The 57671-nt window shown below is 71.6% G+C and carries 45 protein-coding genes and 1 pseudogene (1 of these 46 running past the window's edge); 27 read left to right on the top strand and 19 right to left on the bottom strand.

Annotated features, from left to right (window positions below; genetic code table 11):
• The 3 genes and pseudogenes from JL475_RS40175 to JL475_RS21965 all read left to right on the top strand — a co-directional run.
• A pseudogene (locus tag JL475_RS40175) lies at nt 1-449 on the top strand (transposase); the annotation flags it as partial.
• 279 nt (nt 450-728) lie between these two features.
• Entirely contained in the window at nt 729-1673 is a 945-nt protein-coding gene (locus JL475_RS21960; protein ID WP_202279529.1) for a TIGR01777 family oxidoreductase, read from the top strand.
• Between the two features lie 270 nt (nt 1674-1943).
• Nucleotides 1944-3338 carry an NAD(P)/FAD-dependent oxidoreductase gene (locus JL475_RS21965; protein WP_202279530.1) on the top strand — a complete coding sequence of 465 codons (1395 nt, stop codon included), beginning with the start codon at nt 1944-1946 and terminating at the stop codon, nt 3336-3338.
• A gap of 102 nt (nt 3339-3440) precedes the next feature.
• Here the strand turns inward: JL475_RS21965 and JL475_RS21970 are convergent, their stop codons facing one another.
• Nucleotides 3441-4901, bottom strand: a complete 1461-nt coding sequence (locus tag JL475_RS21970; RefSeq protein WP_202279531.1) for a regulator — start codon at nt 4899-4901, stop codon at nt 3441-3443.
• Between the two features lie 387 nt (nt 4902-5288).
• Here JL475_RS21970 and lipB point away from each other — a divergent pair, with 387 nt between their 5' ends.
• The 4 genes from lipB (at nt 5289) to JL475_RS21990 (ending at nt 8479) form a co-directional block, all read left to right on the top strand.
• On the top strand, nt 5289-6086 hold the full coding sequence (gene lipB, locus JL475_RS21975; protein ID WP_202279532.1) for a lipoyl(octanoyl) transferase LipB: 798 nt from the start codon (nt 5289-5291) through the stop codon (nt 6084-6086).
• Between the two features lie 128 nt (nt 6087-6214).
• Nucleotides 6215-7180, top strand: coding sequence for a lipoyl synthase (lipA, locus tag JL475_RS21980; RefSeq protein WP_202279533.1), 966 nt, complete (start codon nt 6215-6217; stop codon nt 7178-7180).
• 335 nt (nt 7181-7515) lie between these two features.
• Complete coding sequence (locus tag JL475_RS21985) at nt 7516-7719, top strand: hypothetical protein (protein WP_202279534.1); 204 nt, start codon at nt 7516-7518, stop codon at nt 7717-7719.
• A 55-nt stretch (nt 7720-7774) separates the two neighbouring features.
• Nucleotides 7775-8479 (top strand): DUF4191 domain-containing protein, encoded by a 705-nt coding sequence (locus tag JL475_RS21990; protein ID WP_202279535.1) that lies wholly within the window; start codon nt 7775-7777, stop codon nt 8477-8479.
• 132 nt (nt 8480-8611) lie between these two features.
• Here JL475_RS21990 and JL475_RS21995 read toward each other — a convergent pair whose 3' ends face one another.
• Nucleotides 8612-9082, bottom strand: coding sequence for an RDD family protein (locus JL475_RS21995; protein ID WP_202279536.1), 471 nt, complete (start codon nt 9080-9082; stop codon nt 8612-8614).
• A 246-nt stretch (nt 9083-9328) separates the two neighbouring features.
• On the opposite strand from JL475_RS21995, the gene glnA reads away from it, so the two are divergent.
• The 3 genes from glnA to JL475_RS22010 all read left to right on the top strand — a co-directional run bounded on the left by glnA (nt 9329) and on the right by JL475_RS22010 (nt 12603).
• The gene (gene glnA, locus JL475_RS22000; protein WP_202279537.1) at nt 9329-10738 is read left to right on the top strand and encodes a type I glutamate--ammonia ligase; all 1410 of its coding nucleotides are present in this window, start codon (nt 9329-9331) and stop codon (nt 10736-10738) included.
• Nucleotides 10739-10892: 154 nt separating this feature from the next.
• Entirely contained in the window at nt 10893-11165 is a 273-nt protein-coding gene (locus tag JL475_RS22005; protein ID WP_202279538.1) for a hypothetical protein, read from the top strand.
• 10 nt (nt 11166-11175) lie between these two features.
• On the top strand, nt 11176-12603 hold the full coding sequence (locus tag JL475_RS22010; protein WP_202279539.1) for a HEAT repeat domain-containing protein: 1428 nt from the start codon (nt 11176-11178) through the stop codon (nt 12601-12603).
• 28 nt (nt 12604-12631) lie between these two features.
• Here the strand turns inward: JL475_RS22010 and JL475_RS22015 are convergent, their stop codons facing one another.
• Nucleotides 12632-12946 carry a hypothetical protein gene (locus tag JL475_RS22015; RefSeq protein ID WP_202279540.1) on the bottom strand — a complete coding sequence of 105 codons (315 nt, stop codon included), beginning with the start codon at nt 12944-12946 and terminating at the stop codon, nt 12632-12634.
• 239 nt (nt 12947-13185) lie between these two features.
• Here JL475_RS22015 and JL475_RS22020 point away from each other — a divergent pair, with 239 nt between their 5' ends.
• From JL475_RS22020 to JL475_RS22045, 6 genes are all read left to right on the top strand, one after another.
• Nucleotides 13186-13575 carry an arsenate reductase family protein gene (locus JL475_RS22020; protein ID WP_202279541.1) on the top strand — a complete coding sequence of 130 codons (390 nt, stop codon included), beginning with the start codon at nt 13186-13188 and terminating at the stop codon, nt 13573-13575.
• Nucleotides 13576-13696: 121 nt separating this feature from the next.
• Entirely contained in the window at nt 13697-14377 is a 681-nt protein-coding gene (locus JL475_RS22025) for a hypothetical protein (protein WP_202279542.1), read from the top strand.
• A 490-nt stretch (nt 14378-14867) separates the two neighbouring features.
• Nucleotides 14868-15509 (top strand): winged helix-turn-helix domain-containing protein, encoded by a 642-nt coding sequence (locus JL475_RS22030; RefSeq protein ID WP_202279543.1) that lies wholly within the window; start codon nt 14868-14870, stop codon nt 15507-15509.
• An 80-nt stretch (nt 15510-15589) separates the two neighbouring features.
• The gene (locus tag JL475_RS22035; RefSeq protein ID WP_202279544.1) at nt 15590-16624 is read left to right on the top strand and encodes an NAD-dependent epimerase/dehydratase family protein; all 1035 of its coding nucleotides are present in this window, start codon (nt 15590-15592) and stop codon (nt 16622-16624) included.
• A gap of 26 nt (nt 16625-16650) precedes the next feature.
• Nucleotides 16651-16773, top strand: a complete 123-nt coding sequence (locus JL475_RS41250; protein ID WP_272932962.1) for a hypothetical protein — start codon at nt 16651-16653, stop codon at nt 16771-16773.
• Nucleotides 16774-16988: 215 nt separating this feature from the next.
• On the top strand, nt 16989-18545 hold the full coding sequence (locus tag JL475_RS22045) for a DUF1996 domain-containing protein (RefSeq protein WP_202279545.1): 1557 nt from the start codon (nt 16989-16991) through the stop codon (nt 18543-18545).
• Between the two features lie 94 nt (nt 18546-18639).
• On the opposite strand, the gene JL475_RS22050 is transcribed toward JL475_RS22045, so the two are convergent.
• Nucleotides 18640-19083 (bottom strand): hypothetical protein, encoded by a 444-nt coding sequence (locus tag JL475_RS22050; RefSeq protein WP_202279546.1) that lies wholly within the window; start codon nt 19081-19083, stop codon nt 18640-18642.
• Between the two features lie 169 nt (nt 19084-19252).
• On the opposite strand from JL475_RS22050, the gene JL475_RS22055 reads away from it, so the two are divergent.
• Together JL475_RS22055 and JL475_RS22060 are read left to right on the top strand one after the other, a co-directional pair.
• Nucleotides 19253-21205, top strand: a complete 1953-nt coding sequence (locus JL475_RS22055) for a hypothetical protein (RefSeq protein WP_202279547.1) — start codon at nt 19253-19255, stop codon at nt 21203-21205.
• 64 nt (nt 21206-21269) lie between these two features.
• A complete protein-coding gene (locus tag JL475_RS22060) occupies nt 21270-21965 on the top strand; it encodes a TetR/AcrR family transcriptional regulator (protein WP_202279548.1) in 696 nt (231 codons plus the stop codon).
• A 47-nt stretch (nt 21966-22012) separates the two neighbouring features.
• Here JL475_RS22060 and JL475_RS22065 read toward each other — a convergent pair whose 3' ends face one another.
• The 5 genes from JL475_RS22065 to JL475_RS22085 form a co-directional block, all read right to left on the bottom strand.
• On the bottom strand, nt 22013-22375 hold the full coding sequence (locus JL475_RS22065; protein WP_202279549.1) for a 5-carboxymethyl-2-hydroxymuconate Delta-isomerase: 363 nt from the start codon (nt 22373-22375) through the stop codon (nt 22013-22015).
• Between the two features lie 53 nt (nt 22376-22428).
• The gene (pulA, locus tag JL475_RS22070) at nt 22429-27846 is read right to left on the bottom strand and encodes a pullulanase-type alpha-1,6-glucosidase (RefSeq protein ID WP_202279550.1); all 5418 of its coding nucleotides are present in this window, start codon (nt 27844-27846) and stop codon (nt 22429-22431) included.
• Nucleotides 27847-28048: 202 nt separating this feature from the next.
• A complete protein-coding gene (locus JL475_RS22075) occupies nt 28049-29422 on the bottom strand; it encodes an alpha-amylase family protein (protein ID WP_202279551.1) in 1374 nt (457 codons plus the stop codon).
• 299 nt (nt 29423-29721) lie between these two features.
• Nucleotides 29722-29931, bottom strand: coding sequence for a DUF397 domain-containing protein (locus JL475_RS22080; RefSeq protein ID WP_202279552.1), 210 nt, complete (start codon nt 29929-29931; stop codon nt 29722-29724).
• Complete coding sequence (locus tag JL475_RS22085; RefSeq protein WP_202279553.1) at nt 29907-30755, bottom strand: helix-turn-helix transcriptional regulator; 849 nt, start codon at nt 30753-30755, stop codon at nt 29907-29909. The genes JL475_RS22080 and JL475_RS22085 overlap by 25 nt, the downstream gene beginning before the upstream one ends.
• 119 nt (nt 30756-30874) lie before the next feature.
• Here JL475_RS22085 and JL475_RS22090 point away from each other — a divergent pair, with 119 nt between their 5' ends.
• A complete protein-coding gene (locus tag JL475_RS22090; protein ID WP_237407917.1) occupies nt 30875-31159 on the top strand; it encodes a hypothetical protein in 285 nt (94 codons plus the stop codon).
• A 73-nt stretch (nt 31160-31232) separates the two neighbouring features.
• On the opposite strand, the gene JL475_RS22095 is transcribed toward JL475_RS22090, so the two are convergent.
• The 4 genes from JL475_RS22095 to JL475_RS22110 all read right to left on the bottom strand — a co-directional run bounded on the left by JL475_RS22095 (nt 31233) and on the right by JL475_RS22110 (nt 36384).
• On the bottom strand, nt 31233-32939 hold the full coding sequence (locus JL475_RS22095) for a glycoside hydrolase family 13 protein (RefSeq protein ID WP_202279583.1): 1707 nt from the start codon (nt 32937-32939) through the stop codon (nt 31233-31235).
• Nucleotides 32940-33086: 147 nt separating this feature from the next.
• A complete protein-coding gene (locus JL475_RS22100) occupies nt 33087-33998 on the bottom strand; it encodes a sugar ABC transporter permease (RefSeq protein ID WP_202279554.1) in 912 nt (303 codons plus the stop codon).
• Nucleotides 33999-34011: 13 nt separating this feature from the next.
• The gene (locus JL475_RS22105; RefSeq protein ID WP_202279555.1) at nt 34012-35016 is read right to left on the bottom strand and encodes a carbohydrate ABC transporter permease; all 1005 of its coding nucleotides are present in this window, start codon (nt 35014-35016) and stop codon (nt 34012-34014) included.
• A 96-nt stretch (nt 35017-35112) separates the two neighbouring features.
• Nucleotides 35113-36384 (bottom strand): extracellular solute-binding protein, encoded by a 1272-nt coding sequence (locus tag JL475_RS22110; protein WP_202279556.1) that lies wholly within the window; start codon nt 36382-36384, stop codon nt 35113-35115.
• 468 nt (nt 36385-36852) lie between these two features.
• Here JL475_RS22110 and JL475_RS22115 point away from each other — a divergent pair, with 468 nt between their 5' ends.
• Nucleotides 36853-37887: a LacI family DNA-binding transcriptional regulator gene (locus JL475_RS22115; RefSeq protein WP_202279557.1), complete on the top strand. Its 1035-nt coding sequence runs from the start codon at nt 36853-36855 to the stop codon at nt 37885-37887.
• A gap of 368 nt (nt 37888-38255) precedes the next feature.
• Nucleotides 38256-39266 (top strand): phosphatase PAP2 family protein, encoded by a 1011-nt coding sequence (locus JL475_RS22120; protein WP_202279558.1) that lies wholly within the window; start codon nt 38256-38258, stop codon nt 39264-39266.
• On the opposite strand, the gene JL475_RS22125 is transcribed toward JL475_RS22120, so the two are convergent.
• Nucleotides 39263-42265 (bottom strand): bifunctional [glutamine synthetase] adenylyltransferase/[glutamine synthetase]-adenylyl-L-tyrosine phosphorylase, encoded by a 3003-nt coding sequence (locus tag JL475_RS22125; protein WP_202279559.1) that lies wholly within the window; start codon nt 42263-42265, stop codon nt 39263-39265. The genes JL475_RS22120 and JL475_RS22125 overlap by 4 nt on opposite strands.
• Nucleotides 42266-42533: 268 nt before the next feature.
• Here JL475_RS22125 and JL475_RS22130 point away from each other — a divergent pair, with 268 nt between their 5' ends.
• Nucleotides 42534-42998 carry a VOC family protein gene (locus tag JL475_RS22130; protein ID WP_202279560.1) on the top strand — a complete coding sequence of 155 codons (465 nt, stop codon included), beginning with the start codon at nt 42534-42536 and terminating at the stop codon, nt 42996-42998.
• 97 nt (nt 42999-43095) lie between these two features.
• Here the strand turns inward: JL475_RS22130 and JL475_RS22135 are convergent, their stop codons facing one another.
• The 3 genes from JL475_RS22135 to JL475_RS22145 all read right to left on the bottom strand — a co-directional run bounded on the left by JL475_RS22135 (nt 43096) and on the right by JL475_RS22145 (nt 47873).
• Entirely contained in the window at nt 43096-43842 is a 747-nt protein-coding gene (locus tag JL475_RS22135; RefSeq protein WP_202279561.1) for a response regulator transcription factor, read from the bottom strand.
• 38 nt (nt 43843-43880) lie between these two features.
• Nucleotides 43881-44723 (bottom strand): PAS domain-containing protein, encoded by an 843-nt coding sequence (locus tag JL475_RS22140; protein WP_202279562.1) that lies wholly within the window; start codon nt 44721-44723, stop codon nt 43881-43883.
• A 369-nt stretch (nt 44724-45092) separates the two neighbouring features.
• Nucleotides 45093-47873: a LuxR C-terminal-related transcriptional regulator gene (locus JL475_RS22145; RefSeq protein ID WP_202279563.1), complete on the bottom strand. Its 2781-nt coding sequence runs from the start codon at nt 47871-47873 to the stop codon at nt 45093-45095.
• A gap of 368 nt (nt 47874-48241) precedes the next feature.
• Between JL475_RS22145 and JL475_RS22150 the strand changes: the two genes are divergently transcribed.
• Entirely contained in the window at nt 48242-50719 is a 2478-nt protein-coding gene (locus JL475_RS22150) for a LuxR C-terminal-related transcriptional regulator (protein ID WP_202279564.1), read from the top strand.
• Nucleotides 50720-50790: 71 nt separating this feature from the next.
• Nucleotides 50791-53304, top strand: a complete 2514-nt coding sequence (locus JL475_RS22155; protein ID WP_202279565.1) for a LuxR C-terminal-related transcriptional regulator — start codon at nt 50791-50793, stop codon at nt 53302-53304.
• Nucleotides 53305-53308: 4 nt separating this feature from the next.
• On the opposite strand, the gene JL475_RS22160 is transcribed toward JL475_RS22155, so the two are convergent.
• Entirely contained in the window at nt 53309-54031 is a 723-nt protein-coding gene (locus tag JL475_RS22160; RefSeq protein ID WP_202279566.1) for a LuxR C-terminal-related transcriptional regulator, read from the bottom strand.
• A 705-nt stretch (nt 54032-54736) separates the two neighbouring features.
• Here JL475_RS22160 and JL475_RS22165 point away from each other — a divergent pair.
• The 3 genes from JL475_RS22165 (at nt 54737) to JL475_RS22175 (ending at nt 56892) form a co-directional block, all read left to right on the top strand.
• The gene (locus tag JL475_RS22165; RefSeq protein WP_202279567.1) at nt 54737-55675 is read left to right on the top strand and encodes a TauD/TfdA family dioxygenase; all 939 of its coding nucleotides are present in this window, start codon (nt 54737-54739) and stop codon (nt 55673-55675) included.
• A 126-nt stretch (nt 55676-55801) separates the two neighbouring features.
• Nucleotides 55802-56677 carry a helix-turn-helix transcriptional regulator gene (locus tag JL475_RS22170; RefSeq protein WP_202279568.1) on the top strand — a complete coding sequence of 292 codons (876 nt, stop codon included), beginning with the start codon at nt 55802-55804 and terminating at the stop codon, nt 56675-56677.
• Nucleotides 56674-56892, top strand: coding sequence for a DUF397 domain-containing protein (locus tag JL475_RS22175; RefSeq protein ID WP_202279569.1), 219 nt, complete (start codon nt 56674-56676; stop codon nt 56890-56892). Before JL475_RS22170 ends, JL475_RS22175 begins: the two co-directional genes overlap by 4 nt.
• A gap of 122 nt (nt 56893-57014) precedes the next feature.
• Here JL475_RS22175 and JL475_RS22180 read toward each other — a convergent pair whose 3' ends face one another.
• Nucleotides 57015-57671, bottom strand: the 3' end of a protein-coding gene (locus JL475_RS22180) for an ISAzo13 family transposase (protein ID WP_237407930.1). Its footprint extends 975 nt past the window's final position; the window shows 657 of its 1632 coding nt (coding positions 976-1632); its start codon lies off the right edge, out of view; the stop codon is at nt 57015-57017.

Genomic DNA, 57671 nt, shown 5'->3' on the forward strand with positions numbered 1-57671 from the left:
GCATGACCAGCGAGGATGTCGACCTGCGCTGGCAGGCGTTCTTGCGCAGATTCGATCTGGAGCACACCTTCCGCATGATCAAGCAGACGCTCGGCTGGACCCGGCCGAAACTCCGCAGCCCCGAGGCGGCCGACCGCTGGACCTGGCTGGTCATCGCCGCCCACACTCAGCTCCGCCTCACCCGTGATGCCGCCGCCGACCTCCGCCATCCCTGGGAGAAACCGGCCGAGCCCGGCCGGCTCACCCCCGCCCGCGTCCGGCGCGGGTTCCGGAACATCCGCCCGCACCTTCATAGCCCGGCCCGCGCACCGAAACCCTCAACACCCGGGCCGGGCAGACCACGTGGCTCGAAGAACCGCCACCCAGCAACCCGCCATGACGTCGGTAAAACGACCAGACGTCCCGAGAGCATCACTGAACGGAATCAGTCCAAAGGTCGCAAAGGTTAAATTTCAAGCTCAGAGCCTGTGGACGAACCCCCGCCCGGGCCCGAGGGGCCTGGCACCTCCTCCCCCAAGCTCTTCGAGCAGGGGGGACCCCCACGCGTTGTCGTCAGTCGCGATGGCTCCGCCATCACTCCCTCCTCCGCCTCGGATTCGAAGGCACCAGGCCCCTCGGGCTGATCCGAACGGGGGTTCGTCCACAGGCTCTCAGGCATGAGGGTCACTTTACGACCGCTCGCGCGGTGCGCCCGCGCTGTCGTCCGGGCTGCGGGCAGGATGGTCGTCATGAGTTCTGCATCCGCTGGATCCGCCGGCTCCTCCCGGTCCTCCCGGCCCTCCCGCATCGCGGTGGCCGGCGCGTCCGGTCTCATCGGCGGCGCGCTCGTACGGTCCCTGACCGCCGACGGGCACACGGTGGTGCGCCTGGTGCGGGCCGAGCCGCGCGCGGCGGACGAGGTCCGGTGGGACCCGGAGCGCGGCACCGTGGACGCGGCCGGTCTCGCCGGGTGCGACGCCGTGGTCAATCTCGCCGGTGCCGGGGTGGGCGACCGGCGCTGGACGCCCGCGTACAAGGAGCGGATCCGCACCGGCCGGGTGCGGGGCACGGCGGCGCTCGCCGAGGCCCTCGCCGGACTCGCACGGGACGTACGGCCCCGGGTGTTCGTCAACGGCAGCGCGATCGGCTACTACGGCGAGACCGGTGAGCGGACCGTCGACGAGAGCGCGCCGGCGGGCACGGGCTTCCTGCCGGAGCTGTGCGTCGAGTGGGAGGCCGCGGCAGCGCCGGCGCGGCAGGCGGGGGTGCGGACGGCGTTCGCCCGGACCGGTCTTGTGGTGGCCCGCGAGGGCGGGGCGTGGGCCAGGCTCTTCCCCCTGTTCCGGGCCGGACTGGGCGGGCGGCTGGGCGACGGGCGTCAGTACTGGTCATTCGTCGCGCTGCACGACGAGGTGGCCGCCCTGCGTCATCTCCTCGACACCGACGGGCTGTCGGGGCCGTTCAACCTGACCGCGCCGCATCCGGTGACCAACCGTGAGATCACCGAGGCGATGGCGCGCGTGCTGCACCGGCCGGCGGTGTTCGCGGTGCCCGCGCCGGTGTTGCGGACCGTGCTCGGCGAGATGGCCGGGGATGTGCTGGGCAGTGCCCGGGTGCTGCCGACCCGGCTGCTGGAGTCGGGGTTCCGTTTCGCCTTCCCGGAGATCGACGGCGCGATCCGCGCGGCCCTGTGACCCCCCGTCAGTGCACCTGGGTCACGGTCCTCCCGCCTTGAGGGGCGGGCGGCCGGGGCGTGGAGGGCCGGTGGCCGAAGCCGGTGCGCCCCCGGGGGCCGTGCGGTGGCCGTCCGGCGTGTGTGTGCGACCGCCGTGCGCCCGTGCCCCTGCCGATGCGCGACGCCACACGATCCGCCACGGACCTAACCTCGACCAGAACTCGGGTATTCCTGGGGCCTGTTGGGGGCATCACGTCTCCAGCGTCCGCGCAACCTCGAGGAGGGGCACGTGCTTGAGCCCACGTACCAGGCGGACGTCGTCGTCGTGGGGGCCGGGGTCGCCGGACTCTCCGCGGCGCGACGCCTGACCAGCGCTGGAGTCACCACCGTGGTCCTTGAAGCCGCCCATACCGTGGGCGGCCGGATGGCGACCGACAAGGTCGACGGCTTCCGGCTCGACAGAATCGGGCAGTTGCTGTCCACGGCGTATCCCGAACTGCGGCCGGCCGCCGACTGGAACGGGCTCGCCCTGCGCCCGTTCGCACCCGGCGTTCTGCTGCACAGCGGCGGACGCCACCACCGGGCCGGCGTACCGATCGGTGCGAGGGGCGCAAGGGGCGCACTCCACACGGTGCGCGCCCTCGCGAGCGCCCCCCGGGCGGGGGCCGCGTCCAGGAGGCCTGCGGCCGTTCCCGGACGGCAGGTGTCCACGCCCCGGAGCCGGACCGGCGCCCCGCTGGGCACGGCCGTCGACCAGGCCCGCCTGGGCGCCGCGTTCACCCGGCTGGCCGGCACTCCGGTGGAACGGCTGCTGGCCCGGCCCGAGTCGACCGCCGCCGAGGCACTCACCGCCCGGGGCCTGCCGGCCCGCACTGTCGACGGCTTCCTCCGCCCGCTGCTCGCCGCCCTGCTGTGCGACCCGGACCTCACCACGTCGAGCCGGTGCGCGGATCTCGCGCTGCGCGCCTTCGCGGCCGGGCGGCTGTGCGTGCCGGAGGGCGGTGCGGAGGCGCTGCCGGAACTGCTGGCGCGGGGGCTGCCGCCGGGGACGGTGCACACGGGCGTCCGGGTCACCTCCGTCTCCACGACGTCGGTGACCACCGCCGAGCACGGCGAGTTCCGCTGCCGCGCGGTGCTGGTCGCGACGGACGCGCGGGCCGCCGCCCGGCTGCTGCCGGGACTGCGGGTGCCGGACTTCCACCCGGTGACGGTGGTGCACCACGCCACCGAGGAGCCCCCGGAGACCGGCGCCTCGCTGCTCCTGGACTCCGACCGGGGCGGACCGGTGGCGCACACGGCGGTGGTCAGCCGGGTCGACCCGTCCCGGGCCCCGGCCGACCGCGCGCTGGTCTCGTCCACGGTCCTGGGCCCGCCCGGCGCCCAGATCGACACCGGTGTGCGCATGCATCTGGCCAGGCTGTACGGCACGTCGACGGCGCGCTGGGAGACGCTCGGGGTGTATCACACCGCGGACGCCGTCCCGGCCATGCGGCCGCCGCACGATCTGCGGCGGCCGGTGCGGCTGCTGGCGGGCCTGTACGTGTGCGGCGACCACCGGGACACCAGCACCGTGCAGGGCGCCCTGCACTCGGGCCGCCGTGCCTCGGCCGCGATCCTCGCGGACCTCGGCGCGGGCCGTCCGATGCACAGGGCGGACCCCCTCCCCACGGCCCGGGCGGCCTGACCGGCCGCTCCCCCCAGCCGCCCCGCGTCCCTTCGGTGACCACCCCCGGAGGGACGTGGTGGCCCCAACCACGCACCACCGCGGTGCCTCAGCCGCGGTGACTCAGCAGTACGCCGCGATCCTGTCGCGGTAGACGCGTACCGGTGCCGTGTCGCGGTAGGGCTCCAGTCTGCGTTCGAAGTCCCGGACGTACTCCACGGCCCGTACCGAGCGCATCTCGGACGCCTGGCCGGCCGCCTCGGCGGCGAGCAGGCAGGCCTGGTCGAGTTCGCCGAGGCCGAGGCGTGCGGTGGCGAGGACGACCCGGCAGAACAGGCGGCTGCGGGCGTATCCGGGGGCGCGCAGCTGCAGCGAGCGCTCCGCGTGCTGGGCCGCGGCGCGGAACTGCTGGAGGTCACGGTGGCAGTGGCCGAACTCGTCGGCGAGCTGGGCCTCGTCGAAGAACCGCACCCAGTGCGGGACCTCGTCGCCGGGCCGGGCGTTCTCCAGGGCGCGTTCGGCGCGCACCAGGGCCGCGGTGCAGGCCCGGACCTCGCCGAGCACGCCGTGCCCCCGTGCCTCGACCGCGTGCAGCAGGGCCTGCACGGCGGGCGGGGCGGAGCCGCCCGCGCCCTGCTGGGCCACTCGGGCGAGCTGCACCGCCTCCCGCCCGTGGCCGAGGTAGACGGCCTGACGGCTCATGGTGACCAGCACGTACGCGCCGTAGGTCCGGTCCGCGGCGGCCTGCGCGAGGCGGAGCGCCTGCACGAAGTAGCGCTGGGCGAGTCCGTGCGCGCCGATGTCGTACGACGTCCAGCCGGCCAGCCGGGTCAGGTCGGCGACGGCGGCGAACAGGCGGCGGCCTGTCTGCTCACCGTAGGTGCCGCGCAGCATCGGCTCGCACTCGTGCTCCAGGTAGCGCACCAGGGCCTGGCGGGCGTGGCCGCCGCCGTAGGCGTCGTCGAGGGTGCGGAACAGCTCGCAGACCGAGCGCAGCGCGGCGATGTCCCCGCCGGTGACCCGCTGACCGGGGCCGCGCTCGGCCGGCTGGCGGCGGGTGCCGAGCTCGGGCGGCCCGGTGGGGCGGCCGACCGAACGGGCCTGGGCCGGGACGCGGACCGGCGGCTCGAGGCGGGCCACCTTCTCGTCGGCGCGGCCGATGAGCCAGTCCCGGCTGGGCACGACGAGCCCGGCCGAGGTGAAGGCGATCTTGCGCAGCTCGGCGTGGCTGCCGGAGTCCTTGCGCCACAGCCCGCTGACGATGTCGACGGCCTCCTCCGGGGAGGCGGCGAACTCCAGACCCGCGTAGACGGGGGCGCAGGCGTCCAGGCCGAGGTCCTGGGCGGTGAGCCGGCGGCCGAGGCGCCGGGTGAAGACCTCGGCGATCAGCGCGGGCGTGGCCCCCCTGGGCTGCTGCCCGCGCAGCCAGCGGGTGACGGAGGTCTTGTCGTATCTCAGGTCCAGCCCGTGTTCGAGACCCAGCTGGTCCACGCGACGGGCGAGTCCCGCGTTGGAGAATCCCGCTTCTGCGATGAGCGCGGCGAGCTGACGGTTGGGGGTGCGCTGCGCGGGTCGTTCCGTCATCTGTGGTGCGGTCTCCTGCCTTCCGGCGAACGTTGATGCCCGGATCACCTGTGAGCAGCCCTTATGGCCTTCTGGACGGCGCGAATGTAGCGGAGAGTGAACGCCTGGTCGCAGATTTCGATCCGCATTCATCCGATCGTGTGAGGATTTCCCCCGAGGCTGACGGGCAGCGACCGGCACGGGGCCCGCACGCGCGCCGGACGCGCGCCGCACGGGCGCCGGAAATGCCACCGGAGCCACCCCCGGAACCACCACCGAAAGGAAAGCCGGTCGTACGGTCGTACAGTGGCTTGGGCGCCTTTCGTGCCTTACCGCGCTCTGCGTCGTTCTGCGTCGTTCTGCGTTCCATGTTTGTTCTGCCTTACTACCTTCCGGGAGGCGCTCGCCGTGAGTGAGTTGCGGTTCGTCCGAATGGGCTTCGGGGCCGAGGCCGTCGACTACCAGGTGGCCTGGGACGAGCAGCGCCGGGTGCACGCGGCACGGTTCGCCGACGAGGTGCCCGACACCGTCATCCTGCTGGAGCACCCCCCGGTCTACACGGCCGGCCGGCGCACCCAGGACAGTGAGCGCCCCCTCGACGGCACCCCGGTCATCGACGTGGACCGCGGCGGCAAGATCACCTGGCACGGCCCCGGCCAGCTGGTGGGCTACCCGATCCAGAAGCTGCCCCGCCCGGTGGACGTGGTCGCCCATGTCCGGCGCCTGGAGGAGGCCCTGATCCGCACCTGCGCGGAGTTCGGCGTGGAGACCACCCGGGTCGAAGGACGCAGCGGTGTGTGGGTGCTCGGCGACCCGGTGGAGCAGCGCCCGGCGCTCGGCGGGCTCTCCCTGGACTTCGACCCCCGCCTGCACGACGAGGAGTTCGACCCGCGGCTGAACGGTCCCCAGTACGCCCCCTCCAACGCCGGCCAGCGCCGCGAGGACCGCAAGATCGCCGCGATCGGCATCCGGGTGGCCAAGGGCGTCACGATGCACGGTTTCGCGCTCAACGTGCAGCCCGACAACAAGTGGTTCGACCGGATCATCCCCTGCGGCATCCGCGACGCGGGCGTCGCCTCCCTCGCGAGCGAACTGGGCCGCGACATCACGATCGAGGAGGTGCTCCCCGTGGTGGAGCGGCATCTGCGCGACATCCTGGAGCACGCCGACCTCAAGCCGCGGGAGATCGTCCGCGCCACCGCCTGACCCGGCGGTCACGACCGTCCGACGCGGCGGGAATGGGCCCCGGGTCTCGGAGGTTGGCCTGACCGTCAGGCCCGTCAAACACGGGCGTACCCTGGTGTACGCCGAAGAATCGAAGCTAGGGAGCCGACGTGTCCGCAGTCGCACCGGACGGACGCAAGATGCTGCGCCTGGAGGTCCGCAACAGCCAGACCCCGATCGAGCGCAAGCCCGAGTGGATCAAGACCCGGGCGAAAATGGGGCCCGAGTACACGAAGATGCAGAACCTCGTCAAGAGCGAGGGCCTGCACACGGTCTGCCAGGAAGCCGGCTGCCCGAACATCTACGAGTGCTGGGAGGACCGCGAGGCGACCTTCCTCATCGGTGGCGACCAGTGCACCCGGCGCTGCGACTTCTGCCAGATCGACACCGGCAAGCCCGAGGCGCTCGACCGTGACGAGCCGCGCCGCGTGGGCGAGTCCGTGGTCACCATGGACCTGAACTACGCCACCATCACCGGCGTCGCCCGCGACGACCTGGAGGACGGCGGCGCCTGGCTGTACGCCGAGACCGTGCGCCAGATCCACGCGCAGACCGCCGGGCGCGCGGACGGCCGCACCAAGGTCGAGCTGCTGGCCCCCGACTTCAACGCGGTCCCGGAGCAGCTGGAAGAGGTCTTCTCCTCCCGTCCCGAGGTGTTCGCGCACAACGTCGAGACGGTGCCCCGCATCTTCAAGCGGATCCGTCCCGGCTTCCGCTACGACCGCTCCCTGAAGGTCATCACCGCCGCCCGGGACCACGGCCTGGTGACCAAGTCGAACCTGATCCTCGGCATGGGCGAGACCCGCGAGGAGATCAGCGACGCGCTCCGGCAGCTGCACGACGCCGGCTGCGAGCTGGTCACCATCACGCAGTACCTGCGCCCGTCGGTGCGGCACCACCCCGTCGAGCGCTGGGTGAAGCCGCACGAGTTCGTGGAGCTGAAGGAGGAGGCCGAGCAGATCGGCTTCTCCGGTGTGATGTCCGGCCCGCTGGTCCGCTCCTCGTACCGGGCCGGCCGCCTCTACCGGATGGCGGTCGAGAAGCGCGGTGCGTACATCGCCGCCCAGGCCGTCTGACGCCGCGTCCCCGCGCCCCGCACTCGCACGGGACGCGGGGGGACACCGCGATGCGGTGTGCGGCATGCGTGTGAACTCGCGCACAAGAAACTACTGGCCAGTAATGGCCGAGACGACGCGGTCCCGGCCGTCCTCGCAGATGAGGGCGTACGCCGGGGCCGTGTCGGCGTTCGCGAGGCTCGAACCGGGGCTTCATGTGCGTTTGACCGGGGGGTCACGCCCTGGTAACACCAATCAGTGACCCTGGAATCACGGCACGTGCACCCGCGCTCACAGCCGCACCCACTGTCGTACCCGTACCCGTACCCGAAGACGCTTCGAGGAGGACCTCCACGATGCAGGCCGCGCCGGTCCGCGCCACCGCCATCCCGTCCTTCGGCACCGCGCTGCGCGCCGTCGAGTCGCTGCTGATGAGCAGCGGCCAGCGCACCGCCCGTCGCAACGCCTGGACCTCCGTCCTGGAGGACCGCCGTCGCGCCAAGGACCGGGTGGAGGCGGAGCGCGTACTCGACCAGTCCCCGACCGCCACCGGTCTCTGAGCTTCCGAAGGCACTGCCGTCGTCCTCGCTTCCGGGGGCACGTAGACTTCGTGACATGGCGAGGAAGGAAACCGCAGCGGACGCTGCGAACCCCGGGCGACTGAAACAGATCGCTCTGACTTACAAGATGACCCGCAGGGTCGACAAGAAGATCGGCCTTGTACTCGCGGCTATCGGAATCGTCACCTTCGGTGTCTTCCTCGCGATCGGCTTCCTGATCGGTCACCCCGTTTATCTCGGCATCCTGGGCTTCCTGCTCGCCTTCCTCGCGACGGCGATCGTGTTCGGGCGCAGGGCCGAGCGGGCTGCCTTCGGCCAGATGGAGGGACAGCCGGGCGCCGCCGCGGCCGTGCTGGACAACGTCGGCCGGGGCTGGTCGACGACTCCCGCGGTCGCGATGAACCGCAACCAGGACGTGGTGCACCGCGCGGTCGGCAAGGCCGGCATCGTGCTGATCGCCGAGGGCAACCCGAACCGGGTGAAGAGCCTGCTCGCCGCCGAGAAGAAGCGGATGAACCGCATCGTCGCGGACGTCCCGGTGCACGACATGATCGTGGGCACGGGCGAGGGCCAGGTCGAGCTGAAGAAGCTGCGCACGACCATGCTCAAGCTGCCCCGTGTCCTCACCGGCCCGCAGGTCACCGTGACCAACGACCGGCTGCGCGCACTGGGCGACCTGATGAGCAACATGCCGCTCCCGAAGGGCCCCATGCCCAAGGGCATGAAGCTCCCGAAGGGCGGCGGCCCGAAGTCCCGCTGAAGCCGCCGTACACACGGTGCACGACGAGGGGCGCCCGGAAGGTTTCCGGGCGCCCCTCGTCGTGCACGACGGTCCTGCCTGTTGCTCCGCTGTCGCTGTCCTTCGAGGTCCTTCGAGGTCCTTCGGGTCCGGCTAGATCCGGACCTCGACCGTGCGGGCCAGTCGGTCGTGCAGGCCGCGGCCGTCGCGGTCCCAGACCAGGGCGGGGATCGCGAGGCAGAGGAGCGCGGAGCGGACCAGGCCGCGCAGCGGCTGCACCCGGCCGCTGTCCACGGCGACGACGCGCAGACCGAACAGGCGCTTGCCGGGAGTGAACCCGACCGTACCGACGGTGAGAACGCTCAGCACGAAGAACACCAGCAGCGTCCAGTTGCTGGTCGCCTGCCCGTGGAAGCCGTGGGTGATCAGGCCGGATGCGACCAGCGCGCACAGGCCCCAGTCGACGGCCAGCGCGCCCAGCCTTCGGCCCGGACGGGCGATGGAGCCCGGCCCGTCCTCCGGCAGCCCGAGCTGCTCACCCCGGTATCCGAAGTCGGCGCCGGCTTCTTCCAGGGCCGCGCGCGGCCCGGAAAGCCACGATCCGATTGCCTGCCTGTTGTCCACCCCTACACGGTACTGCGCCGGAATACGGCCGGAGGACAGCGGGGTGCGGGCCGGGCCCGGGACGAGGCGCGACGACGACGTGTGTCCGGACTACCGTGGGGAATGCGCTGGTTAACTTGTGCGAAACAAATGGGTCACGCCGGAGAAATGCCCCGTCCCTAGGGTCGAGTACAACGCGGGCCACCTGCACCGGCCGCACGAACGATCTACCACCCCGGCGGGACGGTCGGGAGTAGGAGGAGCTGGATGTTCCAGAACGCCGACGAGGCCAAGAAGTTCATCGCGGACGAGGACGTCAAGTTCATCGACGTCCGCTTCTGCGACCTCCCGGGTGTGATGCAGCACGTCACGGTGCCCGCCGAAGCGTTCGACCCGGACGAGGAGCTGGCCTTCGACGGATCCTCGATCCGTGGTTTCCAGGCCATCCACGAGTCCGACATGGCGCTGCGCGCGGACCTCTCGACCGCGAGGCTCGACGCGTTCCGCCGCGACAAGACGCTGAACATCAACTTCTTCATCCACGACCCGATCACGGGCGAGCAGTACTCCCGCGACCCGCGCAACGTGGCCAGGAAGGCCGAGGCGTACCTGGCCTCCACCGGCATCGCGGACACCGCGTTCTTCGGCCCCGAGGCCGAGTTCTACGTCTTCGACAGCGTGCGCTTCAAGACGGCCGAGAACGAGTCCTTCTACCACATCGACTCCGAGGCGGGCGCCTGGAACACCGGCGCGCTGGAGGACAACCGCGGCTACAAGGTCCGCTACAAGGGCGGCTACTTCCCGGTCCCGCCGGTCGACCACTTCGCCGACCTGCGCGCCGAGATCTCGCTGGAGCTGGCCCGGTCCGGCCTGAAGGTCGAGCGCCAGCACCACGAGGTGGGCACCGCCGGCCAGGCCGAGATCAACTACAAGTTCAACACCCTGCTCGCCGCCGCCGACGACCTGCAGCTCTTCAAGTACATCGTGAAGAACGTCGCCTGGCGCAACGGCAAGACCGCGACCTTCATGCCGAAGCCGATCTTCGGTGACAACGGCTCGGGCATGCACGTCCACCAGTCGCTGTGGGCGGGTGGCGAACCGCTGTTCTACGACGAGCAGGGCTACGCGGGCCTGTCGGACATGGCCCGCTACTACATCGGTGGCATCCTCAGGCACGCCCCGTCGCTGCTGGCGTTCACCAACCCGACGGTGAACTCCTACCACCGCCTGGTGCCGGGCTTCGAGGCCCCGGTGAACCTGGTGTACTCGCAGCGCAACCGTTCCGCCGCGATGCGTATCCCGATCACCGGCTCGAACCCGAAGGCCAAGCGCGTCGAGTTCCGCGCCCCGGACGCCTCCGGCAACCCCTACCTGGCGTTCTCGGCCCTGCTGCTCGCGGGCCTGGACGGCATCAAGAACAAGATCGAGCCGGCCGAGCCGATCGACAAGGACCTCTACGAGCTGGCTCCCGAGGAGCACGCCAACGTGGCCCAGGTCCCGACCTCCCTCACCGCCGTCCTCGACCACCTCGAGGCCGACCACGAGTTCCTCCTCCAGGGAGACGTCTTCACGACCGACCTGATCGAGACCTGGATCGACCTGAAGCGCACCAGCGAGATCGCCCCCCTGGCCCTCCGCCCGCACCCGCACGAGTTCGAGCTGTACTTCGACGTGTGATCCACTGACGCGCACGCGTCCCAGCCGTACGGCGCCCCTGTTCCTGTGCTTCCAGGAGCAGGGGCGTCTCGCGTTTCCGGAACGTGCTTTCCTCGGCGAGGCCGGAGAGGGATGATGGAAAACTGACACTGCTGTTCGAGAGAGGTTCACGGGGATGCCCGAAAGGGACGACGAGGAGCGCGAGTTCGACATCAAGTGGGCGGACGGGGCCGAGCACAAGGAGCCGTCGGCCCGCGCCCGGATGCTCACCGCGCGCTGGAAGGACAACCCGCCCGGCCCGGTCCCGTTCCGCGGCGAGCCGGAGTACCGGGGGTCCCGGCGGTCGTCGCCCCGGGGCTCGTCGTCCTGGGTGTCCACGGCCGTGGTCCTCGGCTGCGTCGCCGCAGTGATCGTGTTCCTCGGTTACATCAACTTCCGCCCGTACTGATCAGCACGGGATGAACGAGGGCGTCATCAGCGGGGAGACGGCGGCGGCGCGCCTGGCCCGGGGGGCCGCCCTCGGTGAGGTGCTGGACCTCGCCGACCCGAGTGGGAGTGCCTGGATCTCGCTGGACGAGGGCGTGCGCGCGTCGGCGTGGTACTGGCCCGCGCCGCTGCCGGACGCGGGGGCCGTGGAACTGCCGGAAGAGTCGTGGCTGGCTCTGGCGTTGTGCCATCCCGACGGGCGGATACGCGAGCGTGCGCTGGCCGGGGTGGCGGAGCGCCCCGTGCTGCTGCCCCTGCTCGTCGTGCGTGCCGCCGACTGGGCGGCGCCCGTACGCGAACGGGCCCGGCAGTTGCTGGGCGAGACCCTCGCCGGGGAGGTGAGTGCCGAGACGGTCGTCTCCCTCGCACCGCTGGTTCTGCGGGTCGCCCGCCGCGAGCGCGGGGACTTCGGTCTCGAACTGCTCGGCACCGCGCTCCGCCGGGCTCCGCGCGAGCTGTTGCTGCCCCTGCGCACTCACCCCGACCGTCTCCTGCGCCGGTTCACCTTCCGGGCGGCCGTCGAAGGGGGTCTCCTCTCCCCCGGCGAGCTGGCCCGCCACGCCGCCCGGGACGACGACGCGGTCGTCCAGGCCCTCTGTGCCGACGCCGCCCTGGCTGCCACAAGCACCGGCGCCGGCCGGGACGACTGGGACGACGTGCTGGAGCCGCTGCTGGGCGCGCGCAACCCGCGGGCACGGTCGGCCGGTGTCACCGCGCTGAAGCGGGCCGGGCGGTCCGAGCGGGCGGTGGAGTTCCTCGCCGACCGGGCCTCGATCGTCCGGGCCTGCGCGCGGTACGTCGTGCGCCGGCACGGGACGGATCCACTGCCCTGGTACCGCGAACGGTGCGCGGACCCGGCGGACCCGGCGGTGCCGTCCGGCGCGGCCATCGGCTTGGCGGAGTGCGGACAGCGCGCCGACGCGGAACTGCTGTGGCCACTGCTCGCCCACCCGGCACCGGCGGTACGGGCACGGGCGGTGGCCGGGCTGCGCATCCTCGACGTGAGCGACACGGAGCAGTTGTTGCCGCTGCTCGACGACCCCGCGTCCGGTGTGGTGCGGGAGGCGGCCACCGCTCTGCTTCCCTTCTCCGGGTCGCTCCCCGCCGACCGTCTGACGGGGTTCCTCGACACCGGGCGCCCCCGGCACGTCCGAGTCGCCGCGTTCCGGCTGCTCGATGCCCGGGGCGGGGTCATCGGGCTGCGGGCGGCGGTCAGCCTGTTGGAGGGCCCGGACGACAAACTGCGGATGTGGGCCGGACAGTCGGTGCAGCGCTGGCATCCGGCCACCGACACGCGCCCCGGGGACCCGGAGGTGGGCGAACTGCTCGACCGGGCCGGCCATCTGTTCAGCGAGCACGTCCTGAAGCGACGCAAGTGGGAGGCGGGGCTGTCCTCCTGAGACAGACCCCGCCCGTCGACCCTGGCGGCTAGCGGTTGGAGCGCATGAAGGTGCGGACCATGCGGCAGGTCGTGTGCGACGGCGGGTGTATGCCGATCAGCTCCGCCGTGCTGCGTATCGTCTCGTCGGGTGCCTGGTCGGGCAGGTAGACGCCGGAGTCGAGCAGGGCGATGGCCAGCCGCATCGCCTTGAGCCGGCGGTTGTGCGTGACGTACCACTCCCGCGGGCGGCCCGGCGGCAGCGGTCGCTTCTCGACGGGCGCGCAAGGCGTTTCGAGCAGGACGGGACGCTTCGCGGTGGACTGGGTGGGCAGGGGCTTCGGCTTCAGTGCGGCAGCGGGCACGGCATCCTCCTGTCGCGGTCAGGGCGCCCACCGAGATCCACGCCGATCCCGGTGACACCCTCGAACACTGCATCCAGTTTACTGCCCGGCACTGACATCCGGGGCTCCGGAACGGTGGTCGAATGCCCAGGTGAAGAAGGGGTTCCGGCTGCGGAACGCCTGGTTCGGAAGGTGTCCCCGAGACCACGGGAAATTCGAACAACGGCTTGGCGGAGCGGAGGGGGCGTACGGTGAGCGGCATGGAGATCTGGATCAATCCGGCCTGTTCCAAGTGCCGTAGCGCCCTCACCCTGCTGGACGCCGAGGGCGCCGACTACACCGTCCGCCGTTATCTGGAGGACGTGCCGAGTCAGGGCGAGATCCGTGAGGTGCTGGAGCGGCTGGGGCTGGAGCCGTGGGACATCACCCGTACGGGGGAGGCGGCCGCCGAGGAACTCGGGCTCAGGGAGTGGCCGCGGGACGCCGGCTCGCGGGAGCGCTGGATCGCGGCGCTCGCCGAGCACCCCGAGCTGATCCAGCGCCCGATCATCACGGCCGAGGACGGCACGGCGGTCGTGGCCCGCAGCGAGGAGGCGGTACGGGACGCCCTGTCCCGTCAGACGCCGTCCCGTCAGACGCCCGACGCCTGACGCCGAGACCAGGCGGCGTGTGACGCAGGCCACTTCGGGGAGTCGGCCGGACCGCTGAGTAACTTCGTTCGGCATCTCGTACATAGCGGCGTACGTTCCCCTACCGCTTCAGGAGGCGCGCATGTCGCGCAGGAGAACTCTCGGCCCCAAGAAGAAGCTCGCGTTGCTGCTGAGCGCCGCGACGGTGGCCGGTGGCGGTGCCTTCGTCATGGCGACCACGTCGAACGCCTCCCAGACGGCGGCGCCCACCACCAAGTCGGCGGCCGACTCGACGGTCTGCCAGGGTCTCGCCACGGCGCTCGGCAACAACCAGAAGTTCATCGAGGGCCAACGGGCCAATCCCGATGCGCAGTCCGAGGCGCGGATCGCCAACCGCGAAGCGGTCATCGCGGAGATCGAGCTCAAGCAGAGGGCGTCCGGGTGCGCGGTTGGGGAGTCGGCTCAGGACTCTCAGCCCGCACAGCCGGAGCAGCCCGCACAGCCCGCCCCCGGTGAACAGGCCGGCGGCGGCGACGCCGCACAGGACCAGGGCGGCGACGGCGCGGCGGCCTCCGGCCAGCAGGTGTGCAACGGCTCCACGGTCACCCTCTCCGGTGAGGACGGCGCCCCGGCGGCGTCCAGCAACCAGTTCCCGGCCGGGACCAAGCTGAAGGTCACCAACCTGGACAACAACAAGTCCACGACGGTGGAGGTCACCGGGGTGTCCGGCAGCTGTGCCCTGCTCAACAACGCGGCCTTCGAACAGGTCCGGGAGCCCGGCAAGTTCCTGATCCGCCGGGCGCTCATCGAGAAGGTGGGCTGACCCCGGGCCGCCACGAGTTCCCCGGGACGGAGACCCAGTTCGGGGGGCGGGGCGTGCCACGGTACCGCCCCGACCCGGGTCGCCGCCCCGGGGTGTGACGGGAGCCCTTCCCCGCTCGGCCGCCGTCGAGAGCGGGGGGGGGCTCCCTGCGTCCGGGGGAGTGAGAAGCCCTCACAGCACAGTCCACGCACAGTCCACGTGGTGAACCGAGGCTCCTGCCGGGGGCCTCGGTCTGCTTCAATGAGGGCATGGACGGTTTCCGGGAGCTCATCGCGACAGGTCGTCAGGACCTCGAGCCCTTCTGGCCCTCCCGTCAGCACGACGACTTCGACCGCGAGTGTTGCCGCGCGACGACCGCGCCGGCCCTCTGACGCCGCACTTCCCGGCCTTCCGCCGGCGCGAACCGCGTACGTCCTCGACCGGCCCGACCACGAACTCGTGGCGGTCGAGCCTTCTCGACGAACCCTTCGCGCGAAAGAGCTGACCCCTCATGGCGACCACTCGTTCCCTCTCCCCCGCGAACCCCGCGAACGCCGCGAACCCCGCGAACTCGGCGTCCTCCTCACCCGCCACCCCCATCGCGCCCCGTCCCGTCCCGACCGACGGCCGTGCCCGCCACCGGCTGCGGGCCGTCGCCCCGGACGAGGTCGTCACGGTCGCGGATCTGCTCCCTCCGGGGGCCACCTGGCTGCCCGCACCGCAGCACACCCTGCCCGTCCTGCCCGGACGCCCGCCCATGGTCGGCTACCTGGTGCTGGTCCCCGCCGACCAGCAGCCGCCGTTCCCGGTGGCGGTACCGGACACCGGCCCGTCGTCCGCCCCCGCCGCGACCACTCGGGCCGCCGAGGCCGACGAGCCGGTCCGCGTCGACACCGCACGGCGCACCGCCGAGGTGGACGGGCGGCAACTCGACCTCACCTACCTGGAGTTCGAGCTGCTCGCCCATCTCGTGGCACACCCGGGCCGGGTGCACACCCGCGACCACCTGGTCGCCACCGTGTGGGGCTACGGCCATGTGGGCGACGGCCGCACCGTCGACGTGCACGTCGCCCGGCTGCGCCGCAAGCTGGGTGCCGAGCACCGGGGCAGGATCCGGACCGTGCGCCGGGTCGGCTACAAGTACACCCCCTGAGGGCGACCCGTCCCGCTCTGCTCTGCCCTCGGCAGATCCCTGTTCCCCCCGGCCCGCCCGACCCGGCAGAGTCGGACGGTATGAGGCTTCTGATGCTGGGTGGTACGGAGTTCGCGGGACGGGCCGTGGTGGAGGCGGCGCTCGGACGGGGCTGGGAGGTGACCGTCTTCCACCGGGGGCGGCACGGGGCCCCGCCGGGCGTCCGGTCGCTGCTGGGCGACCGGACCGCCGTCGACGGTCTGGCCGCCCTGGACGAGGCGGCCGGCGAGTGGGACGTCGTCGTCGACACCTGGTCGGCCGCCCCGCGCGCCGTCCGGGACACGGCGCGGCTGCTGCGGGGCCGCGCCGGGCGGTACGTGTACGTGTCGACCTGCTCGGTGTACGAGTGGCCCGCGCCCGCCGGGTACACCGAGCAGGCCCCGGTGGTGTCGGGCGCCCGCGCGGACGCCGACCGCACCTCGTACCCGCAGGACAAGCGGGGCGGCGAACTGGCCGCCGTGGACGCCTTCGGCGCGGACCGGTCGGTGCTGGTACGGGCAGGGCTGATCCTCGGGCCCCACGAGAACGTCGGCCGGCTGCCCTGGTGGCTGAACCGGATGGCACGCGGCGGCCCGGTGCTCGCTCCGGGGCCGCGTGACCTGCCCGTCCAGTACATCGACGTCCGCGACCTCGCCGAGTGGATCCTCGGGGCGGCCGAGCGGGAGCTGAGCGGGCCGTACACCCTGATCGGCCCGCAGGGGCACGCCACGATCGGCGCACTGCTGGAGGCGTGCGCGGAGGTGACCGGGGGCGCGGCCGACCTGCGGTGGACCGCGCCGGAGGTGATCCTTCGGGCCGGCGTCGAACCGTGGACACAGCTGCCGGTGTGGGTGCCGCCGGACAGCGAAATGCACGGCGCCCTGCACTGCGCGGACGTCTCCCGGGCGGTCGCGACGGGGCTGCGCTGCCGTCCCGTCGCCGAGACCGTGGCCGACACCTGGCGCTGGCTGCGGGCCATCGGGGGAACGGCCCCCCAACGTCCGGACCGGACGTTCAAGGGGCTCGACCCGGAGGTGGAGGCGAAGGTGCTCGCGGCGGAGGGAGGCCGGGACGAACCCGGCCGTCGGCACGGCTGACGCCCCGGCAGCGGAAGGTGCCGGTGGTGACGGAACGAGCCATCGACGAGCACACCGCGAACATCTTCGCCAAACCGGGACTGGAGGTCTCGGACGACGACAACCGTCGTGTGCTGGCGGTTCTCGCGTATCTCGACCAGGGCCGGTGAAACCGGACCCGCACTCTCACTGGACGTCCGCGATCAACAACTCACCGTATTCCAGGGGGTGTTGAAACCAGAGTGCCGTACGAACTTCTCATCAATTTCCGTGACGGGTGAACACCCGCGGGGCGGCTCGCGTACTCAAGGGAGCCGCTTCACTCCTGTCGGGCGCCTCGATGCCCCGCAATGGGATGCCCCGCAAGGAAGGTCAGAGGAGTTCCATGGGACGCAATACAAGAAAACGCCGTATGCCGTTGGCCGCCAAAGCCGTGGCCGGGACGGCGGCCTTGGCGCTCGGTGGGGGCGGGCTGGTCTGGGCGAACTTCTACGCTTCGGCCGGCGAGTCGGACCCGTCGCAGAGCCGGACGAAGGCGAGCGCGGCACAGATCGCCACGATCGACTGCCCGGACGTCGGCCAGCAGCTCTCCGACGTGCCGGACCAGGCCCGCGGTGAGGTCGACGGCGAACTGGCCTCGATGGACCAGCAGATCACCGACGCCTACCAGCGTCTGGTCACCACGCGCCAGGCGCAGGCCGGGGACTCGCAGTACGTCCAGAATGCCATTCTGGGTCCGCTCAAGGACCGTCGTAAGGTGCTCCTCGACCGGATCAAGCTGGAGATCAACCGCGCGGGCGGCCAGGCCCCCGGGAACCTGGACGAACTCGCCCCCTGCTCCGGCCGCCCCGCCGACCAGCCGCAGCCGACCGACGGCCAGAACGGCGACGGTCAGGGCCAGGACAACGGTCAGGACCAGGGCCAGGACAACGGCCAGGGCCAGGGTGACGGTCAGGACCAGGGTGACGGTCAGGACCAGGGCGAGGGGCAGGCCCCGAACGACAACGGCAACGGTGCCGCGGGTCCGTTCGCCGAGGACTTCATCGACATCAACGACGTCCAGCCGAACTCGCGCAACCTCCCGAACGGTCTGGCCGCCAACGGCAGGTCCGGCTCCAAGGGCAGCTTCACCACGAAGTGCGGTGTCAACGAGAACAAGCTGTACAACAGCGACAACATCATCGTGGCCCCCGGCGTCGCGAACGGCGCGCACCACATGCACGACTACGTCGGCAACCAGAGCAACAGCTCGCTCTCCAGCGACGACGACCTGGTCGTCGCCGAGACCAGCTGCCAGAACCAGGGCGACAAGTCCTCGTACTTCTGGCCGGTGCTGCGCGTGCAGGACGGCACGCAGGAGTTCGACGCGGCCGACCAGGGTGGCGGCGCCGAGGGCAACGTCGGCAGGATCCTGCAGGCCCAGGAGGCCCAGCTCCGGTTCGTCGGCAACAAGCGGAGCAAGGTCGTCGCGATCCCGAAGCTGATGCGCATCATCACCGGTGACGCCAAGGCGTTCACCAACGGTCTCAAGAACGCCAACACCTCGTACAGCTGCACCGGCTTCGAGGACCGGCAGTCCACGGACAAGTACGTGCTGTGCCCCGAGGGCAGTCAGCTCGTGCGCACGTCCAACTTCCAGAGCTGCTGGGACGGACAGAACACCGACAGCGCCAACCACCGTGACCACGTGGCGTTCGTCCAGGCGGACGGCAGCTGCCCGAACGGCTTCAAGGCCATCCCGCAGCTCCAGGTCCGCCTGGTGTACGACGTTCCCACCCCGACCGTCGAGAACGGTCAGGTGAAGAACCCGTACGCCGTGGACAGCTTCCCCGAGCAGCTGCACAAGCCGATCACCGACCACAACGACTTCATCAACGTCATGGACGAGAGCCTGATGAACAAGGTGGTCAAGTGCATCAACAAGGGCAAGAAGTGCACGTAGTCCCCTCGGTCGCCCACTGAGAAGAGGAGGGCCGGTGGCGGGATTCCCGCCACCGGCCCTCCTCTCGTGTGCCCGGTGTGTCCGGTGCGCCCGTTCAGCCTCCGTGCCCGGCGTGGCCGGACGCGTGCGCACCGCCGCCGTGATCCATGGTGCTGTGGTCGATGCCCTCCTCCACGTCGCCGCCGAGCCGGCCGCGCAGGTCGTCGAGCACGTTCTCCTCGCCGACGGCGACCCACTTGCGGCCGACGAGGTAGAAACCGCCGTAGTCCTTGGCCATGTCGATCCACTCGCGCTGACCGCGGTCGGTGGCGAAGGTGGCCAGGACGTACTGCTCCTTGCCCTTCTTGCAGATGGCCTGACGGATCGTGTCGGCGTCGGTCTGCATGTCCGGCTTGCACTTCGCCTCGGCGGCCAGGTGCTCCAGACTGCCGGTGGCCGTGGCGGGCACCTCGCTCCCGGTTCCGCCGGACCCGCAGCCCGCCAGCGCCAGTACCGCCACCGCGCCGGTCAGCGCGAGCATCTGTCGGGTCAGCCTCATGAGTTCCTCCGGTCCTTCCGGCGACATGCCGCACGGAGCCCCGGCAAGGGGCTCTCCGCCTTCGATACGGCTCCGGCGCGCGCAGTGCTCAACGCGCACGCCGCCGAACCGGGCAATGCCCTCCCGACGGCCCAGTGACCTACCGGCCGGTTGGCTCGTTCTGCTGGGCGTGCAGTCACAGCATGCCGCCCAGCGCCCCCCGCACTCCTCCCCCGACGGCCCGGTCGTCGATGTCGAACAGGCCGAGGCCGCGCTCGCCGAGCACTATCCGCGGCTCGTCCGGCTCGCCTACCTGCTGCTGCCGCCGGGTACGGGCCGGAGCAGGCGGGTGCTGACCGCGCACGCCCTGGCCCAGCGCGCGCTGCCCCGCGGCCGCACCGCGGCACCCGTGATCCCCGCCCAGTCCGCTCAGACCGTCCCGTCCGCCGATGCCCCGCAGGCCGCCCCGTCCGCCGGGCCGGACGGCGATCCCGGGTACGCGCTGGTCCGGCTGCAGGTGGTGCGTACGGCGCTGCGGACGGGCGGGCCGCTCAGGCGGGCGCTGCTGTCGCCGCCGCTGCCCCGGGTGTGGGGGCTGCGGCTGCACCCGCGGTCCGGTGGCGCCGACGGACTCGCCCTGGACCAGCGGCTGTCCGCCCTGTCCGGACCGGCCCGCGCCGCCTACGTGCTGCGGGGCCTCGAGCGGCTCGCGGACGACGACGTGCGCAAGGTGCTCACCGACGCGGGGGTCGCCGACCCGGCCACCGCGCTGCGCGAGGCCGACGGGGTGCCGGCCGAGTACCGGCTGCTCGACTCCCCCGAGTTCGACCCCTGCTCGCTCCAGGCCCGGCCCACCGATCTGCTGCGCCGCCGCCGTCACCTGAAGGCCTCGCTGACCGCGGGGTGCGCGCTCGTCGTCTGTGGCGCGCTGCTCGGGCTGCCGGGTGACGGCTGGGGGCCCGACGGCGGCGCCGCGCCGCCGTACGCGCAGAACCCGGCCGCGCGGGCCGCCCTGGACCCGGCGGAGCTGACCCGGCTCTCCCCCGCCGTCTGGAAGACCTCCGCGCGCACCGACTTCTCCGTGTGGCCCGCCCGCGGCGACCTGACCGGTGACACCGACCTGCTGCGCCGCGCCCTCGCCGTGTGGGCCCGGCCCGGCGGACGGGTCCAGGTCTCGGCGACGCCGGGCACCCCGTCCGGCGGCCCGGCCGGGCCGCCCCAGCTGCTGTACGCGGGGACGGTCGACAGCGCGCGTGTGGTGATCCTCCACGACGGTCTGCGCATCGCCAGGTACGCCGAACCGAAGGGCGGCGTCCGGGGCGCCGTCCTCGACTTCGCCCGGGTCGACGGCGCGGACAGGGCCGGGGCGAGTGCGGTGGTGCTGAGCCGGGTCGACGGCAACGTCCGCTATCTGACGGCCCCTTGGGTACGCGAGGCCCGTCATCGGGATCTGCGCGAGCCCGACGCCGACGCAACGGACCTCACGCTCACCGATGGCGTCACCTCGCCCCTGGCCAGCCCGGCGCTGCGGGCCGGCTCGTGCACCTCGTGGAACGTGCTGGAGCTGACCGACAAGACCGGCACCCGGCTGATGACCGACCTCGCCGAGCTGGTCCCGGCCCGGCTGACCGCGGGGCGGCCCGGCGCCACCGGTGGGGCGTCCGGCACCGAGGCGCTGCGTGCCTGGGCGCCGTTCGCGTGCTCGCTGGCCTCGGTGCGTTCGGCGGGCGTACGGAGCGTGAACGCGTGGGCGTTCGCCGAGCAGCCGCTGCCGGACGGCGCGAGAGGCCCCGCGGACTGGGTGTGCACCCGGGCCGAGACCTGGCGGGGCGGTGGCAGCCGGGTGCTGGCGCAGTTCCACACGCCGGGCAGGCCGTCCGGGACGGCGGTGGCCAAGGCTGAGGACGTTCCGCAGTGCGGGGCGCGTGCGCCGCGGGTGCTGGCCGGGGTGCTGTGGAAGTCCCCGGCGGGCACCTGGTACCTGCTGGCCGCCGGCAGTCGCGGCACGAGGTCCGTCACCGCGACGGGCGGTGTCGAGGGCACCGCGCAGGGCAACCTGCTGACCGTCGAGGCCGAACAGGGCGCCCAGGCCGACCTTGTGGGCACCCTGAAGGACGGGGGCTCGATCACCGGCCTCGGCTGACCCGGTGATCACCACCGCCCGGTCCGGACCGTTCGGGTCCGGAATCGATCGGTAGGCTGGGGGTATGACTACCGGGGGACGCCGCAGAATGGGAGTCGAGGAGCGCCGGCAGCAGTTGATCGGCGTCGCCCTCGAACTGTTCAGCCGTCGCTCGCCCGACGACGTCTCCATCGATGAGATCGCCTCGGCGGCCGGTATCTCGCGCCCGCTGGTCTACCACTACTTCCCCGGCAAACTCAGCCTCTACGAGGCCGCGTTGAGGCGTGCCTCGGACGATCTCGCGTCGCGGTTCGTGGAGCCGCACGAGGGCCCGTTGGGAGCTCGGCTGCTGCGCGTGATGGGCCGGTACTTCGACTTCGTCGACGAGCACGGGCCGGGTTTCTCCGCCCTGATGCGCGGCGGCCCGGCGGTCGGCTCCTCGACCACCAACGCGCTGGTCGACTCCGTACGGCAGCGGGCGTACGAACAGATCCTGTCGCACATGGGCGCGGTGGACCCGCCCGCGCGGCTGGATCTGGTGGTGCGTTCCTGGATCTCGCTCGCCGAGTCGACGGCGCTGATCTGGCTGGACGGCCGGCGCATACCGCGGGCCGAGCTGGAGGCCCAGCTGGTGCACGACTTCGCGGCGCTCGCCGCCGTCGCCGCGGCGCACGACGAGGAGCTGAGCACGCTGCTGCGCGGCCTGCTCAAGGACGAGCCGGGTGACGGGCCGTTCGCCGACCTGGCCACCCGGCTGATCGCGCTGGCGTCCTCGTCCTGACCGGTCGCCCGGCTGCTGCTCCCCTACTTCCCTACTCCCTTACTCCCTTACTCTTCGAACTTCCGGTACGAGGCGTCGAGCTCGCGCACCTCCGCGGAGACGTGCAGGACCGTGCCGTCGAGGGACTTCACGTGCTGCCGGACCAGCTCCAGGACGGCCTCCGTGAGCCGGGCCTTGGTCTCCTCGGTCCGCCCGGGGAGCAGTCCGATGTGGACGTGCACCAAGGCGTGGCCGTCGATGTCGGGGCCGACCACGACGTCCTCGGTCCGGCGGAACCGGGTCTTGCACGCCGCCGGCCTCGCCGCCGCGATCTCCACCACGGTGGTGTGCAGGTCCCGTGCGAAGGCGGGCCGGTCGAAGTCGAAGCCGGCCTTCAGCTGATCGGAGTAGTCGACGGTGATCTGCGGCATCGGTGGGCCCTCCAGTTGCAGGTCGGAGGGCCCACCCTAGCCGCAGCCGTCCGTCAGCCGGTCGTGGTGAACACCGCGACCGTGCGGGCCGGGACGGTGAAGGTGCCGGTCTTCGCCGCGTAGGACGAGGTCTTCACCACCGGGTCCGACCCCGCGGCCTGCACCGGGTGCAGGCGGTGGCCGGTACCGGCGAGGGCCTCGACGCGCTGTTCCCGCTGCTCCGGCGTGGCGTTGAAGACCACGACCAGGTCACCGAGCCGCATCGTGATCACGCCGGGGGTCTCGTCCTTGCCGGACAGCGGGAAGGACAGCCGGGACTGCACCTGCTCCGCGGTGTCGAGGGAGAAGGCCGGTTCCGTCGTACGGATCTTCAACAGGTCCCGGTACGCGGCCGAGGCGCCCTCGATCTGCGGGCAGCCGACCTGCACCGCGCCCAGCAGGGGCTTGGTATAGGGCCACTTGTCGGCGTTGTCGGCGGCCGGTGGCAGACCGCGGCCGAAGCCGTTGCCGGCGGCGCAGTTCCAGTGGATGGCGTTGAACCAGTCGCCGCTGTCGTAGGAGTTGCGGTCCAGGGACTTGGAGCGCAGCAGGTCGGTGCCGGCCTGGGAGAGCGCCGGGCCCTGGGACAGGGTGGCCGTCGCCATGGCGAGGACCTGCGCACGCGCCCGGTCGTCGGCGCTCGCGGAGGCCGGCAGCTTGAAGGCGAGCGCGTCGAACAGGGACTCGTTGTCGTGCGCGTCGGCGTAGGCGAGGGCGTCGCCCGGGGCGTGGGCGTATCCGGCCGGGGAGCCGTTGTAGTCCACCTGGGAGCCCTTGACCTCCTTTCCTTCGGTGTCGGTGAAGCGGTACTCGGCGAGGTTGCCGCTCAGGCCCACCTTGATCAGGTCCTGGTAGTGCAGGAGCCGGGCCTTCTGCTCGGCCTCGGTGCCGTTGCTCTTGGAGGAGTTCGGGTCGGTGTGGAGGCCGGACGCGAAGCCCTGGACGCCGGGGTCCTCGTCGAAGGGTCCGCCGCCGCGGACGGCGTCCCGGGCCCGGTCGGAGAAGGTGGCGATGCCGGTGCCGGCCATGTTCTGCTGCGTGGCCTGCTCGAAGCGGGCGTCGTCGGCGATCTCGCCGAAGTTCCAGCCCTCGCCGTACAGGATGATCTTCTTGCCGTCGACGCCGTCCTTCTTGAGGGTCAGCGCGTCGAGGGCCTTGCGCACGGCGAGCATGTTGGCCTTCGGGTGGTGGCCCATGAGGTCGAAGCGGAAGCCGTCGACCTTGTACTCCTTGGCCCAGGTGACGACCGAGTCGACGACGAGCTTGCCCATCATGGCGTTCTCGGGCGCGGTGTTGGCGCAGCACGTGCTGTTGGCGACGGAGCCGTCGGCCAGCAGCCGCTGGTAGTAGCCGGGCACGATCCGGTCCAGGACGCTGGTGTCCGCCTGGCCGCTCGCCGCGGTGTGGTTGTAGACGACGTCCAGCACCACGCGCAGGCCGTCCTCGTTGAGCGCCTTGACCATCTTCCGGAACTCGACCGTGCGGGTCGTGCCCTCCGGGTCGGTGGCGTAGGAGCCCTCGGGGACCGTGTAGTGGTACGGGTCGTAGCCCCAGTTGTAGGCGTCCTTGGCGGCGGCCTTCGCCACGCACTCCTGCTGCTTGTCGGAGTCGGCCGGGAAGGCGGCGAGGTCGCAGTCGACGGTGGCCTGGTCGGACTTCTTCTCGGGGATGGTCGCGATGTCGAACGCGGGCAGCAGGTGCACGTGGGAGGTGCCGGCCTTCGCCAGCTCACGCAGGTGCTTCGAGCCGGCGCTGTCCTTGTCGGCGAAGGCGAGGTAGGTACCGGGCTGCTTCGCCGTGCGGTCCTCGACGGAGAAGTCGCGGATGTGCAGCTCCTGGATCTGGGCGTCCTTCAGCGGTACGGCCTTCGGCTTGGCCAGGTCCGACCAGCCCCTGGGGGCGAGCTCGCGGTCGCCGAGGTCGACGACGAGGCTGCGCGCGGAGTCGGTGGTCAGGGCCAGCGAGTACGGGTCGGTGACCTTGTTGGTGACGACCTCGCGGGTGCTGGGCGCCCACACCTTCACGACGTACCGGTAGGGCTTGCCCTTCCAGGACTCCGGGCCGGTGACGGACCAGACGCCGGTGGCGTCGTCGCGCCGCATGCGGGCGGTGGAGCCGCCGATCTCCAGCGAGACGTGCTGCGCGGTCGGTGCCCACACGGAGAGCGTGGGCCGGCCGTCGCGGAAGACGGGGCCGAGCTGCGCCTTGGTCGCGCCGGCCGCGTACAGGTCGTCGAGGACGCCCGCGGTCTGCACTCCGGTCGCGGCGAGCACGGCGCCGGTGGCGGCCCGCTGGGAGGCGACGACCTGGCCGCGCAGGGCCTCGCGTACGCGGTCCCGGTCACGCGGGTCGACGGTCCAGGCGGTGTCGTCCTCCAGGTGCGGGAACCTCGCCTTCTGGGCGTCGCTGAGGGACGTCTTCGTCAGCCGGAGCACGCGCGTGTCGTCGCCGCCGGTGAGCGTGCCGTCCTGCGCCTTGACCGAGCCGGCGCGGGAGGCGAGGAGCTGGGTGGAGGCGGCGGCCTCGGAGCCGTTCCAGACGACGGTGTCCCGGTCGATCCAGACCGCCTTGGAGGTGGTCAGGTCGAGGGCGGCCGCGGAGCCCGCGGGCTGCGGCAGCAGGTACTTCTCCTGGCCGCTCAGCAGCCACACCTCGTGGCCGTTCGCCTTGAGGTCGAGCGACTGGTCGGACGGGAGGTCCTTCTCGTCGCCCTTGTGGATGATGTAGCTGAGGCTGGTGGCACCCTCGGTGAGCGGCACCTCGAAGACCGCGCCGTAGGCGTCGGTCCTCACCGGCTTCAGGGGGTTCGACCAGTCGGTGGGGTTCGCGGCACCGGTCCAGGTGTGCAGGCCCCAGCCGTCGTGCTTCCCGTCGGCCCGGTGGTAGTGGAGCACCGCCTTGGTGGTGTCCTGCGCCGGGTACTCGGGGCGTTCGGTGGTGACGGTCTCCTCGCCCTGCTCGATCCAGATCTCACCGGTCCTGGTGACGTCGATCGTGCGGTCGGTGGAGACGTCCTTGTTCCCGTCCTTGTCGATGACGAGGAAGCCGACGTCCGAGGCGCCGGGCTTGAGCTTGACGTACGCGAAGGCGCCGTAGGCGTCGCGGCCGGTGAAGGGGTGGCTGTCCGGCCATTCGGTGGCCTCGCCCTCGGCGAGGTCGCCCCAGGCGTACAGGCCCCAGTCGTCGTAGTCGCCGTCGGCACGTTTGTAGTGGACGATCGCGTAATCGCGGGAAGCCGCGCTGGGCGGCTCCTCCACGGGCGGGGTGCCGGTGGTGGAGGCGGCCGTCGCGCTCGCGGTGCGTCCGGCCGAGTCGATCACGACGGCCTTGTAGCGCAGGGCGGTGCCGGCCGGGACGTCCGCGCCGATGGTGTGGGTGACCTTGTGGGGGGCGTGGTCGGCGGAGCCGAGGGTCTGCCACTTTCCGTCGCCGGTCTGGGCGGCGAAAACGACGCGGTTGAGCTGTCCGCCCTCGACGTCGGCGGTGAGCTCGACGGTGCCGGTGGCGCCCGCCTCGGGGGCCTTGAGGGTGACCGTGGGCTTCGCGGCGGGCTGGGCGAGCCTGCCCGCGGCCTTGAGGACGATCGCCGAGCCGGCCGGGACGGTGACGGTGATCTTCCGGTCGGCGTCGCTGGTCACGGAGGCGTCGGTGCCGTGGATGCCGCGGAAGGTCATACGGGCCGAGTTCGTGGCGAAGGTGGCCTTCCGGGCCTCGCCGGTGTTGTTGAAGGCGACGACGTACTCGGTGGTGTCCTTGCCGGTGCCGGTGCGGGAGAAGGCGTGGACGCCGGGGCCGTCGGCCGCGTACCGCTGCTGCTGGACGCCGTCGGTGAGGGCGGGGTGGGCCTTGCGGAGCTCGGCGAGGGCGCTGATCTGCCGGTAGAGCGGGGCCTTGGTGTCGTAGGTGTCCTCGGCGTGGGTGCGGTCGGTGCCGATGAGGTCGTCGTCGAGGTAGTCGGCGGTGCGGGAGGCGAACAGGGTCTGGCGGGCGTCCTTGTCGCCGCCGGCGCCGGTGAAGCCCTGCTCGTCGCCGTAGTAGACGACCGGGTTGCCGCGGCTGAGGAACATCAGCTCGTTGGCCAGCATGGCCTTCTTCAGCAGTTCGGCGTCGGACGCCTTCGGGTTGTCCTGTTCGAGGAACGTCCCGATGCGGCCCATGTCGTGGTTGCCGAGGAAGGTGACCTGCTCGTAGGCGTTGGCCTTGTCGGTCGTGTACTTGTGGTCGTCGCCGAAGACGGCGGCCGGCTTCTCGGCGCTGCCGCCCTGGGAGACGTACTGGCGGGCCGCCTCCTGGAACGGGAAGTCGAGGGTGGCGTCGAGGCGGCCCCGGGTGACGTACGGGGCGGTGACGTCCGTGTCGGCGGAGTAGACCTCGCCGAACATGAAGAAGTCGTCACGGCCCTTCTTGGCCGCGTAGGCGTCCAGGGCGGTGGCCCACTGGGTCCAGAACTCCATGTTGACGTGCTTCACGGTGTCGATCCGGAAGCCGTCGATGTCGAAGTCCTTCACCCACCGCTGGTAGATCTTCTCCATGCCGTCGACGACCTCGGGACGCTCGGTCCACAGGTCGTCGAGGCCGGAGAAGTCGCCGTACTCGCTGGACTCCCCGGCGAAGGTGGAGTCGCCCCGGTTGTGGTACATCGCCGGGTCGTTGAGCCACGCCGGAACCTTGACGGTCTTCTTCGCGGCGGGGACGAGGGGGGTTCGCGGGAAGGAACCGGTGTCGACACGCGGGAACTTCCGGGAGCCGTCGGCGTAGTCGGCGTCGTCGAAGGGCTTGCCGTCCTCGGTCAGGTAGGGGAAGGCGCCCTTGGAGAGGTAGTCGTAGGACTTCTCCTCGTAGTCGACGACGTCGGCGGTGTGGTTGGTGATGACGTCGAAGAAGACCTTCATGCCCTTGGCGTGGGCCTTGTCGATGAGGGTCTCGAGGTCCTTGTTGGTGCCGAAGTGCGGGTCGACCTGGGTGAAGTCGGTGATCCAGTAACCGTGGTAGCCGGCGCTCGCGTCCTTGCCGGTGCCCTGGACGGGCTGGTTCTTGAAGATCGGCGCCATCCAGATGGCGGTGGTGCCGAGCCCCTTGATGTAGTCGAGCTTCTGGGTGAGGCCCTTGAGGTCACCCCCCTGGTAGAAGCCCTTGTCGGTGGGGTCGTACCCGGTGCTGAGCCGCGAACCGGTCAGCCCACCCCGGTCGTTCCTCGTGTCACCGTTGGCGAACCGGTCCGGCAGCACGAAGTAGAACTGCTCCCGGGTCAGGTCGTGCCGCGCGGGCTCCTTCGCCAGGTGGGCGTCGGACGGGGGCTTGGGCGATGCGGGGGCGGCACTGGCCGCCAGGGGCTGCACGAGGGCCGCGGCGAGCGCGACCACGGTGACGGCGGCGATCCGCCTCCCCCGCACGGTGCGGCGCCTCGGAGGCGCGGGCCATCTGGGTATCACAGGCGAAACTCCTTGCGATTACGGCTCATTGGGTCCGACCCCACGCCACGGCGCGCCCTGTTTCGGCCACGTCGCCGGGCTCCGGGCGTGACGCTATCGCCGTTGAAAGCTTTACAGCAAGGGTCTTGAAAGTAACGGTAAGGATTTGCATACGGGCGCCGGTCGCGCCGCCCCCGTGAACGGTGGTGCGACCGGCGCGCGCTCAGCAGGACGACTTGCCCGCGTACACCGCGAGGGCCGTGTTCGAGCCCAGGGTGGCGGTCAGCTGCCCCGAACCGTTCACGCTCACCTGCGTGTTGTTCTGGACGTTGCAGTACGTGCCCGCCGGGAGGGACGTCTGGTAGGTGCGGGTCAGGGAGCCGGACTCGTGGTTGACGGCCACGAAGCCCTTGTTGCCCCGGCCGAAGGCGATCGCGTCGTTGCCGTTGTCCCACCAGTTGGTGACGGCCTGTCCGCGGGTGGCGTTGCGGAAGGCGACCATGGACTTGATCTCCGGCCAGGCGTGCTGGCACTTCCAACCGTTCTGCCAACAGGCGTTCACCTGGCCGCCGTTCGGCGGGCCGGCGTCGTGGTCGGAGAACTCGTAGCCGGAGTTGATGTCCGGGGAGCCGTAGGGCCAGGCCAGCATGAAGACGTTGGCCAGGGTGTAGTTGGCGCCGTCCTTGTAGCTGAGCGTGGAGCCGTTGCGCTCGGTGTCGTGGTTGTCGACGAAGACGCCGGAGACGGAGCTGTTCATGTAGCCCCAACCCTCGCCGTAGTTCTTCAGGTAGGCGAGGTTCTCGTTGTTGAAGACCCGCTTGAGGTCGTACGCGTAGCGGAACTCCTGGACGTCTCCGTTCCCCGTGTACTCGCTGGGCTGGACGGCCTCGCCGGCGCCGTAGATGGCCTCCTGCTTCCAGTACACACCGGGGTTGGAGAGCCGGGACTTGATGTTGGCGAGGTCGGCGGCCGGCATGTGCTTGGCCGCGTCGACGCGGAAGCCGTCGACGCCGAGGGAGAGCAGGTCGTTCAGGTACCCGGCGATGGTCCTGCGGACGTACTCCTCGCCGGTGTCGAGGTCCGCGAGGCCGACCAGTTCGCAGTTCTGGACGTTCCAGCGGTCGCGGTAGTTGGTGATCTGCGAGGTGCAGGTGTCGAAGTCGTACGAGGAGTACAGGCCCGGGTAGTTGTACTTGGTGTACGCCGAGCCGCCGGTCCCGGTGCCGTTGCCCGCGGACATGTGGTTGATGACGGCGTCGGCGACGACCTTCACACCGGCCGCGTGGCAGGTGTTCACCATGTTCCGGAACGCGGTGCGGTCGCCGAGCCGGCCGGCGATCTTGTAGCTCACCGGCTGGTACGACGTCCACCACTGGGAGCCCTGTATGTGCTCGGCGGGTGGGGAGACCTGGACGTATCCGTACCCGGCGGGGCCGAGGGTGTGGGTGCACTCGCGGGCGACCGAGTTGAAGTTCCACTCGAACAGGACGGCGGTGACGTCCTTGTTCCCGGGCGGCGCGGCCTGCGCGACAGTCGGGGTCATGACAATCGAGGCGACCGCGAGCGCGGCGACCCAGGCGAGGGTTCTGCGTGCCATGTGGGGTGTCCTTCTTCATCGAAGGGTGTGGGGAGTGCGAAGGCCTCTGAAGCTTCTTGCTGAAACCTTCAGAAACCTTGCGTGACGCAGATGTTAAAGCTTCACCCTCCGAAAGGGCAGCACCCCGCGTGAAGTTGCGGCAAGAAACTCCGGAAGGGCGGCCTGCCGGTCCGTCCGGGATCAGCTGAGCAGTCCCGCCCGCACCCGCTCATCCGTCAGCAGTCGCAGCACCCCGGGGTCGTCGGCGAACACGTCCTCCGCTCCGGGGCCATCGCCTGGACGAATCCGGAGGACCCGCGTCAGGACGTGCTGTGCCGTATGCCTTCGACGAACGCGGCCCAGGCGGAGGTGCCGATGAGCAGGGTCGTGCCGGTGGGGTTCTTGCTGTCGCGGACGGGGACGGTGCCGGGGATGTTGTCGGCGAGTTCCAGGCAGTCGCCGCCACCGCCATCGCTGTACGTGCTCTTGCGCCACACTGCGGCCGTCAGGTCAGGTCGGGTACTGCGCATGTCTCGTACTCCTTCATGGCCCGCCGGATCAGGGCCATGGATGCCTCTGGTGGCAGGGCTCGGGCATGGACGAGATCGTAACGATGGGAGTGCCGAGCCACCATGGCCCGGTCTTCCACCAACTCACCTGAGTGGCCCGCCTCCAGGTAGGCCACGTCCGGCGCGTTGTCGAATGACAGGAGGGTGAGCGAGCCGCCCATGGCGGAGTGGGCTCCCGCGACGAAGGGCATCACCTGCACCTCGATGTGCGGGGTGCGGGCGGCTCCCAACACGGAGGCCAACTGCTCCCGCATGACGGCCGGGCCTCCCACCGAGCGCCGGATCACCGACTCGTCGAGCACCACCCACAACAGCGGCGGTTGCGGCTTCCGGAGCAGACTCTGCCGACTCAGCCGCGCCGCCACCTTCTCCTCGATCTCCTCCACCGTGCACCACGGTTGTCCATGACGCAGCACCTCACGTGCGTAGGCCGCGGTCTGCAGCAGACCCGGGACGCTGTGCGCCATGTACTTGTGCATGGCGTTCGCCCTGGCCTCGTACGTCACGAACTTCCGTGCCCAGTCCGGGATCGGCGTTCGCTTGATGTGGGTCCACAGGTCGACCAGATCGCCGTCGGCCTCCAGGATCTCGTCCAGCCTGGTGTTGACGTCTTCGGGCGGTGTCTCCTTGCCCAGTTCGAACTGGGCGATACGGCTGTGGGCGATGGGGATCAGGTCACCGAGCCCGCGCTGGGTGAACCCGGCGCGGACGCGGAGCTTGCGCAACTTCACGCCGTAGAGCGCCGGCAGGGACGCGGAGGGGTCGAGTTCCTTCGGTGCGGGCATCGTCTGTCCCCCGTTTTCGATCCGGCGCAACGAAAACCATTACCCCTGGTGAGCGTAACGTCACGCACCGATGATCGTGGGGAGAGTCGGGATCACCATGAAGGAAGGGCACCACAACCATGGCACCACAGGAACGTACGAGGCGCGCAGCCGCGATCCGGGACGCCGATGAGGCCAGGAACGAACTCTCCCTGGCACTGGACGACGCCGGCGTGCTCCTGCCCTCGTTGGGGCTCGACACCGTCTCGCTGGCCAGCGACTACCTTCCACCGCTGGTGGATCTCGGACGCTGTAATCCGGGCACGGCACGCAAGTTGGCGGAAGCGTTGCGGGAGGGTCGCCGCACCACCGATCTCAGCGCCAGGGTGCGTGAGGTGAACCGGCGTAGCGGACAGCGGACTTGAGAGTGCCCGTCATGCGTGGCGAGGGCCCGCCGCTTCCCCGGAGGGAGCGGCGAGCCCTGGGGCGGACGAGTCGTCAGGCTCGTGTCCACCACACCGTCGTGTCGGCCGGTACCTTCGCCTCGTCGCCGGTTTCGGTCACCTCACCGTTGGTGATCAGGACCCTGCCGTAGGACGGCGTGGTCACCGGCTTGCCCGTGGTGTTCGCGACGCACACGAACTCCCCGCGACGGAAGGCGAGTACGCCCTCCGGGGCCGGGAGCCACTCCACCGTGTCGCCCGCGCCCAGGTCGGCCTGTTCCCGGCGCACGGCGAGCGCGGCACGGTACAGCTCCAGGGTGGAGCCGGCCGTCCCGGTCTGCGCCTCGACGCTCAGCTCGCCCCAGCCCTCCGGCTGCGGCAGCCAACTGCCGCCGGACCCGAAGCCGTACGACGAACCGGCGCGGGTCCACGGGATCGGCACCCTGCACCCGTCGCGGAAGCCGTCCTGGCCCTCGCCCCGGAAGTACGCCGGGTCCTGGCGCACCTCGTCCGGCAGGTCGACGACGTCCGGCAGTCCCAGTTCCTCGCCCTGGTAGACGTACGCCGATCCGGGCAGCGCCAGCATCAGCAGGGTCGCCGCGCGGGCCCGGCGCAGCCCCAGTTCCCGGTCGCCGGGCAGCCGGAGCTGGGTGCCGAGGCCGGGCGGGTTGCCGAAGCGGGTGGCGTGCCGGGTGACGTCGTGGTTGGACAGCACCCAGGTGGCGGGGGCGCCGACCGGGCGCATGGAGTCCAGGGTGCGGTCGATGACCTCGCGCAGCTCCTCCGCGTCCCAGTGGGTGCCCAGGTACTGGAAGTTGAAGGCCTGGTGCAGCTCGTCGGGGCGGACGTAGTTGGCGGTGCGCTCGACGGTCGGCGTCCATGCCTCCGCGACGAAGATGCGCTCGCCCGAGTACTCGTCGAGGATGAGGCGCCACTGCCGGTAGATGTCGTGCACGCCGTCCTGGTCGAAGAACGGCATGACATCGTTGCCCAGCAGCTTCAGTTGCTCGTGCGATCCCAGGTCCGGCAGGCCCTCGGCCTTCACCATGCCGTGGGCGACGTCGATGCGGAAGCCGTCGACGCCCATGTCCAGCCAGAAGCGGAGAATGGAGCGGAACTCGTCGCCGACGGCCGGGTGCTCCCAGTTGAAGTCGGGCTGCTCGGGCGCGAAGAGGTGCAGGTACCAGTCCCCCGGGGTGCCGTCGGGCTCGGTGACCCGGGTCCAGGCCGGACCGCCGAAGATCGACTCCCAGTCGTTGGGCGGCAGTTCGCCGTTCGTGCCCTTGCCGGGCCGGAAGTGGTAACGGTCCCGCGCCGGCGAGCCGGGGCCCTCGGCGAGCGCCCGCTTGAACCACTCGTGCTGGTCGGAGGAGTGGTTGGGCACGATGTCGACGATGATCCGCAGGCCCAGTTCGTGGGCGTCCCGGATCAGTGCGTCCGCGTCAAGCAGGTTGCCGAACATGGGGTCGACGGCGCGGTAGTCGGCGACGTCGTAGCCGGCGTCGGCCTGCGGCGAGGCGTAGAAGGGGCTGAGCCACACGGCGTCCACCCCGAGGTCGCGCAGGTACGGCAGGCGGGAGCGGATGCCCTCCAGATCGCCCATGCCGTCGCCGTTGCTGTCGGCGAAGCTGCGCGGATACACCTGGTAGATCACCGCTTCGCGCCACCAGTCACGCCGCCTGGTGGCGGTGGCGACGGCGGCGGATTCGGTCGGGGAGTCCGGGGAGGTCGGTGCCGGGGCGGTGGAGTGCTGCTGGCTCATGTCGTCCTGTCGTGTCATCGGGGTGGGGGTGGTGCGGTGAGCGAGGAGAAGAGGCGGCCGCGGTGGCCGGCGGGGTCGGTTCGGGCCGCCGCGGCCGCCACCCGCGCGCTCGGGGCGCGCGGGGGTCCTCGTACGAGGGCTCAGTGATCAGCCCTTCGTGCCGCCCGCGGTGAGGCCGGTCACCAGGTTCTTCTGCACGAGGTAGAAGAACGCGGAGACGGGTATCGCGATCAGGACCGCCGTGGCGGCCATGAGGTTGCGCTGGGCGTCGTGCTCGCTGACGAAGCTCTGCAGACCGACGGCGAGGGTGTACTTCGTGTCGTCCAGCATGAACGTCGTGGCGAAGGCGACCTCGCCGAACGCGGTGATGAAGCTGTAGAAGGCGGCGACCGCGAGGCCCGGCTTGGCCAGCGGCAGGATCAGCCGGGCGAACGTGCCGAACGGGGACAGCCCGTCGACCCGGCCCGCCTCGTCGATCTCGAACGGAATGGTGTCGAAATATCCCTTCATCAGCCAGGCACAGTACGGCACCGCGGTCGAGCAGTAGACGAGGATGAGGCCGAAGTAGGTGTCGATCAGCTGAAGGTCGGAAAGGATCTGGTACATCGGGACCATCAGGACGGCCACCGGGAACATCTGGGTGACCAGGAGGGCCCACATGAACTTCTTGTACCCGGGGAACCGCATCCGGGACACGGCGTACCCGGTGGTGGCGGCGACGAGGACGCCGAGGACCGTGGTGCCGAGCGAGACGATCAGCGAGCTCTTCAGCCAGTGGAAGAAGTTCGTGTCCTGCAGCACGAACGCGTAGTTGTCCAGCGTCATCTTGCCCCAGATGCCGCCGGGGCGGAGGTAGTCGTCCTTGTCCGGGCCGAGGGACAGGAAGACCAGCCAGGCGACCGGGAACAGCGCGACGATGCTCGCCACGACCAGGATGCCGTGCGAGGTGAGACTGGCCAGCGGACCGCGTTCCCCGCGCCCCCGCACCTTCACGGGCGGGGTCCTCTCGCCGGCCGGACGGTCCGTCGGAGCCTCGGTCTTGACGGTGATGGTGCTCATGGGGGCTCCTGCCTCAGATCGCGAGCTGCTGCTCATTGCGGTTCAGCCAGCGGCGGTAGAAGGAGGTGAAGACGATCAGGATGGCCAGCAGCAGCATGCCGTAGGCGGCGGACTGCGCGAAGTCGCGCGGCTGCTGTCCGAAGCCGAGATAGTAGGACCAGGTCACGAGGATCTGCGCGTCCGGGGCGGTGTTGCCGAACAGCAGGAAGATGATGGCGAACTGGTTGAAGGTCCAGATGACGCCGAGCAGCACGACGGTGGAGCTGACCGACCTGAGGCCGGGCAGGGTGACGTGCCGGAACCGCTGCCAGGCGTTCGCGCCGTCCATCTCGGCCGCCTCGTAGAGGGCGCCGTCGATGGACTGGAGCCCGCCGAGCAGGGAGATCATCATGAACGGCACACCGCACCAGGTGTTGACCATGATCGCGGCGAACCGCTGCCAGAAGGGGTCCTCCAGCCACGGCGGTGTCGGCAGACCCAGGGACCCCAGGCCCGAGTTGATGATGCCGCTGTCCGCGAGCATGAACCGCCAGCCGAAGACGGTGACGAAGGTCGGCACGGCCCACGGCAGGATCAGGATCAGCCGGTAGAGGGTGCGGCCCCGCAGCTTCTGGTTGAGCAGCAGTGCCAGGCCCAGGCCGATGGTGTAGTGCAGGACGACACAGGCCGCCGTCCATACGATCGTCCAGATGAAGTGCGACCAGAAGCGGTCGTACGCCGTCTCGCCCCACAGGATGTCGGCGTAGTTGTCCAGGCCGATGAACTTGTAGGTGGCCTCGATCTCGTTGACGCCGATGGTGCGGGCCGAGTTGAGGCTGTTGGCGTCGGTGAGGGTGAGGTAGAAGCCGTAGGCCAGGGGATAGAGCACGATGGTGCCGAGCACGACGACCACGGGCACGATCATGGCGTAGGCGTACCAGTGCTTCTGGTAGGCGTGCTTCAGGCGGCTGACCGGGCCGGGGCGGGGCGCGCGGTCACCGCGGCGTTTGCCGGTCGCGCGGTCGATGGCGACTGTCATGGTTCGGCACCTTCTGGATGATCAAGGGGTTCGGCGCAGGCCGGTGGCCGCCGGGCCCTCCCCTCCTGGAAGCGGGTCCGGCGGCCACGCGGGCGGTTACTTGCTGAAGTCCGGCACCAGCTTGACGATGGCGAGCTCCGCGTCGCTCAGCCCCTTGTCCAGGGACTTCTTGCCGCCCGCGATCTGGGGCAGCTCGTCGTCCATCGGACCCCACAGCGAGCTGTACTCGGGCAGCGCCGGGCGCGGCTGGGCGGCCTCGAGGACCGTCTGGTAGCCGGCGATGCCCGGGTCGGCCTTGACCTCGTCGGTGTAGGCGTCGTCGCGGGTGGGCAGCGTGGAGTTCTTCAGGGCGATGGTCTCCTGGGCCTTGGCCGAGGTCATGAAGTTGACGAACTTCAGCGCGGCCTCCTGCTTCGCCTTCTCGGAGCCGGCGTAGACCGAGAGGTTGTGGCCGCCGGTCGGGGCGCCCGCCTTGCCGGTGGAGCCGGCCGGGACGGTGGTGATGCCCAGGTTCGCCTTGTCCTTGAAGGCCGAGCCCTTGTAGAAGTTGGTGATCTCCCACGGGCCCTGGATGATCGAGGCGACCTTGCCGTTGACGAACGCGTCCTGGATGTGGGTGTACGCATCGGCGGTGACGTCGGCCTTGTGCAGGCCCTTGCCGTCGAAGAGCTCCAGCCAGGTGCCGTAGGCCTTCTTGGCCTCGGACGACTTCACGGTGATCTTCTTGGCGTCGGCGTCGACCATGTCGGTGCCCTCGCCGTAGAGGAACGACTGGGCGTAGTAGCCCGCGGTGGAGCCCCAGTAGCCGTCGACGCCGGTCTTGTCCTTGATGGTGGCGGCGGCCTTCTTCAGGTCGTCCCAGGTCTTGGGAGCCTCGACGCCGGCCTTCTCGAACAGTTCCTTGTTGTAGACGAAGGCGAGGGTGTCCGTGACGAACGGGACGCCGTAGACCTTGTCCTCGTACGTGGCCTGCTCGATCAGGTTGGGCTTGAACGCGGCCCGGTCCTTCAGCGCCTCGGTGTCGTCCAGCGGCAGGAAGAAGCCCTTCTTGGCGAAGGCGGGGGTCCAGCCGACCTCGGAGCGCAGCACGTCGGGGGCACCCTTGGAACCGGCGGCGGTGTCGAACTTGTTCTGCGCCTGGTCGAAGGGGACGTTGACGAAGTTGACCTTGATGTCCTTGTTGGCCGCCTCGAACTCCTTGACCAGGGCCTTGTAGGTCGGTGCCTCGTTGGTCGCGTTGGAGGTGTCCCACCAGGTGATGGTGACCGGGCCGTCGGCCGTGTCGCCGCTGTCACTGTCTCCGCCGCAGGCCGTCGCTGTGAGGGCGAGGGACGCCACCAGCGCGGTGGCCGCTATGCCACGCCGCATGAGTACTCCTTGAGGGTGTGAAGCCCGGGTGTGCAGGGTGCGGCCCCGTCTGCCGTCCTGCCGACTGCCGACCGCGCCGATGGGGCCGCCGGGCGACGTGAACGTAACAGCGATGCAACCGATCCGAAAGACCTTGCTGAAAAATTTTGCAAGAAGGCTCGACAGTTATGGCGCCGTGACCTCCCCTCGACCCGGTCCGGGCGGCTCCCCGACCACCGCGCGACCCTGGGTTTCCGGTCGCAGGACCGGGGTTCGGACTGTTGTGCAAGACTCTGCAAGTACTTGCCATCCGTTTCCGCCGGGGGAATCATCCGTTGCGGACGGACGCCGATCACGACCTGCCGAGCACGACATGCCACGACAAGAGGGACAGCGATGACCCAGCAGCCCGCAACGGGCCGTTCGACGGCGCGCACCAGGCGTCCGTCCGGTGTGCAACGAGCGGGCCGGCGGATACAGTCCGGTGCTGTGACCACACGTCTCGCCGACATCGCCGCTCAGGCCGGGGTGAGCGAGGCGACCGTCAGCCGCGTGCTCAACGGCAAGCCGGGCGTCGCCGCCACCACCCGCCAGTCCGTGCTCGCCGCCCTCGACGTCCTGGGCTACGAACGCCCGGTGCGGCTGCGGCAGCGCAGCGAGGGTCTGGTGGGCCTGATCACCCCGGAGCTGGAGAACCCGATATTCCCGGCGCTGGCCCAGGTCATCGGGCAGGCGCTGACCCGTCAGGGCTACACGCCGGTGCTCGCCACCCAGACGCCGGGCGGGTCGACGGAGGACGAGCTGACGGAGATGCTCGTGGACCGGGGGGTGGCCGGCATCATCTACGTCTCCGGGCTGCACGCGGACACCACCGCCGACATGCAGCGCTACGAGCGGCTGCGCGCCCAGGGTGTGCCGTTCGTGCTGGTCGACGGCTTCTCCCCGAAGGTGCAGGCGCCGTTCATCTCCCCCGACGACCGGGCGGCGATGGCGCTCGCGGTCACGCATCTGGCCTCCCTCGGCCACACCCGCATCGGGTTGGCGCTCGGGCCGAAGCGGTTCGTGCCCGTGCAGCGCAAGATCGAGGGCTTCGTCCGCACCATGCAGGACCAGGTGGGTCTGGACGCCCGGACCGTGGAGACGGAGTTGATCCAGCACTCCCTGTACACCCTGGAGGGCGGCCAGGCCGCCGCCGCGGCGCTCATGGACCGCGGGTGCACGGCGGTGGTGTGCGCCAGCGACATGATGGCGCTGGGTGCGATACGGGCGGCCCGGCAGCGCGGTCTGGACGTGCCGAGGGACATCTCGGTGGTCGGCTTCGACGACTCCCCGCTGATCGCCTTCACCGACCCGCCGCTGACCACGGTCCGCAAGCCGGTCCCGGCGATGGGCCAGGCCGCGGTGCGCACCCTGCTGGAGGAGATCGGCGGGACGCCCGCTCCGCACAGCGAGTTCGTGTTCATGCCGGAGCTGGTGGTGCGCGGTTCGACCGCTTCGGCCCCCGGGGACCGAAATCGTCCTTAGGGCCTGTCCGGCGGAGCAGGTCGCAGGAAATCGGCGGTGCCTTGTCAGTGCGGGTGAGCGGGGGCGATGGGGGTCCCCCGCTCATGGGGGTCCCTCCCGCTCGAGCGAAGCCGAGAGCTTGGGGAAGGAGCCATGGCGACCGACGACAACACCGCTGGGGGTCCCCCCTGCTCGAAGAGCTTGGGGGAGTGCGTGCCGGACCCCGCGTCTGCGGCATGATCCGCCGGACAGGACCTGGGCCGGAGGGACGTCATCGCGCGCACTGCCCGGGGAGGAGACCGTGGGCCGCTGTCCGGGGGAGGACATGCGGGTCGGTGCCGACCGGGGGATGATCTGCGGGAGGGGCTTTTCTGGCAGACTCTGTGCCCATGGGTGAAACGACGGTGACCACGCTGAAAGGCCGGGAGGACCGGGCCGCAGCGCACCCCGTCGAAAACGGGGCGGGGCAAAGGCTCCTGCGTCGTCTGCGCACCCCCCGCCGGCCGCGGTTGTGGTTCGAGATCCTGCTGATCGCGGTGAGTTACTGGACGTACTCACTCGTCCGCAACGCCGTGCCGGAGCAGAAGTCCAAGGCGCTGCGCAACGCGGACTGGCTCTGGGACCTGGAGCAGCAGCTCGGTCTCGCCTTCGAGCAGTCGGTCAACCACGCGGTGAACTCGGTGACCTGGCTCGTGGTCGGCATGAACTACTACTACGCCACCCTGCACTTCGTGGTCACGCTGGGTGTCCTGGTGTGGCTCTACCGTAGCCATCCCGGCCGTTACGCGGCGATCCGGACGGTGCTGTTCTCGACCACGGCCGTCGCCCTGGCCGGCTACTACCTGTTCCCGCTCGCCCCGCCGCGACTGATGGACGGCGGCGGGTTCATCGACACCGTCGTGGTCCACGAGACCTGGGGGTCGATGGCCTCCGGTGACCTGAAGAACATGTCCAACCAGTACGCCGCGATGCCGTCGATGCACATCGGCTGGTCGGTGTGGTGCGGGCTGACCGTCTTCGCACTGGCGACCGTCCCGTGGGCGCGGGTCCTGGGGCTGCTGTACCCGGCGGGCACGCTGGTGGTCATCGTCGCCACCGCCAACCACTTCTGGCTGGACGCGGTGGGCGGCCTGCTCTGCCTCGCCTTCGGCTACGCGCTGGCGACGGTCTGGTACGGCGGCCGCCCGTACACCCTGCCGAGACTGGTGCCGGACCACGGCGGCGGGAGCCTCACCGGCACGGGCGGCAAAGGCTCCGAAGACACCGGCGGCGAGGGCCCGGCCGGTCCGGACAGCTCCGACGGCAGGGCCCCGGACAGCGGGAAGGCGGGCGTGGTGGCCCCCCGTACGCCGGACTCCGCCCTCGCCCCGGGCGGCTCCCACTCCCCGGACAGGTCCTAGTCTCCGCCGTAGAACAGTTCCTCCATCACGCCCCGTGCCCTGCGGGTCGTGCGCCGGTACGCGTCGAGCATGTCGCCGGCGTGGCCCGGACCGTAGCCCAGGTAGCGGCCGACGGCGGCCAGCTCGCGGGGGTTGGTGGGAAAGGTGTCGCCGGCCCGCCCGCGGACCAGCATGACCGCGTTGCGCACGCCGGTGGCCAGCACCCACGCCTCGTCGAGGGTGGCCGCGTCCTCCTCGGAGATGAGCTCCGCCGCGTGGGCGGCGGCCAGCGCCTCCCGGGTCCTGGTCGTGCGCAGAGCGGGCTCCCGCGCGCCGTGCCGCAACTGCATCAGCTGCACGGTCCACTCCACGTCGGACAGGCCGCCCGGACCGAGTTTGGCGTGCAGTTTGGGGTCGGTGCCGCGCGGCAGCCGTTCGGACTCCATCCGGGCCTTCAGACGGCGGATCTCGCGCACCGCCTCCTCGTCGAGCCCGGCGGTCGGGTAACGCAGCGGTTCGACGAGTTCGATGAAGCGGCGGCCGAGGTCCTCGTCGCCGGCGACGTGCTCGGCGCGCAGCAGCGCGTGTCGTTCCCACACCAGGGACCAGCGGCGGTAGTACGCCTCGTACGACTTCAGGGTGCGCACCAGCGGCCCGGACCGGCCCTCCGGACGCAGGTCGGCGTCGATGAGCAGGGGCGGGTCGGCGCTGGGGAGCTGGAGCAGTCGGCGCATCTCGGCGACGACCTTGCCGGCCGCGTCGGCCGCCTCCCGCTCGTCCACTCCGTCACGCGGTTCGTGGACGAACAGGACGTCCGCGTCGGAGCCGTAACCCAGCTCGTGGCCGCCGAAGCGGCCCATGCCGATGATCGCGAAGCGGGTGGGGAGGGTGTCCCCCCAGCCCTCCCGGACGACCGCGCGCAGGGTACCGGCGAGGGTGGCGGCGGTCAGGTCGGACACGGCGCCGCCGACCAGGTCCACCAGGGCGCCCTGGTCGGCCTCGGCGGGCTGGGACTCGGTGCCGTAGGAGCCGACGATGTCGGTGGCGGCCGTACGGAACAGCTCGCGGCGGCGCACCCCGCGGGCGGCCGTGACCGCCTGGTCCGCGCCGTCGGCGCGGTGGACCGCGGCGAGGATCTCCTGCTCCAGGTGGGCGCGGGAGCGGGGCCTGAGGCCCCCGGCCTCCCCGTCGCCGAGCAGGGCCACCGCCTCGGGGGCGCGCATCAGCAGGTCGGGGGCGAGCCGTCCGGCGGACAGCACCCGGGCCAGGTTCTCGGCGGCGGCGCCCTCGTCCCGCAGCAGCCGCAGGTACCAGGGGGTCTTGCCGAGCGCGTCCGAGACCTTGCGGAAGTTGAGCAGGCCGGCGTCCGGGTCGGCGGAGTCGGCGAACCAGCCGAGCAGCACGGGCAGCAGGGTCCGCTGGATGGCGGCCTTGCGGGTCACGCCGGACGCCAGCGCCTCCAGGTGCCGCAGGGCGGCGCCGGGGTCGGCGTACCCGAGGGCGACCAGCCGCTCCCGGGCCGCCTCCGCGCTGAGCCGGGCCTCGCCGGGGGCGAGCTGGGCGACCGCGTCGAGCAGCGGCCGGTAGAACAGCTTCTCGTGCAGCCGCCGTACGACGGTGGCGTGCCGCTTCCACTCGCGGGTCAGGCTCGTCACCGGGTCGTTGCGCATGCCCAGGGAGCGGCCGATGCGGCGCAGTTCGGCCTCGTCCTCCGGGACCAGGTGGGTGCGGCGCAGCCGGTACAGCTGGATGCGGTGTTCGAGCGAGCGCAGGAAGCGGTAGGCGGCGTCGAGCTGGGCGGTGTCGGCGCGGCCGACGTAGCCGCCGGCGGCGAGGGCCTTCAGCGCGTCGAGGGTGGTGCCGCTGCGCAGGGAGGGGTCGGTGCGGCCGTGCACCAGCTGGAGCAGCTGCACGGCGAACTCGACGTCGCGCAGCCCGCCGGGACCGAGCTTGAGCTGGCGGTCGACCTGGGCGGTGGGGATGTTCTCGACGACCCGGCGGCGCATCTTCTGGACGTCGGCGACGAAGTTCTCCCGCTCGGCGGCCTGCCACACCAGCGGCTGGAGGGCGGCGACGTACTCCTCGCCGAGGGTGAGGTCGCCGGCCACCGGGCGGGCCTTGAGCAGCGCCTGGAACTCCCAGGTCTTGGCCCAGCGCTGGTAGTAGGCGCGGTGCGAGGCGAGGGTGCGGACGAGGGGGCCGTTGCGTCCCTCGGGCCGCAGGTTGGCGTCGACGGGCCAGATGGTGCCCTCGACGGTGTTCTCGGAGCAGATCCGCATCATGTGCGAGGCCAGCCGGGTCGCGGCGCGCAGGGCCTTGTCCTCGTCGGCGCCACCCACCGCCTCGCCGACGAAGATGACGTCGACGTCCGACACGTAGTTCAGCTCGTGTCCGCCGCACTTGCCCATCGCGACCACCGCGAGCCTGCACAGGGCGGTGTCCTCGGGGGCGTCGGCCTCGGCGAGCGCGAGGGCGGCCCGCAGGGTGGCGGTGGCCAGGTCGGCGAGTTCGGCGGCGGTCTCGGACACCTCGGTGGTGCCGCAGACGTCCCGGGCGGCGATGGACAGCAGGCAGCGCCGGTAGGCGACGCGCAGCGACACCGGGTCGGTGACGCCGGCGAGGCCGTCCTCGAACTCGGTCAGTCCGGGGTGCAGGTCCCGCGCCTCGTACGTGACGAGTGCCCGCCAGTCGCCGGCGTGCCGGGCGAGGTGGTCGGCCAGGGCCTCGGAGGCGCCGAGCACACCGAGCAGCCGGTCGCGCAGCGGCTTGGCGGCGATCAGCGTGTCGAGCACTTCCTGCCGGTCGGTGGCGGTGGTCTGCGCCTCCAGCAGCCGGACCAGCCCGTGCAGCGCGAGATCGGGGTCGGCGGTCGCGCCGAGCGCGTCCAGCAGCACCGGGTCGTCGCGCACGGGCACCAGCTCGGGTCCGTCCAGCAGCCGCTCGGCGGCGGACGGGTCGGTGAAACCGTGCCGCAGCAGCCGTGTGAAGGTACTGCTCCTGCGCCCCGGCGCCGACGTCATCCCCGGCCTCCCTCGGTCCTCGGATCACGGTGGTCGTACTGGCGACGAGCCTAGCGGCACCTTCGGGACCCGGCCCCGGGACGGCGTGCGACGGGTTCCGGGGCGCGCGGGGTCCGCCACGGCCCGGGACACGCCGTCGTTTTGCAGTGGCGCCGCACACCGTTTTCGGCTTCGGTGGGGGGAGCCGTCCAGCCGGACGAGGGGGCGGTTCGCGTGATGCCGAGGCCGACGCCCACCGGGCGGCCGGACCGACACAGGAGCTGTGCCCGTGGACATGACCTTCGAAGTGCTCCCGCTGCCCGTCAGTGACGTCGACCGGGCCCGGGACTTCTACCGGGACAAGGTCGGCTTCCACGTCGACATCGACCAGGAGGTCATGCCGGGCATGCGCATCGTCCAGCTGACTCCTCCCGGCTCCGGCTGCTCGATCGCGCTGGGCGACAGCATCTGGGAGATGGCGGGCGACACCCGGCCTGCCCCGGGCTCCTACCGGGGCCTCCAGCTCTGCGTCGCCGACATCGAGGCGGCCCACGCCGAACTGACCGCCCGCGGCCTGGAGATCTCCGAGCCGGTCGCGTACGCCCCGGACGACGGCGCCACGTTCATGTACTTCGATGACCCGGACGGCAACGGCTGGGCCGTCCAGGAGTACCGCCGCCGGGCGACGGAGCCGCTGCACCGGCTCCTGTCGAGCCTGGCGGCACAGGCGGACCGGGCCGAAGGCCGGAAGTAGGGCGAAGGCCCCGCGGGAGGGCTGCCGCACTCCGGCGGTGGCCTCCTCGAGCACCACCGGGCGTCCGGTGCCGCTGAGCGACGACGGTCCGGTTCCGTCAGGCGTACGGTTCGGGGGCCGGGAGCCGGTAGCACCCGTCCTCGGGGGACTCGACCAGCCGGGACGGTCCGAGCCGTGCCCTCAGCGAGGCGATCCGGGTCGGCAGGGTGGCGCGCAGCGACGACCGGTGCGCGCGCAGGATCTCCTCGACGATCTGGTCGGCGCGCAGTGTCCGGCCCGGCCGCCGGGCCAGCACGGCCAGGATGTCGAACTCGTCGTCCGGCAGTTCGGTCGGGGCACCGTCGACCAGGACGGCCCGTTCCCGCAGGTCGATGCGTACTCGCCCGGCCAGCAGCAGGTCTGCCGACGGCTCCTCGAAGGGCCCGCCGGGGGCGGCCGCGGCGGGGGCGGCGCCGGTTCCGGAGTCGGTGCCGGCGGGCTCGGCGGGCCGGCCTCGGCGCAACACCGCCCTGGTCCGGGCCAGCAGTTCGGCCAGGTTGTAGGGCTTGACGAGGTGGTCGTCCGCGCCCAGGTCGAGTGCTCGCACGCAGGACAGGTGGTCCCCGCGCGCGGTGGTCACCAGGATCGGGACCGTACTGGCGGCCCGCATCGCGCCGCACAGCCCGAAGCCGTCACAGTCGGGGAGGGCGAGGTCGAGCAGGACGACATCCGGGCGGGCCCGGTCCAGCAACTCGAGTGCGGCCCTGCCGGTGGACGCGCACACCGCCTCCAGACCCTGTTCCTCCAGAGCTGCCCCGAGAGCCGCCGACACCCGTTCGTTGGCCTCAACGACCAGTAGTTTCACATCGTCCTCGTTCTGGCGTGCTCGGCGTTCTGAAGTGTTCAGTGTCCTGAGGTCTGGCGCTGCCGCGATCGTGCGCGTGTCTCGCCCCATCCGTTCCCCGCTTCCTGCTGGTCCGAACGGATGTAGTCGGGGAGCACCCTCGGCGGCCAACTGCCGATGCTGAACATGCCCATCGAGTACGCCTTCGCCGCCAGTGCCGTCCGGTTGGGCACCTGGAACTGCCGCAGCAGCGTACCGACGTGGTACTCGATGCCCTGTCGGCTGAGGAACAGCTTGGCCGCCAGACGTACGGTCGGATCACCCGCCGCCACACCCTCCAGGACCTTCGCGCTGAGCGGGGCGAGCTTCCGTTGCGAGTCGTCGTGCGCCTCGCGGTCGACGGGTGTCTCCTCCGGCGTGAACTGCACCACGATCATCTCGACCCGGCCCGCGCCGTCGGTCACCGGGAACGCGGTGATCCTGCCGGCGACCGTGTTGCCGTAGACGGACAGGACGACGGAGTGACCGACGAGACGAGTCCGGTGTCCCTGCACGAGCAGGCCGAACTGACTCAGCACGTGCTGCCGCACGCTCGGGTGCAGGAGCTCCACGAATTCACGGCCGCGCAGTTCGTCCGCCCGCTGGGCGCACCGGGGCATCACGGGGCTGTTGACGGAACGTACCCGGAGATTCGGATCGAGAATGGCGAGAGCGATTCCGGAGCGTTCGAAAAGCGAAAGGAACGCATCACGGTACTTCTCGCTCCCGATTTCCGCGTCGAACAGAGACGAATCTATTTCATGCAGCGTTTCGGTGGAATACGGGCTTTTCCTGGGCAGGTTGGCATGCGCCTCCGCCACCCGGAGGAGCCCGCCCACCGTACTGATCTTTGCGTGGGCCATGTAAGCCTTTCCCTCCCTCTCGAATCTTTCACTGGCTGCGAGCCAGTCTACGAAGGGCGGGCGCTGACGTGCAATGAAACCCGGGACCCCCGCAAAAGACTGTGGTCGCCGTCCCGCGGGTTCGGAGAGACCGTCACGGCAGGGCCCGGGAAGCAGCGGGAAACGGTCCCCGACACCGCTCGGCAACCTCCGGTCATCTGCGAATTACCGGCATTTCCACCCACATTTTCCATTGCCGGACGGGAGCAATCCGACTTACCGACGAGTAGCCCGTTCGGTGCACCGATCGGGCACCGGCCCCCGGTCACCGGTCCCGGCATCGGCCCTCGCCCGGGCATCCCTACCCACTCCGGCACCCCGACTACCGGGTCACAGTCGTTCGGCAAGCACGCCCGAACCGAAGACCGCCCTTCCGGCCATGCGGCGCGCCGCCGGAACCAGCCCGGCCCTGCCGTCCACGTCCAGCCGGTGGTACAGCCTGGTGAGGCTCTTCTCCACGGCCCGCCGGGTGACTCCGAGCGCCTCGGCGGCGTCCTGGTTGGTGTGTCCCAGGGCCACCAGGGAGGCGACCCGCCGCTCGGTGTCACTGAGCACCCCGCCGGCCACCGGTACGCCTCCGCACGGCGGCGCACCGTGCGCGGACGGTGGCTGCGAGGCGATCCAGCGCCGCAGCGCCGCCTCGCCCGTCGCCTCGGCGATCCGGTCCGCCTCGGCCAGGATCTCGTCGGAGCCCGGCCGTCCGGCGGCCCGCAGCCGGTTTCCGTACGCCGTCAACGACCGCCCCAGCTCAAGGTGGTTGGAACTCTCCCTGAGCACGGCGACGGACTCGGCGAGCAGGGACAGGGCGTAGCGGCCGCGCACCACGGTGCCCCACATGCGCAGGGTCCGGCCGAGTGCGGCCGGAGCTCCGAAGCGCCGTGCCCGGTCACAGGCGCGGGCGAGGAGCCGGAGCGCTCCCTCCGGGTCACCGAGGCGGAGCAGCAGGGGCGCGCGCCACACGTCGACCGGGAACAGGGTCCGGTTGCACCAGCCCGCTGCCTCGGCGCGGCAGGCGGCGTCCTGCAGGTCGGCCGCGAGGGCGGGCAGTTCGCGCTCCGCGGTCAGCGGGATCTGCAGCACCCGCAGGGCGAGCCCGCACACCGGTTGCCCGGCGCCCTGCCCCTGGGCCAGCCGGTCCCGCAGCCGCTCCGCCAGCCAGGTGTCCCCCGTCTCGACCGCCACGGACGTCAGACTGAGCACCGTCAGCCAGTCGTGGTCCCCCAGCGAGTCCCCTGCCGGGTCCCGCGCCGGATCGGGAGCGACCGCGCAGGCCTCCCGCGCGTCCGCCCGGGCGTCGGCGGGCCGGCCGGCGTGCACGGCGGTGAGCGCGCGCCAGCTCAGCACGGCCGTGCGCAGCCGCCGGTCGTCGCGCCGCCGCGCCGTCTCGAGCGCCGTGTCCAGCCAGCAGCGCGCCGGTTCGCTCGCCTCCGCCACGGCCGCGCAGGCGATCGTCAGCGCGGACGCGGTGTACTCCGAGGCGGCCGACGCCGGTTCGTGCTCCAGCAGCCACCGCGTGCGGTCGGCGACCTCGGCGGCGGGCAGCCGGCCGCCGAGGACGCCCGCGAAGACGAGGACCGCCATGAGTTCCCGCCGGGCCGCGGTCCCGGGACCGGGAAACGGTCCCGGATCGAGGGCCCGTCCGGGATCGACGGCTCGCAGCCGCTGGACGGCAGAGGCCTGGGCCGCCGGGTCGCCCAGCCGCGACAGCCGTACGCGGGCCTCCAGCCGCAGCCCGAGTTCCGACGCCTGCGATGTCTCCGAAGCCTTCGGGGCGGCCCGTGCCACCGGGTCGGCCGTCGGCACCAGCGGCTCCGTGCGCCCCGCCCCGGCTTGTTCCAACATCTCCGACGCCGCGTGCGGGGCGGAGAGGAACAACGTGAGCGGCACACGGGCCACCACCGCGGCGCGTTCCTGGACCGCGTTCACCAGGGGAAGCGCCTGGCCGACGTGGCGCAGCATCGCGGAGGTGTCGACGTTCTGTTCCACGTCGGCGAGGGCGGCCAGCAGGTCGCCGCGCTGAGGGCTGTCGGGCGGGAACTCGCGCAGGGCTCGACGCAGACAGCGGATCGCGAGCGCGTCGTCGCCACCGCGCCGCACTTCGCGGGCGGTCTCCCGCATCACCTGTGCGGCCTCGGGCCAGTCACCGGGGCCGACCTCCATGAAATGGGGGACGACCCGCTCGGCCGGTGCGCCCGAGGCATGGAGCAGCTCGGCCGCCCGGCGGTGCAGCCGGTCGCGGTCGGTGAGCGAGATCCCCTCCTCGGCGGCCTCCCGTACGCAGTCCCACAGGACGGGCGGTGTCCAGCGGTCGGCGGCCCAGCCGAGTCTGATCAGCGCCCTGGCCGCCGCGTCCCCTTCGGCCGGGTCCAGATCCGCCAGACGGGCGAGGACGTGCGTCTCGGTCTCCCCGCCGAGGAGCGCCGCGCAGGCGGCGAGCCGGCCGACGGACTCCGGGTGACCGGTCAGGGCCGCGGCCACGCGGGACCGCAGGCTCCAGGGCGCGGGCTGGGCACGGGCGATGTCGAGCAGAGGTACGGAGGCGCCGCGGCCCGCACGCTCCAGCCGCTCCAGCCGCTCCAGCCGCTCCAGCCGCTCCAGCAGGGAGATGATCAGCGTCGGATTGCCGCCGGTGGCGTGGGTCCAGGCGTGGACCTGGTCGTCGGCGAGCACGATGCCGCGCTCCCCGAGCAGGGCACGTACTCCCTCCGTGCCGAGTGGCCCCATCCGGATCACCTGGTCGGCGGCCGACAGGATCTCCTGCACACCCGGCATCTCGGTGGCGAACTCGCCCTCGCACACGGCGACCGCCATGAACAGCGGGCCCGGCTCCGGGTCGGCGAGCAACGCGGTCAGCCGGGTCAGGGCCGGCTCCCCCGCCCGCTGCAGGTCGTCGACGAGCAGTGCGACCGGGCGGCCGGTGGGTTCCGGGCGGGCCGGACCGGGGCGGCCGAGGGGCAGGCCCTGTTCCAGTCGGCTGCCCCGGGCTCGCCGTACGACGAAGCCGTGCTGTTCCGCGCGGACCGCGACCGCGTCGAGGAAGGCCGAACGCCCCGTGCCCGGAGTTCCGGTGACCGCCATGAGGACGTTGTCGCCGGTTTGCGTACTGTTCATCGCACGTTGGACCGTGTCGAGATTCTTTATCCGCTCCAGGAGCCGCACGGATCCTCCATTCATCAGCGGAGTCGGGCAAGCATGAGCCATTCTTGCCCGGTTGAACCCGCGAGTCGCCTGGACAAGAAGGCCCCGATGCCATCACAGAAAAACCACAGAACTGTCATATCGTAAGGATTATGAGTTCGAGACGATCAAAGCCGGCGCATCCGGTTCCCTCGGTTCCCTCGGTTCCCTCGGTTCCCTCGTTCTCTGCCTCCCGTTCCCACACGCTCAGAACGGGAACCGCCGCCGTGCCGACCGCCCCGCCACACGGGCCGTCCACCTGCCCGGTCCGGGGCGAACACCGCGGCGCACGCTGCGTGGTGATGCTGGGCTCCCCCGGCTGTGGCTCGGTGGACGCCATCGTCCGCCATGTCAGTGTCACGTACGGACGGGAGGCGAACGTACGGCGCGTGGGCTGCCGGCGTGAAGCGGCCGGCACGGAGCACGCCGTGCTGCGACGCCTGCTCGGCGCCTCGCCGCCGGGACACGAAGTCCGTTACGCGACCCACTCGTTGGTCTGCGGGCTGCTGGCGCGCGGGCCGCTCGTCCTCGCCATCGGCGATGCGCAGTGGTGCGACGAGGGCACGCTCCGCTTCATCGACCAGCTGATGCGCGCCACGTACCGGCAGCCGCTGACCGTCCTGCTGCACCTGCCCCACGGGGTGCCGGGGCCCGCCGCGGCGGCGTTCCACGAACTGGCGACGCGGGACTACTGCACGGTCATCGACGCCGCGGGCCTCCGGCCCGCCGACACCGCCCGGCCGGCCGCCGAAGACCTGGCCGAACTCGCCCGGCGCGAACCCCGGTTGATCGAGGTCGCCCGGGCGGCGGCGGCACTCGGCAGCACCGACCCGGACCTCGTCGGCGCCCTGGCCGGGCTCCCGTCCAAGGCGACGGGCCGGCTCCTGGAGGAGGCCGGGGCCCGCGGACTGCTCCCGGGGCCCCTACCGGCCCACGGCGCCCCCTCGCTGCTGGACCTCCTGCCCGAGGCCGAGCGGGAGCGAATGCGCGCCCAGGCCGCCGAGATCCTCAACGACGCGGCCAAACCGGCCGAGCAGGTGGCCGATCTGCTGCTCGAGCAGAACACGCTGGACCGCTCCTGGATGCGTGCCGTCCTCAAGGAGGCGGCGGCAGCCGCCCGGCACGACCGCCCGGCTGCCGCGGTGTCCTACCTGGCGCGGCTCCACGCCGCCGACACCGACGATGCCGCCGTCCGCCTCGACCTCGCCACCGCGCTGGTCGACATCGATCCCCTGGCCGCCCGGGAACACCTCACCCACCTCGCCGGGACGCCTCCCGGCACGGACGATCCACTGGTCCGGGCCCACGCCGCCGACCTGCTCCGGCTCACCTCCCTCATGGTGCACGACTCCCCCGACACCCCCGCCGCGCTCGACGCACTGCTGCGTGAGCTGGGCCCCGGCCGCCAGGACGGCCCGCCGACCGGGCGGGCACGTCGGGCTCCGGCCACCGCCGTCCCCACGGCCTCTGCGGTTCCCGAGGTCTCTCCGGTCTCCGCGATCCCTGCCGCCCTCACCTCACCCGCCTCCTCCACCGTCCCGGTCCTCACCGACCACCCGACCGAGCGCATGGTCCTCGCCGTCCGCGCGCTGCGCACCGCGCTGACCGCCTCCGGGCCGGAGGCGCGGGAGACGGCGGTCGCCGACGCCCGTCAGGTCCTCTGGTCCGGACGGCCGCACACCGCCTGGGCCAGGGTCGCCGCAGCGCAGGTCCTCGCACTGGCCGACGACAGCGCGACCGCACTCGACCAGTTGCAGCGGACCGTCGCCGACAGCGCCGAACGCGAGGAGACGTGGGCCGAGTGCCACGCCGCTTCGGCGCGGGCCATGGTGCTGCTCGCATCGGGCCAGGCCACCGAGGCGGCCGAGGCGGCGTCGGCCGCGTCCCGTCTCTCCGAGGCAGAGGGCACGTCGGGGCGGAGCCGGCTGGCGTCGATCGCCCTCGCCCACGCCCTGGTCGCCCGGGGCGACCTCGACCGGGCACAGGAGGTACTGCTCCGGCTCGACGGCCGCCGGCTCGACGACTGCGTCTGGGAGTACCACCACCATCTGACGGCCCTGGCCCTGGTCGAACGTGGCCGTGGCCGGCCCGAGCAGGCCCTGCGTCTGCTCGAGCGGTGCGGGGCAAGTCTCGCCGCCGCCGGCGTGGGCAACCCGGTGTTCACCCTCTGGTGGGTGCACAGCACCGAGTTGCTCATGCGGCTGGGCCGGCCGGGCGCCGCCGCCCGACGGGCCGAGTTCGGTCGGCAGTTGGCCGAGCGATGGCCGACGGCCCGCAGCACGGGGCTGAGTCTGCTGGCCCGGGGCGTGTCGGCCGACCCGGCCGGCTGCGTCGAACTGCTCACCGAGAGCGCCCGGGTCCTGGCCCAGAGCTCCGACCGGCAGTCCCACGCCCTCGCCGAACTCCGCCTCGGCAAGGCCCTGCTGCACCGGTCGGACCGGGGTGCGCCCTCCCGTCTGCGCGCGGCGCTGGCGACCGCCGTGCGGTACGGCCTGACCTCCGTCGCCGAACAGGCACGGTACGCGCTCCGCTCGGCGGAGGGCCGGCACACCCTGGCGGCGCTCAGCCACGCCGAACGTCCCGTGGCGGAACTGGCGGCGGCCGGGAAGTCGAACCGGGCGATCGCGGACGCCCTGCATCTGACGGTACGCACGGTCGAGTACCACCTGACGAACGTGTACCGGAAGCTCGGCGTCCCCGGGCGGGCCGGCCTCGCGAAGTGGTTCCCGGCGCACGGACCGCAGCCCGCCGAGGCGCGAGCGCTCGGCGAGGCACGGTGAACCGGCCGCCCCGACCACCGGGTTCACCCGGCGCGCCCGACGGGCTCCTGGAACGGGCCGGGGAACTGGCCGTGTTGGAGCGGGCCGTGCGCCGGGTCGCGACCGGCGGGACGGCCACCGTCCTCGTGCGCGGGCGCCCGGGCACCGGACGCAGCGCCCTGCTCGCCGAGGGCGCGGCCCTCGCCCGGCAGTCCGGCCTGCACGTCCTCACGGCACCCGGACAGGCCGGGCTCGCCTCGATCGACGGCCCGTCGGCCCTGTTCACCGACGACACCCGGGGCACATCGGAGGCGGAACGGGCCACGTGCCCCACGGGCCACCCGAAACCGCGACCCGCGTTGTGGGTGGTCGTCGAGGGCCCCGGGGGCTCCGAGGACTCCGACCCGGCGCCGCTCGGCGCGCAGACCGGTCCCGGATACGAGCTGTCGCTGCGCCCGTTGACCGAGCAGGCCGTACGGACGCTGCTCGCACGGGCGTACGGCGAGGAGGCGGCCGACTCGCTCCTGCCGGCCGCGACCGCCGCGACCGGCGGCAACCCGGCGGTCCTGTGCGCCGCGCTCCGGCGATGGCCCGGCCCGCCTCCCGACGCCGCCGAATTCGCCGCGCTCGCCGACCAGACGGGCCGGCACCATCTGAGGACCGTACTGGCGCGGGCGTCCGCGCGGGCGTCCGCGCTCGTCGCGGCGAGCGCGGTGGCGGCGGGGCACTTCTCGTTCCGCCAGGTCTGTGAGCTGGCCGGGATCTCCGTGCCGGACGGCGAGCAGGCGCGTACGGAGCCGGCCGTCACCGGCCTGCTCGACTCCGCCGTACGGCCCCGGCTGTACGACCCGCTGGTGGCCGAGCGGGCACTCGGCCTCCTGGACGGCGACCGGCGCCGTGAACTCCACGAGCGTGCCGTGCGGTTGGCGCACCGCGAGGGTTTCCCGCAGGACGTGCTCGGCCGGCTGGCCGCGCGGACCTCGCTGGACGAGCCCTGGGTGCCCGGCGCGCTCCACGCGGCGGGCGCGGCCGCGCGCCGGTCCGGCGACGACGACGCGGCGGTGGTGTTCCTCGAACGGTCGTTGGACCACGGAGCGGCCGACGGGCTGCGCACGGACGTACTGCTGGAACTGGCGAAGGCGCAGTCGTCGCGGCGGCCGGCGGCGGCCGAGCGCGGATTCCGGCGGATCCTGAGGGAGACCGGCGTCCCGGACCGGTCCGGGGCCCTGTTGTTCGCCGCCGACATGCTGGCGCTGCGCGCCGGGGACGACGCGGCGGAGGCGCTCAGCGAGACGGCGGCGCGGACGACGTCGGAGGCGGAGCGACGCACGCTCCGCGGCCTGCACGCGCTGACCGCGGAGACCTGCCCGCCCGGATCGGTGCCGGACGCCTCGGCCCTCAATCCTCAAGGCGACCGGGTGACCACGGAGTTCGACGCGGTCCGGGCCGCGGCCGGGGCCTGGCGGCACTGTCTGGCCGGGCGGAGGATCGGCGAGGCCCGCCGGCTGGCCGGGACCGTGCTGCTCCGGGGGGGAAACGGGCTGTTCACTCCCCGGCTGTTCGCCGCACGCGTGCTCGCCGTCACCGAGGACGTGGCGCTGGCCCGGTCCGGGCTGCAGCGGATCACGGCCGAGGCACGACGGCACAGGGTGAGCCCCGTGACCGGGCAGGCACTGCTGGGACTTGCCGAACTCGCCTTGCGCACCGGTGAGTTGGAGCAGGCCAGGGAGCGGCTGGCAGAGGCGGTCGCCGAAGTGCCCAGGCACCACTGGCATCCGCGGACACTGCCGAGGCTGACCGCGGTGGAGGCACTCGTCGCCCTGGAGTCCGGACGGACGGACCTGGCGGAGTCGATCCTGGAGCGGTCGGCCCGGGCGGAGGCCCCGCCGGACCACACCGAGCACGGTCTGGGCCGTGCCCACCTGCTGTTCGCCCGGGGCGTCCTCTGCCTGCGCACCGGCCGGACCTCCGAGGCGAGGGCGCAGCTGCGCGAGTGCGGCCGGATTCTACGGCCCCTCGGCTGCGTGAACCCCGCCGTCATTCCCTGGCGTTCGCACCTCGCCATGGCGGAGGCGGCCTGCGCGGCCCCGCAGGCGGCGGAGCGCCTGGTGGTCGAGAGCCTCACGGCGGCCCGGACCTGGGGCGCGCCGGGCGCGGTCGGCGCCGTCCACCTCTGGGCGGGGCCGGCCCTCCCCGACCGTACGGCGCTCGGGCATCTACGGACCGCGGTACGTCTGCTCGCCGGCATGCCGACCCGGAGACTGTACGCGCGGGCGATGGTCGCGCTGGCCTCCACCCTGCTCGACACCGGCCGGTCGACGGAGGCCCGGAGCCTGCTCGACGAGGCGGTCAGACGGGGCCGGCCGTTCCCGCTCACCGAGGAGGTCGCCGCCCGGCTCGCCGCTCAGCCCTCCGCGAACCGGGCACGGCTGAGTCCGGCCCAGCTGCGGGTCGCCCTGCTGGCGGCGGAGGGCCGGTCGAACACGGCGATCTCCGAGGAGCTGTCGGTCGGCGTCCGCACCGTCGAACTCCACCTGACGCACACCTACCGCGCCCTGGGCATCAACGGCCGCTCCGACCTCGCGGCGGTGCTGGGCCACCCGTAAGGCCCTACGCGCCCAGCGCCTCCCCCAGGCCCGTACCCACGAGCCCCTCACGCAGGGCGACCGCGGCGGCCTGGGTGCGGTTGGGGCAGTCGAGCTTGGCCAGCACGAGCGCGACGGTGCGTTTGGCGACATGCTCGGACACCTCGAGGGCCTGCCCGATCTGCCGGTTGCTGAGCCCCTCGACCAGCAGTTCCAGCACCCGCCTCTCCCGCTCGGTGAGCTGCCTCCTCGGAAACCGGGTCCACGGCCCGGCCGCGCTCCGGGCGGGCCGGACGGACCGGGGGACTGCCACCGTCTGCCCGGCCGGCACCGCCAGCCGGATCCCCTCGGCCGACTTCCGCAGGGCCTCGTCGAGCCCCTCGCTGGTCAGGGCGTCCTGGTCGAGGATTCCGTCACAGGGCACGACCTCGCCGGACGCGGCGCGCCGCACCTCGGCACCGGGCAGCACCAGCAGGACCCGGACCCCGTTGCGGCGGACGACCTCCGCCAGTCCGGCGACCCACGCGTCCTCGCCCTCCCCGGCGCCGTTCACACACCAGAGCACCAGCACGTCGCAGGAGAGGATGAGCAGTTGGACGGCGTCCTCGGGCGACCCCGTCGTGAACTCCTCGGGCCGGAAGACGGTGGTCTGCTTCACGTGGGCCGCTTCCTCCAGCATGGCTGCGAGCCCACTACGCGCGACAGCACCCCGCGCCACGACCGCGACCCTGACCGATCCCTGGTTCATCCAGCGCCCCTGTCCATCCGCCGCCCGGCTCCCCCACCGAGCCTCCGTCGCACAATCCCAGCGATTATGTCCCGACGGGGTGCGGTTTTGCGCCATCCGGAGGGTTGCAGTAGATCGACGATCCAGTCACCACTCCGCGACATACGGTCATTCCGCCCCCTCCCCCGACCCCCACCCACAAGATCTCGGCCATACGCGCACCTGCCCGGCCACCCCAGGCCCCCAGAGACACACCCGAGCCGAAAGCCATAGATCACCAGTAACCCGTTTTGTCAGCAAAATCAGCTGGATCGGGCGATCCGTACCAGTGTCGCGGGTATGACCGCCGAACGGGGTCCGTTGACAGAACACGGGCAAGATCACACAATCGCCGTCATGACCACGTACTGGTTCGTCAGGATGTCGGTGACGCCGCGCGTCCCGGACCGAACCGGCTGCGAGCGCTCCGGCCGATAGCCGACCGCATCCTCTGCCCCGGGCCGGCCCCCTCACCACCCGGGCCCGCTTCCCGGCCAACGGCCTCTCCCAGCCCCTTTCCCGGGCCGCCCCGACCATCCATCCCGCACACCCGCGTACGGCGTGTGTGCCCCTCGGCGTCCGCGACGCCGGACGGTCCGCGCTCCATGCCCCGAAACGGCCGGCCCGTCCCATCCCCATGACCCGACATGACCCGTTCGAACCCCGTGTGCAGAGGAAGGACGTCCCATGACCGTCACGAACACCGCACCGCCCGCCACCCTGCGTGAGGCACGCATCCCCGGAGACGGCATCTACGAAGGACGGCGCGTCCTGCGCCGGGTGCCCGAGGGATGGGAGGAGCGGCCCTATGAGCTGTTCGAGCTCGAGCCGCAGGCGCGCACGATCGGCGCCGAGATCAGAGGGGTCGACCTGTCCCGCCCGCTCGGCCCCGAGCTGCACGCCGAACTCCACCGGGCCCTGCTGGAGTGGAAGGTGCTGTTCTTCCGCGGTCAGCACCTCGCCTCCGACCGGCAGCGCGCCTTCGCACGCCACTGGGGCGAGCTGGAGACCAACCCGCTGCTCGCCGCCGGTTCCAGCGAGGACGTCGTCCGCTTCGACAAGGGCAGCGGGTCCACTCCGACGTTCGAGAACGTCTGGCACGCCGACGTCACCTTCCGCGAGCGGCCGGCGCTCGGTGCCGTCCTCCAGTTGCGCGAGGTGCCGCCGGCCGGCGGCGACACCCTGTGGGCCGACATGGCCGCCGCCTACGACAACCTCCCGCAGGACGTGAAGGACCGCATCGACGGCGCCCGCGCCGTGCACGACTTCATCCCCGGTTTCGCCCGGTTCTACGGACCCGAACGGCTCGCGCCGCACCAGGAGCACTTCCCGCCCGTGGAGCACCCCGTCGTGCGCACGCATCCCGACACCGGGCGGCGCATGCTCTTCGTGAACGTCTCCTTCACCACCCGGATCACCGGCATGCCCCGCGAGGAGAGCGACCGGCTGCTGCGCCACCTCTTCCAGCAGGCGCACATCCCCGAGTACCAGGTCCGTTTCCGCTGGCAGCCCGGCGACGTGGCGTTCTGGGACAACCGGGCCACCCAGCACTACGCAGTCAACGACTACGGCCCCCACCGCCGGGTCGCCGAACGCGTCGCCATCGCGGGCGACCGCCCCTTCTGACCTTCCGGCGCACCGGATCACCCGTAGGTGTACCGCGCACCGCTTTCCCTCACCCACCGTCGCCGCCGCACTTACCGTCGTACGCCTCGCGATACGACGGTAGGTGCGTATGACGGAGGGGTGCGGGTGTCGGTGGACGGTGAAGCGGTACAGGTCAGGGGCGAGGCGGACGAGGCTGGCTGGGAGGTCGACCCGGACGACGAGTGGGGAGTGGCCGTCATCACCACAGTGGGGCGGCAGTTGAAGCTGCGGCGGGAGTCCGTGGGCATGCGGGTCGCCGACTTCGCGGCGGCGATGGGCTACGGGGAGGACCTCGCCTACAAGGTCGAGGCCGGCAACCGCATCCCCCGCCCCGAGTACCTGGAGAAGGCCGACGAGATCCTGGGCGCGGGCGGACTGCTCACCGCGATGTCGGAGGACGTGGCGAAGGTCCGGTACCCGAAGAAAGTGCGGAACTTGGCGAAGCTGGAGTCCCAGGCGGTGGAGCTGTTGTCGTACGGCAGCCACAATCTCCACGGAGTCCTGCAGACCGAGGAGTACGCCCGCGCGCTCCTGAGTACGCGGCGGCCGGTGCTGTCGGAGGACGAGCTGGACAGGGCGGTCGCCGCGCGTACGGCTCGTTCAGCCGTCTTCGAGCGGAGCCCTGCACCGGAGCTGAGCTTCGTGCAGGAAGAGGTGACTCTCCGACGCCCGGTCGGAGGCATCATGGTGTTGCGCAGGCAACTCGAACACCTTCTGGAGTTGGCACAGTTGCGACACGTGTCGATTCAGGTGATGCCGACGTCCCACGGGGACCATCCGGGGACCGGAGGACGGATCCAGATGCTCAAGTTCGCAGACGGTACAGCGGTTGGCCGGGCCGACGACGAGTTCGGCAGCCGTCCCGTCACCGACCTTCGGCAGCTGAGGATTCTGGAGCTGCGCTATGGCATCATCCGAGCCGAGGCGCTGACCGGACGAGAGTCGTCGGCTTTCATCGAACAGGTGCTGGGGGAGACATGAACCGCAAGGGATCGGTCGCAGACGACGTCGAGCCGACCTGGTTCAAGAGCAGCTACAGCGACAGCAGCAACCCCAGCGACTGCGTCGAGGTCGCTATGCCCCCCGGCGCCGGCGCCGTCTTCGTCCGGGACTCCAAGAACCCCCAGGGGCCCCGGCTCACCCTCGCCCCGGCCGCCTGGGCGGACTTCCTGGAGATGGCGGGGTTCGTGAGCTAGGGATGACCGCCAGAGCGGACACCCCCTTCCGCGCCGCAGCGGAGCTTTACAGCGTCGGCAGGTTCTTCCTCAAGCGGGACCCGTCCGGGCAGGGAGCTGTCGATAAATAACTCCTTGGTTTATCAGTGGTGTTGATCGGGTGAGCTGTAGCCGGCGATCGCTGCGAGTTGCTCCGTGGAGGTCACGGTGAGGCCGCCGGTGGGCACTGTGTGGCCGAGTGCGGCGAGGACGGGGGCGGCGTCCCGGAGGGTTGCGCCGATCCTGCTCTTGGACAGGCCGGTCGCCTCGGCAAGCGGCGCCTGTGTCATGGACCAGCGCTTCTGCAGGAGGAAGACGACGAGATGGTCGGCGGCGGACAGTCGCCGGGTGCCGGCGCCGGGACCGCCGTCGGGGCGTTTCCCGGGGAGCAGGACCGGTGGGTGCTGGGTGCAGTAGTCGCGGTAGCGGACGACGAGGTCGTCGAAGGCGGGGGTCTCCAGTCCGGTGAGGCTGGGGTGCCGCAGCCAGGCAGGGAGTTTGTCGCCAGCGGGGAAGCGGCCGAACTCGGCGGGCCGTGCCGGGGGCGGCGGTGCGAGGGGCTCGGGCCGCAGCATGTAGTTCCAGGTGCCGTGCCAGTCGTGCGGGGCGAGGGGGAGGCGGGCCATGACGGTGTCGGGGACGGTGACGCCGGTGGGGTAAGTGCCAGGGTCGAGTTCGGCGTGGACGGCCAGTCCGGTGCGGGTGCGGGTCGCGCCGATGGTGCTGACCACGACTTCATGACTGGTCAGGGGCCTGCCGCG

The sequence above is a fragment of the Streptomyces sp. M2CJ-2 genome, assembly GCF_016757295.1.
Lineage (GTDB): Bacteria > Actinomycetota > Actinomycetes > Streptomycetales > Streptomycetaceae > Streptomyces.

Bases quoted from the DNA above. Each gene is read 5' to 3' on its own strand.
- JL475_RS22065 (WP_202279549.1), bottom strand. From the start codon at position 22,375: ATGCCGCAGATCACCGTCGACTACTCCGATCAGCTGAAGGCCGGCTTC.
- JL475_RS22100 (WP_202279554.1), bottom strand. From the start codon at position 33,998: ATGAGCACCATCACCGTCAAGACCGAGGCTCCGACGGACCGTCCGGCC.
- JL475_RS22075 (WP_202279551.1), bottom strand. From the start codon at position 29,422: ATGGCACGCAGAACCCTCGCCTGGGTCGCCGCGCTCGCGGTCGCCTCG.
- JL475_RS22140 (WP_202279562.1), bottom strand. From the start codon at position 44,723: ATGGCCCACGCAAAGATCAGTACGGTGGGCGGGCTCCTCCGGGTGGCG.
- glnA (WP_202279537.1), top strand. From the start codon at position 9,329: ATGTTCCAGAACGCCGACGAGGCCAAGAAGTTCATCGCGGACGAGGAC.
- JL475_RS22165 (WP_202279567.1), top strand. From the start codon at position 54,737: ATGACCGTCACGAACACCGCACCGCCCGCCACCCTGCGTGAGGCACGC.
- JL475_RS22105 (WP_202279555.1), bottom strand. From the start codon at position 35,016: ATGACAGTCGCCATCGACCGCGCGACCGGCAAACGCCGCGGTGACCGC.
- JL475_RS22150 (WP_202279564.1), top strand. From the start codon at position 48,242: ATGCTGGGCTCCCCCGGCTGTGGCTCGGTGGACGCCATCGTCCGCCAT.
- JL475_RS22005 (WP_202279538.1), top strand. From the start codon at position 10,893: ATGCCCGAAAGGGACGACGAGGAGCGCGAGTTCGACATCAAGTGGGCG.
- JL475_RS22125 (WP_202279559.1), bottom strand. From the start codon at position 42,265: ATGACGTCGGCGCCGGGGCGCAGGAGCAGTACCTTCACACGGCTGCTG.
- JL475_RS22025 (WP_202279542.1), top strand. From the start codon at position 13,697: ATGTCGCGCAGGAGAACTCTCGGCCCCAAGAAGAAGCTCGCGTTGCTG.
- JL475_RS22045 (WP_202279545.1), top strand. From the start codon at position 16,989: ATGGGACGCAATACAAGAAAACGCCGTATGCCGTTGGCCGCCAAAGCC.
- JL475_RS22085 (WP_202279553.1), bottom strand. From the start codon at position 30,755: ATGCCCGCACCGAAGGAACTCGACCCCTCCGCGTCCCTGCCGGCGCTC.
- JL475_RS22050 (WP_202279546.1), bottom strand. From the start codon at position 19,083: ATGAGGCTGACCCGACAGATGCTCGCGCTGACCGGCGCGGTGGCGGTA.
- JL475_RS22060 (WP_202279548.1), top strand. From the start codon at position 21,270: ATGACTACCGGGGGACGCCGCAGAATGGGAGTCGAGGAGCGCCGGCAG.
- JL475_RS21990 (WP_202279535.1), top strand. From the start codon at position 7,775: ATGGCGAGGAAGGAAACCGCAGCGGACGCTGCGAACCCCGGGCGACTG.
- JL475_RS22030 (WP_202279543.1), top strand. From the start codon at position 14,868: ATGGCGACCACTCGTTCCCTCTCCCCCGCGAACCCCGCGAACGCCGCG.
- JL475_RS21970 (WP_202279531.1), bottom strand. From the start codon at position 4,901: ATGACGGAACGACCCGCGCAGCGCACCCCCAACCGTCAGCTCGCCGCG.
- JL475_RS21985 (WP_202279534.1), top strand. From the start codon at position 7,516: ATGCAGGCCGCGCCGGTCCGCGCCACCGCCATCCCGTCCTTCGGCACC.
- JL475_RS22120 (WP_202279558.1), top strand. From the start codon at position 38,256: ATGGGTGAAACGACGGTGACCACGCTGAAAGGCCGGGAGGACCGGGCC.
- JL475_RS22010 (WP_202279539.1), top strand. From the start codon at position 11,176: ATGAACGAGGGCGTCATCAGCGGGGAGACGGCGGCGGCGCGCCTGGCC.
- JL475_RS22020 (WP_202279541.1), top strand. From the start codon at position 13,186: ATGGAGATCTGGATCAATCCGGCCTGTTCCAAGTGCCGTAGCGCCCTC.
- JL475_RS22090 (WP_237407917.1), top strand. From the start codon at position 30,875: ATGGCACCACAGGAACGTACGAGGCGCGCAGCCGCGATCCGGGACGCC.
- JL475_RS22160 (WP_202279566.1), bottom strand. From the start codon at position 54,031: ATGAACCAGGGATCGGTCAGGGTCGCGGTCGTGGCGCGGGGTGCTGTC.
- JL475_RS22080 (WP_202279552.1), bottom strand. From the start codon at position 29,931: ATGCGCAGTACCCGACCTGACCTGACGGCCGCAGTGTGGCGCAAGAGC.
- JL475_RS22175 (WP_202279569.1), top strand. From the start codon at position 56,674: ATGAACCGCAAGGGATCGGTCGCAGACGACGTCGAGCCGACCTGGTTC.
- JL475_RS22110 (WP_202279556.1), bottom strand. From the start codon at position 36,384: ATGCGGCGTGGCATAGCGGCCACCGCGCTGGTGGCGTCCCTCGCCCTC.
- JL475_RS22095 (WP_202279583.1), bottom strand. From the start codon at position 32,939: ATGAGCCAGCAGCACTCCACCGCCCCGGCACCGACCTCCCCGGACTCC.
- JL475_RS22145 (WP_202279563.1), bottom strand. From the start codon at position 47,873: ATGAACAGTACGCAAACCGGCGACAACGTCCTCATGGCGGTCACCGGA.
- JL475_RS21960 (WP_202279529.1), top strand. From the start codon at position 729: ATGAGTTCTGCATCCGCTGGATCCGCCGGCTCCTCCCGGTCCTCCCGG.
- JL475_RS22035 (WP_202279544.1), top strand. From the start codon at position 15,590: ATGAGGCTTCTGATGCTGGGTGGTACGGAGTTCGCGGGACGGGCCGTG.